Genomic DNA, 53965 nt, shown 5'->3' with positions numbered 1-53965 from the left:
TCGACGATGGTCCTGCTCGGGTACATCGCCGCGCCCCCGACCATCACGGTGGTCTCCGCGACGGCCGGGCCGGTCAGGGCGCCGGCCGCGACCAGAGCGAGGCAGGCGCCGAACACGGTGGAGAGGTATTGATCGGCACGCATTTCGGGTTCTCCCATCCTGGTTTGTCGCCGACATCTCGGGACGGGAGAGCCTTACGGATCGTGCGCCGGGAAAGTTTCAGGACCGGGCGAGAAATGCGTTCCGGCTGACCAGGGGCCAGGCTACCAGGGAAACGTGCCGAGCTCGGGCTCGCCGTAGAAGACCTGCCGGTCCGGCCGGATGCGGTCGACCCAGCCGGCGAGGCGCGCCGCCGCCTCCGGCGCCTCGAGGTCTGCGTCGGCGCTGGCCATCTTCGTCCGGATCCGGCCGGGATGGACGGCGTAGACGGCGAGGCCACGCGGGCCGAATTCGCGGGCGAGGCAGGCGGTCAGCATGTTCTGCGCCGCCTTGGAGATGCGGGTGGCATAGGCGATGCCGAGATGGTCGAAATCGCCGGCCGCCACCCGCCCGATCGAGCCGAGCCGGCTGCTGACATTGACGATGACCGGCCGCTCCGCCGCCAGGAGGGCGTCGATCGCCGCCTGGCTGATGCGCAGCGCGGCGAGGCAGTGGACGTCGAGCGCCTGCTGCACATCCTCGATCCGGATGCCGGCCAGCTGCGCACCGCGGCCGGACATGCCGGCGTTGTTGTAGAGGATGTCCACCGCTGGCGCCCGCTGCGCCAGCACCTGCCGCAGCCGGTCGGCGCAGGACTGGTCGGTGACGTCGCCGCGGACCAGGATGCCGTCCGCCCCGGCCGCCGCCGTGAAATCGGCCGACGCTGCCTCGCTGCGGACCACGCCGATCACCATGTCGCCGCGGGCCGCGTACCACCGCGTCAGCTCCAGCCCCAGCCCCGCCCCGGCGCCGGTGATCACGATCCTGCGAGCCATGCCTTCATCCCCTCATGTCCGACGGTGCGGGGCAGGATGCGGCGAAGCGACCGGCGGGGCAATCCCGGCCGGTCAGGGCAGGAGCGTCACCCGGCCTTCGACCTTCGGCGCGATCCGGCCCTGCGCCGCGACATAGTCGATGACCTGGTTGGCGATGATCTGGGCGTCGGATTCGGTCACGATCGGCCGCCCCTCGGCCAGCATGGCGTACTGGTCGCCGCCGCGGGCCAGGAAGGCCGGCGTGGCCAGGGTGTAGGTGCGGCCGGGGTCGAGCGGCGCGCCGCCGACGGTGACGCTGCGCACACGCTCGCCGACAGGCCGGTCGAGATCCGCCTCGACCGCCATGCCGGAGACCTGCGGGAACCGGCCGCCGATCTCGCGCACCTGGCTGACGCCGTTCTCCAACGCCCGCCGCAGCACCGCGCCGGTGACCTCCAGCTTCACCGTCCGGTTGCCGAAGGGCAGCTCGGACTGGATGTCCTTGCGGGTCAGCACCGTGCCGGCCGGATATTCCCGGTCGGCGCGGATGCCGCCGCCGTTGAACAGGGCGACATCGGCGCCGACCGCCGCGCGCATCGCATCGGCGATCAGGTTCCCGATCGCGGTCTCCTGGGTGCGGACGCTGGCGCGGCGGCTGTCCAGCGGCGTCTCGGTGACGCCGATCTCGACCAGCAGCGCCTGGTCCAGCTGTCGGCCATAGGCCGCAACCGCCTCGGCGATCCCCGGATCGGGCGCGACCGTGGCGGTGTCGATGATCCGGAAGGCGGGCCACCAGTCGATGTCGGTCTGCCCCTTCTCCACCGACTTGGTGATGGTCGCCTCGGTGACCACGACGAAATTGGCCTCGGTCTGGGATTCCACCAGGGCGCCCTTGCCGTCGAAATAGGTCAGGAGATGCTCGTCGTGGCCGGACAGCACCAAGTCGGCGAAACCGCCGCGCAGCAGGCCCATATCGACCGCAAGCGGCGTGTGCACCATGGCGACGATGAAGTCGGCGCCCTTGCCGCGCAGTCCCGCCGCCTTGCGCCGGGCGGTGTCGATCGATCCTTCGAAGGTGATCTCGCCGGGGCTCGACCCGATCGGCGTGTCCTCGGTGGTCAGGCCGTAGAAGCCGATGCGGACCCCGTCCACGTCGATGACCTTGTCGTCGATCGTGTGGGCGGGGGCGCGGCCGTCCGGCTCGCGGATGTTGGAGGAGACGATGTCGAAGCGAGCCTCGGCCAGGCGGTCGCGGAAGACCTGCGGGCCCAGATCGAAATCGTGGTTGCCCGGCACGAAGAGGTCGACCGGGATGCGGTTCAGCAGGTCGATGATATGGCGGCCCTTGTCGATGCCGGAGAGCAGCGACGGCGACAGCGTGTCGCCGGTGTGGACGAAGATGGTCCGGCCCGGCCGCGCCCGTTCCGCCGCCACCGCGCCGGCGAGCCGGGCGAAACCGCCGCGGCCGTCGCGCTCCTCCATCCGGTCGATATCGTTGGTGTGGACGAAGCGGACCGTCACGGTCTGGCCCAGGGCCGGCATGGCGAGAACCGCAATGCCGAGCGCCGCGGCCACGGCCGGCGCGATCGTCTTCCCAAGTCGCATGTCTTCCCCCTCTCGGATGCAGATACGGCCGGGGACGCGCCACGGCATGCCGCCGACCGTCTGCCACGGCCACGATGACAGGGTGATGACGGCAAGGACGGGCTCAGAGACCGTTTGGAAATGCTACTGGTGCGGCCGTCTGACGCCGGTTTCTGCGCTTCCGGTGCTCACGGACCCAAACGTCCGCTGCGCGCCGGTTCTCGAAACCACCGCCAGCCGACTCACACCAGCGCATTTCCAAACGGTCTCTCAGCCGCCCTGGATCGCCCGGATGTAGCGGTCGGCCGAGCGCAGCACGGCGCCGCGGGCGTCCGCCTTGACCTGCCGGCCGACGAAGGCGCCGTACAGCCGGTCGAAATCATACGGCGCCACCGCGTCGGAGATGCGCCGCACCGCGGCGGCCGGCAGCGGGATCAGGTTCGGATAGCTGTACATGAAGGATACCCAGCGCCCGTCCGGCAGGCCCTGGATGGTGTCGCCGCTGAGCAGCACGCCGCGCCCTTCCGCCCCGGCCGCCCAGTGCAGCACCGCGGCGCCCGCGAAGTGGCCGCCGCAGCGGATCACGGTCAGGCCGTCGGCGAGATCCAGGGTCTCGCCCGACCAGAAGGACAAGGCCGGGTCGGGCCGCTGCACCCATTGGCGGTCATCGGCATGGAGATGGACCGGGCAGCCGAAGGCCTGCGCCCATTCCACCATCGTGGTGTAATAGTGCGGGTGCGAGATGGCGATGGCGCGGAGCCCGCCCAGCGCCCGGATCGCCGAGACGGTGGCGTCGTCGATCAGCGCCACGCAATCCCACATCATCACGCCGCCCTCGGGCAGCCGGATCAGGAAGGCGCGCTCGCCGATGCCGAATTCCGGCTCGACCAGGATCTGGTCGAGCCCGGGCTCGATCGCCGTGAAGCTGTTGCGGTGACCGCGCCGCAACTCGTCCAGCGTCAGCCAGCTCTGCCCGGACTCGGGCACGAACTGGCGCTCATCCTCGCAGATCGGGCAGGCGGTGGGCGGCGCCGGGCTGTCGGGATACTGGGTGCCGCAGGTGCGGCAGAGATGAAAGGCCATGCCGCGATCCTGTCACGGGACAGAGCGCAACGCCAGAGGCCGCAGAAATCCTAGGGTTTCGGCTCCCGTCGTCCCCGCTCGGTGGTACACCCGGAGGGCATGGAAGGCAACCCGCAACGCATGCACTGAAAGTTGCAGACCATGCCTGAGACCACGACCACGCCGGCCGCCACCTCCGCCCCCCAGCGTGTAGCGCCTACGGCCGCTGCTGCCGCGCCCTGCCTTGCCCATGGTGGGGAACGCATCTTCTCCCGAGCCTGCCGGTCCTGCGGCGCCTACGCCCTGACCTGTTTCCCCAATCACCCCCAGGCTAGGGCCACGGGCGCACTGGTGACCGCTACGGCGCCGGTCCCCGCCACCGTGGAGAGCTGATCGTGGTCAGCGTCTACGTCCTGGCAGGGGCCACTTGGCTGGCGCTGAACGTCGGTTTCGCGGCTGGTGCATGGTGGTCCGGGCGGAAGCGGCGACCGTAGCACGCCCAGAAGGAGGAGCCCCGGTGGTCCTGGACGGGCACCGGGGCGCTTCCTATGAAGCCGTAGGGCCAGCGATGTTTTTTGGCCAAAATTTCTTCGAGCCCATCTTGATGAATGAAGCCGAGCGAGCGTCCCCCCGTATGGGCGGCGGTGCCACCCCCTGCGTAGCGGTCAAGCGGGACTGGACGCATGCACCACCGCGACGCCCGAACGTCGAGGACGGTCGGCAAGGCCTGCGCTCTGCGCCCCGCCAGAACACGGCATGCCCATCCTGCGCCTCGCCAGGGCCGGCGCCACACCCTCTCCCAGGATGAGCGGCCGCTCTTGAGGGCAGCCGGATGGCACACCATCGGGCCTTGACAACGAGATGTTCACAAACCATCCTAACGAACGTTACTACGCTTTGTGGACATGACCATGCCCCGCCCATTCATCGCCTACTACAGGGTTTCCACCGCCAAGCAAGGTCGGTCGGGGCTCGGCCTCGACGCTCAACGGGAGGCCGTAGAGAGCCACCTACGGGGGCTTGGGGACGGCGCACGGCTGCTGGCCGAGTACCAGGAGGTTGAGACCGGGAAGCGAGATGATCGCATCGCCCTGCGGCAGGCGTTGGACCACTGCCGGCTGACCGGGGCAACGCTTATCATCGCCAAGCTCGACCGCCTGTCCCGTGATGCGGCCTTCCTGCTGACCCTCCAGAAAGGCGATGTCCCGTTCCTCGCGGCGGACATGCCCGAGATGAACAACCTGACCGTTGGTATAATGGCCGTAGTCGCGCAGAACGAACGCGAGGCAATCAGCAGGCGGACCAAGGAGGCGCTGGCAGCGGCGAAGGCGCGGGGTGTGCGGCTCGGCAACCCGAACGGCGCCAGGGCGCTGCGGGAGGGCCTTGCACGGGCCGGGGGACCGAACCCACAGCGGGCCGCGGAAGTGGCCCATACGGTCGCCGTAGAGCGCGCTGAACGGCTGCGGCACGTGGTCGAGGGCCTGAAGGCGCGAGGCGTCCACTCTGTGAGGGCGATTGCCGAGGCGCTGAACGCCGGTGGCTACCAGACGCCGCGCGGGGGGCGCTGGCACACCACATCCGTCCACCGCCTGCTGGCCACGCTCAACAAGGCAAGGGCGTAACCATGATGAATTTTCTATTTCCGTCTGTCTCCCTACCCACGGGTGCAACTATTTCGAGATCGGAACGATGAAGCCCTGTCGAGTATCCTGGTGCACCGAACCGGCCAGTGGGTGGGGCCGGCATTGCGACAGGCACAAGGCGCACGACCGGCGCCATGGCCACCCCGAGCAGATCGCCATCACGAAGACGATGCTGGCGCCTTACGAAAAGCTGGTGGAGGGCGTGAAAGCGCGTAATGCGGCCTCCCCTGCCTGGGTGCAGCTAGGGGCCATATGGGCGGAGGTCGTGGCGGAGGCAAAGGCCGAGGTTGACCAGTTCCGCCGAGGCGGGGCCATGAATAAGGTCTCGGTCATGGCGTCGAAGGAGATCGTCAGGATCGGTGAGGAGGCGGAGCCATGGGAGGTCGTTCGGGCCGCTCTTGCAACCGCCTGGATGGAAGCGGATCAGCCGCGCCTTTTCCGATCGGACGATGCCTTCCGGGTTCAGCTTTGCCGGCGCGTTCGGGCGCTAGTCGAGAGGAACGCCGGGATCTGGTATGACGCCAGCGGAAAGCGGCGCAGGCACTACAAGGAGTTGCCGAGACAGGTGGCCGTACTGATCGGCCATCGCCTCGCGGTCGCGTTCGGGCCGTCTGGTGTGGCTCTGTGGCGGAAGGAAGCGGACAAGGCCGAAGAGCGGAAGATGCGTCAAGCGCGCTTGACCGAGGCCCTGGAGGAGTTGAAGTGACGGCCATGAATGGGAACCGGGGTGCTGGGACCACCACCCGAAAGATCGCGCTTACGGACATCATCCGGGACGCGGCCGGGATGCAGGTTCGGGACGACATTGACCGCGAGTTGGTGGAGAGCTACGCGCGCTCCATGGCGAGGGGGGAGGAGTTCCCGCCCGTGGAGGTCTTCGAGGTCGAGGGCAAGCTCTTCCTTGTGGACGGCTTTCACCGATGTGAGGCTGCCGAGTTGGTGGCGGAGAATGCAGGGCAGGCCCCCGCCGTGGTCGAGGCCAAGGTCAAAGCAGGCTCTATGGCGGAGGCGACTGAGGCAGCAGCCCTGGCGAACACAACCCATGGGAAGGGGCTGACCCGAAAGGAACTGAGAGAGGCATTCCGCCGGCTCGCGGGGTGCGGTGCGCTGGACGGGCTGTCATCCAGGGAGATGGCCGCGAAGTTTCACCACAAGATCACCCACGTGACAGCCGTGAGTTGGGCCGAGGAGTTTCCCGGTCTGGTCGCCAAGAAGCCCAAGAAGGGCGCCGCCGAGAGACCGCGCGGCGGACGCGAGCCCGACCCGCTGTCAGCAACCCAGGCGGTGAACAACGCGGCCATCTCGAACCTTCTTCAGGTGGCACGTCTGGTGAATGGCGGGAACGTCACCGATCCCCGCACCCTGGACCAGCTTGCGGAAGCCGCCGAGGATCTTCTTGCGGCCCTGAAAGAGCGCGGCGGGGACGCTGAACGGGCGCGAAATGCGCTGGAGCGGTTCGAGGTTGAGTGACCCGTAACTGCCTGTTTTTCAACAGCAATCGCGATCCTGTTAAGATTGAACACTTACAGGGGCGCGCGGCGGGCCTGAAAGCCGCGCTACGCCTGGGCTTCGAGGCTGTAAAGTGGGGGGAAAGGGTGGCACGACACATTCGGCGGAGTGATGGCCGCTGGCGACTGGCGGTCTCAACGGACTTCGAGCAGCACAGGGCGGCGCATCCCGATGTCACCGACGACCTTCTTGCCGAGGCATTCGAGCGGATCAATGTCGCGACGGCCGGTCGAGAGATCACCGAAGCGGTGAACCTCGGGCGCCCCCTCGGGGTCACGTCGAAGGTGCAGACGGAGCCCGCTACCCCCGACGCATCCTGCCTGTTCGCCTACCGGCACGGCCGGCGGCACCCGTCTCGCACCATCGTCGGCGTCGAGAAGCCGGTCACCTCGCGGATCACCATCGTTGCGGAGAGGGGTTTCGGTCCCTGCTTCGTGCTACGGACGGCGTACCTGGGCGAGTACGCGCCGCCCGAGCCCACCAGCTACCGCGCGATCCGGCGCAGGGGCATGAGGCGGGCGGAGGCGCTAGCGTTCTGGTGCCGTCATGCGCTGGTCTATGATCCGGTGGAGTTCGCTTCGGCGCCCTTCGAGGCGACCTGGGCGGGCATCATCGGGCAGATCGAGGCAGACCGGATGGCGAGGAAGCGTCAACATATCTCGGGGCCGGCATCCGCAACAGGGGCTGGCCTTGTACCGCCGCGCCTCGCTTCCTAAGTATCAACGAATGCGCCGAACAGCGTAACCACGGGTCGCAACCGTGGCGCAGACTGGCCATCCTAGCCGGGGGTCTCCCGAAAGGAACGGGGGGCTTAAGGGCGTGAACCAGCCTCCACACTGACCATCAACAGTCAGTGCCAGGAAAGAGGGGATCGTCTGACGCCGAAGAGTTGTGGCCACAACTCGACGGCTAGCGCCAGCTAGGGCGCGAACATAAGTACACTCGCCCCGACAATTCGTCGCGGCCGGCCGTGACATCGTGCGAGTAGCTATCGCGATGATGATCACGATAAGCGTGAAGATGGACTTGAGGACTGTGCGGCTTCTGGCCACCATCCTCATCCTGCTTTTCACGTAAGGAGGGGCGCGGGAGGCTTTACGGCCTCCCCGCCTTTTGGCCTTTCGCTCGCAGGGAACCTCAAAGCCCGTCCGGCACGTTGATCCGGCACAGGTGGTCGTGCAGCACCGTGACGCTGAAGCCCAGGCCATAGCCGTCACCGGCGTTCCGCCCTGCCTCATGGCCGAGGATGGCGTCTTGCACCTCGGGAGGGACCAGAGCGTTGCGCAGAAGGTCCTTCACCCGGTGGCGCCATGAGTGATTGGGGGAGATCCGGTCATCAGTGATCCCCAGTCCCCGCACCCAAGACCGAAGTGCATTCGCTGCCGTGCTTCCGCGGAGGCCGTACTTGTCCAAGGTGATATCAGGGAACAGCGGGCCATCCGCAGGTAGACCATGGGCGTAGTCTAGGAAGCCCTCAGAGACGACCTTAGGGTGGATCGGGACGGCCCGCACCGATGCTTCGCTCTTGACCGACTTTGTCCCGTTCGCTTGCCCGTCTTCGTCCACCTCCGTCACCATGAGGCAGGGGATGCCGTCAACCTCCCGGACATCGGCGACCATGGCTTGGCAGACCTCGGCCACCCTGGCGCCGCTGAATGCCATCAGCCACGGCACCCACCGGGCGAACCCCTGCCGCTCCCTTGCAGCGGTCAGGATGGTGACTGCCTCCGCCTCGGTGAACGGCCGGACCAGACGGCCCCTACCGCGCTTCACCCTGGGACGCCGAACGCCAACGAAGGGATTGCTAGGGAGGAGGCCGTCATCCACTGCCCATGCGTAGAGGGTCGAGCAGCGGTTCATGTAAGAGACGATGGTCGAGGCCGTTCGTCCCGCCGCTTGTAGCGCAGCCTTCCAGTCAACTACGTCCTGCTTGGACGCCTCGGCTAGGGAGCGCGGCTTGATCGTGGCAGCGAAGGCGAACAGCGTCCGGGCGTATGTGTCCCGCGCCTGCGGGCTGGCGCCTTGGTTGGCTGCCCAGCCATCGATCACGTCATCAATGGTGATGGCCTTCCCCCCCACGGGCGCATTCACGGGCTCGGGAGGGGACGCCTTCTCGACCACCGAGGCGGCCGGGTACCGGACAAGCTCCGGGGCCGGGGAGAAGTCACCACCGTCCTGCCGCACGGCTGCCCTCAGGTGGTTCGCCATCGCGTCCCTGAACGCCAGCACCAGCAGCCGGCGCGTCGCTGTGTCGACCACCAGACCCTCGGCGTCTAGCTGCCGGTCAAGGTGGGGGCCGACTATCCGCTCTTGCTCCCGCGGGTCGCCCTCCGCATCGGCGAGGAGATCGAGACCCAGGGCGTTACCCTCCTTGTTGTCCGGGTGTGCCTCGTAGACCTCCAGCATCTCCCGGAGCCAGCGACCGGACAGCGCGACACATTGGCGATAGGAGAGCGACACAAGGCTTGACCTGTCGGCCTGTGCGGGCGCCCCCTCAGGGGCGCGTGTGGGCGGCGCTTCACGGGCGGCCAGTTCCCGGCGAAGCTGGTCACACTCCCGGTCGAACTTCAGCGACGCCTCAACGACCAGCCGGCGGGCAGCCTCAGGGTCTCTGGTGCGGAGGGTGAACGCTTCCTCCGTCTTCGGCGTCCCCTTGCTGGTGACAAACCGGCCCCGGCCCTGAAGGTCCTTCGGCACCTTGGCCTTAAACCAGTAGGTTGCGCCCCGCTTCGTTAGTCTGGTATTCCTGGCCACGTCTTCCATGCCCCTGGATGTACATCTCGGGGGGACAAACGGGAAGCCAGAAGCCCAGGAAATCCGCCATTCTTAGGGCGGCTGCGGGTTTGGCCGGTGGCGCGAACGTCCTGTCACGGGATCGCGCGGGCCTCAATGACGGCCGCTGCTCCCCGCGCCGTAGGAGCTCCTGCCGGCATTCGGCGAATAAGGCTTGACCTCGATGCCCTCGCAGGCGGCGAGCAGGAGAAACACGCTGAGCAGCGACCCGATCGCGGCGAGATGGGGAATCGACATGGCGGGCTCCATCGTCATGGGCTGTTCCTGCCATGTGGTGCCCCGCCGCGACGCGCGGAAGACCTAGCGCGGGCGGCGGGCGACGACAAACAGTCGCGGGAAGGCCAGCAGCAGCTTGCCGTCCGCCTTCGGCCGGTAGGCCTCGGCGATGCGGCTTGTGTAGTCCGCCAGGAAGCCGGCGCGCTGCTCCTCGCTCAGCGGGTCGATGAAAGGGCGCAGCCCCGTGCCGCGCACCCAGTCGACGATCGCTTCCGGCGACGCCATCGGGTGCTGGTAGGCGGTGCGCCAGACATCGGTCTCGGCCGCGACCGGCGCCAGCAGGTCGTAATACTCGTCGAGCGGCAGGATTTTGGTGCGCACCAGCGCGGCGTCGCCGATCGTCTCTCTCCACGGCCCCTCGCCCGCCACGGCGCGCATCAGCCGGTGCGTCGGCTCCTCGCGGTTGTCTGGCATCTGCACCGCCAGCACGCCGCCGGGCGCGAGCAGGCCGAACAGCCGCGGCACCAGCGTCTCGTGCCCCCGCACCCATTGCAGCGTGGCGTTGGCGTAGATCAGGTCCGGCGCCGTCTCCGGCTGCCAGACGGCCACGTCGTGCCGCTCGAAGCGGCAGCCCGGCAGGCGGGCGCGGGCATCGGCCAGCATCGCCTCGGAGCTGTCGATGCCGGTGACCTCCGCCCCCGGGAAACGCTCGACCAGCAGCTCGGTCGAATTGCCCGGGCCGCAGCCGAGATCGTAGATCACCAGCGGACGGCCGTCAGCGGGCGGATCGAGCTCGACCCGGGCCAGCAGGTCGCGGGCCGGGCGGGTGCGCTCGTCCTCGTAGCGGCGGTAGAGGGCTGGGGTCCAGTCGGCCATGACGCTTCCTCGGCTCGGGGCTATCGCCCTAGTGATGAGCCGAGGCAGCCATCATGTCCAATAGCATGATTCCGGCCGATCCATATCCGATCGATATGGATCGGCCGGTCAGGGTCAGGACCAGTCGCGGATCGCGGCGAGCAGGCCGAGGGTCGAGCTGTCATGCGCGCCCGGCGCCTTCTCGCCCAACAGCTCGGGCAGGATGGCCTTGGCCAGCTGCTTGCCCAGCTCCACGCCCCACTGGTCGAACGAGTAGATGTTCCAGATGATGCCCTGGACGAAGATCTTGTGCTCGTAGAGGGCGACCAGCAGGCCCAGCGTGTAGGGGTCGACCGTGCGCACCAGGATGGTGTTGGAAGGGTGGTTGCCCTCGAACACCTTGAACGGCAGCAGCGCCTCCAGTGCCGCGCCGGACATCCCGGCCTTGGTCAGCTCCGCCCGCACCTGGTCCGGCGTCTTGCCGACCATCAGCGCCTCGGTCTGGGCCAGCACGTTGGACAAGAGGATCGGGTGGTGGTCGTCGACCGGGTTGTGGCTCTCGACCGGGGCGATGAAATCGCAGGGGATGATCTTCGTCCCCTGATGGATCAGCTGGTAGAAGGAGTGCTGGCCGTTGGTGCCGGGCTCGCCGAAGATCACCGGCCCGGTCTGGTAGTCGACCCGGTGGCCCTGGCGGTCGACCGACTTGCCGTTCGACTCCATGTCCGCCTGCTGCAGATAGGCCGGCAGCCGGTGCAGATACTGGTCGTAGGGCAGCACGGCATGGGTCTGGGCGTCCCAGAAATTGCCGTACCAGATTCCGAGCACGCCCATCACCGCCGGCAGGTTCTGTTCCAGCGGCGCCGAGCGGAAATGCGCATCCATGGCGCGGCCGCCGGCCAGGAACCGCTCGAAGGCGTCGGCGCCGATGCCGATCATCACCGGCAGGCCGATCGCCGACCACACCGAGTAGCGGCCGCCGACCCAGTCCCAGAAGCCGAACATGTTGGCGGTGTCGATGCCGAACTTCGACACCTCCGCCGCATTGGTCGACAGGGCGGCGAAATGCTTGGCGATCGCCGCCTCCGGCGCGCCGGAATGCAGGAACCAGCGCCGGGCGGTGTGGGCGTTGGTCAGCGTCTCCTGCGTCGTGAAGGTCTTCGACGCGATCAGGAACAGGCTGGTCTCGGGGTCGATCCGCTTCAGCGTCTCGGCGATGTGGGTGCCGTCGACATTGGAGACGAAGTGCAGCCGGATGCGCGGGTGCTGGTACGGGCGCAGCGCCTCGGACACCATCACCGGGCCGAGGTCGGAGCCGCCGATGCCGATGTTGATCACGTCGGTGATCGGCTTGCCGGTATAGCCGGTCCAGCTGCCGTCGCGCACCGCGTCGGAGAATTCGCGCATGTGCTTCAGCACGGCCGCCACCTCGGGCAGCACGTTCTCGCCATCGACCGTGACCGAGCCGGTCAGTTCGGCCCTGAGCGCGGTGTGCAGCACGGCGCGGTGCTCGGTGCCGTTGATCGCTTCCCCGGCGAACATGCGGTCGCGCCAGCCCTCGACGTCCTGCTGGCGGGCCAGGGCGAAGAGGAGGCCCAGCGTCTCCTCGGTCACCCGGTTCTTGGAATAGTCGAGCAGCACCTCGCCGAGGCGCAGCGAGAAGCGGTCGAAGCGCTTCGGGTCGGCGGCGAAGAGGTCGCGCATATGCACGCCCTCCATCGCCTTGCGGTGCGCGGCAAGCGCGGTCCAGGCGGGCGAGCGGGTCAGATCGGACATGGGCGGGCGCCTCCGGTGCAGCAGCGTGTCGGATCAAAAAAGACGGGCCGGCATGTGCCGGCCCGTGAACTCAACCTCAGAAGCTCGGGACGAGGCCTTCCAGCGGCGCCGGCCGCTTGCGGATGATGATCGGCGTGTCGCCGGTGGTCAGCGGCTTGCCCTGCTCCGCATTGGTGTTGAGGCGCGCCGATTCCTTGTACGGATCGACGACGGTGCCGGGCAGCGGCTTCGAGTTCCAGAACATCAGCCGGTCGATGAAGCCGTCCTCGTTCTCGTCGAGCTGCGCCGTCTCCTGATTGACCGTGGTGCGGATGTCCGGCTGCGCCTGCCCGGCCTTGGCCAGGATCGCCGCGGCGCCCGCCCCGCCCGCGGCCGGGGCGGCTTCGCCGCGGGTCACCTTCTGGCCCTGGCCGAACAGGATCGCCTCGGCCTGCTCGCGCGGCTGGGCTTCCTGCGGCCGCGGCGCGCCCGGCGTCGGCGGCGGCAACTCGTCCATCGAGGCCGGCATGGCCAGGGGCGCCCGGGGCATCACCGCGAACTCGTCCGGCGTCGACCGGTCGTAGCCGATCATCTCCTGCACGGTCTGGTTGCTGCCCTCGCAGCCGGCCACGGCCAGGGTGGCGACGACCAGGCCGGTCAGCGCGACCAGCCGGCCCCACCGCGCCCGGCCGGGCTGGGAGAGGCTGGTGGACTGGAGAAAACGAGACTGCCCGCTCACGTTCGATCCCTCTGCTGCGCCGTCACCGGGTGCGTGCGCCGGCCGAACAGACTGTCGGCGATCAGCAGCATCACCCCGATGCTGATCGCGCTGTCGGCCACGTTGAACACCCAGAAGGAATACTCCCCGGCGTGAAAATGCAAGAAATCGGCGACGGCGCCGAAGCGCAGCCGGTCGATCACATTCCCGATCGCCCCGCCGATGATCAGCCCGACGCCAAAGGCGACGAGGCCCCGGTCGTTGCGCGCGAGCCAGACCACGAGGCCGGCCACCACGGCGACCGCGACCGCCGACAGCCCCCAGCGCGCCAGCGGCGTGTCGCCGGCGAGGAGACCGAAGCTGATTCCATAATTCCAGACCATGGCGAAATCGAGGAAGCCGGTGATCCGGATCGGCGGCGCCCAGCTGGCCGTGGTGATCGGCTCGGCCAGGCCGAACAGGACCTTCAGCACCCACCATTTGCTGATCTGGTCGGCGACCAGGATCAGAACGGCGATGACCAGGCCGCGCCGGAACAGCCGCGCGTCCGTCATGCCGAGGCCCCGGCTCCGATGGCGTCGACGGCATCGGCGCAGCGGTTGCAGAGATCCGGGTGGGCGGCGACCGTGCCGACCTCCGGCAGGACCTTCCAGCAGCGCTCGCAGCGGTGGCCCTCGGCCGGGGCGACAGTGACGCCCACGCCCGGCACGTCGGCCAGGGTGAAGGCCCCCTCCGGCACCGCACCGGTCTCGACCGTCAGCCCCGAGGTGATGCAGATCTCGGCGAAGTCGAGGCTGCCCAGCAGCCCGGTTTCCTCCGCCCCCGCATGCACCACCGGATGGGCCTGCAGCGACGAGCCGAGCCGCTTGGCGGCCCGCTCCAGCTCCAGCGCGCCGGTGACGACGCGGCGCAGGTCGCGCAGCCGGGCCCAGCGCGCCGCCAGATCGTCGTCGCGCCACGCCTCCGGCACCTCCGGGAAGGTGCGGAGATGGACGCTGACCTCCGGCCCGTCGCCGTGCCGGGCCAGCCATGCCTCCTCCGCCGTGAAGCAGAGGATCGGCGCCAGCCAGACCGTCAGGTGGTCGAACAGAATATCGAGCACGGTGCGCACCGCGCGCCGGCGCGGATCGTCCGGCCGATCGCAGTACAGCGAGTCCTTGCGGATGTCGAAGTAGAAGGCCGAGAGGTCGACGGCACAGAAATTGTGCAGCGCCGTGGACATGGCGTGGAAGTCGTAGGCCTCGATCGCGCGGCGGATCGTGCCGTCCAGCTCCCACAGCCGGTGCAGCACCCAGCGCTCCAGCTCCGGCAGCTCGGCCGCCGGCAGCCGCTCGGCATCCTGGAAACCGTCGAGGGCGCCCAGCAGATAGCGCAGCGTGTTGCGCAGCCGGCGATAGGCGTCGGCCTGGTACTTCAGGATCTCCTTGCCGATCCGCATGTCCTCGGAATAGTCGGTGCCGACCACCCAGAGGCGCAGGATGTCGGCGCCCGACTGGTCGACGACCGTCTGCGGCGCCACCACGTTGCCGAGCGACTTCGACATCTTCCGACCCTGCTCGTCGAGCGTGAAGCCGTGGGTCAGCAACGCATCATAGGGCGCCCGGCCGCGCGTGCCGCAGCTTTCCAGCAGCGAGGAGTGGAACCAGCCGCGATGCTGGTCCGAGCCCTCGAGACACAGGTCGGCCGGCCATTTCAGCTCCGGCCGCTGCTCCAGCACGAAGGCATGGGTCGAGCCGGATTCGAACCAGACGTCGACGATGTCGAAGACCTGCTCGTAATCCTCGGCCTTTAAGGTCTCGCCGAGGAAGAACTGGGCGTCGTGCTTGTACCAGGCGTCCGAGCCCTCGAGCTCGAAGGCCGCGGCGATGCGCTGGCAGACCGCGGTGTCGCGCAGCGGCTCGCCGGTCATTTTGTCGACGAAGATCGCGATCGGCACGCCCCAGGCGCGCTGGCGGCTGATCACCCAATCCGGCCGGCTCTCGATCATCGAGGACAGGCGGTTGTAGCCCTGCTCCCGCCCGAAGCGGGTCTGCTTCAGCGCCTCCCGCGCCCTGTCGCGCAGCCCGTTCGTCTCCATCGAGATGAACCATTGCGGCGGGGCGCGGGAGATCAGCGGCGCCTTGGACCGCCAGCTGTGCGGGTAGGAGTGGCGGATCTGCCCCTTGGCCAGAAGCCCGCCGGCGGCCTCGACCGCCGCCGTGACGACCTTGTTGGCGTCGCCCTTCTTGCCGTCCGGCCGGTAGATCACATGACCGGCGAAGAGTGGCACGCTGGCATGATAGCGGCCGTCCTCAGTCACCGTCTCGGTGGCGGCGATGCCGTGGGCGCGGCCGAGCTCGAAGTCGTCGGCGCCGTGGCTGGGCGCGGTGTGGACCAGACCGGTGCCGGCATCGACCGTGACGTGGCCGCCGGGCAGGAACGGCACCTCGAAGTCGTAGCCCTGCCCCGCCAGCGGATGGCGGGCGACCGAGCCGGACAGCTCCGAGCCGGCGAACCTGTCGATCGCGGTCCAGGCGGTGACGGCGAGGTCCTTCGCCACCGTCTCGGCCAGCGCCGTGGCCAGCAGCAGCGTCTCGCCGACCTTCGCCAGGCTGCCCTCGGCCACGGCGTCGACCTTGTAGACGCCGTATTCGAAATCCGGGCCGTAGGCGATGGCGCGGTTGGCAGGCAGGGTCCAGGGCGTGGTGGTCCAGGCCACGGCCGCGGCGCCCTCCAGCGACGGCCGCGATGCCTTGGCCAGCGGGAAGCGCACCCAGACCATGTCGGAGGTCAGGTCCTGGTACTCGACCTCGGCCTCGGCCAGGGCGGTCTTCTCCACCACCGACCACAGCACCGGCTTCAGCCCGCGATACAGGCCGCCGTTCAGCAGGAACTTGTGGATCTCGCGGACGATCTGGGCTTCGGCCGCGTCGGTCATGGTCAGGTAGGGATCGGCCCAGTCGCCCATCACGCCGAGGCGCTGGAACTGCTCCGACTGCACCCCGACCCAGTGCCGGGCGAAGGCGCGGCATTCCTCGCGGAACTGCAGCACCGGGACTGCGTCCTTGTCCTGGCCGGCCTTGCGGTACTTCTCCTCGATCTTCCACTCGATCGGCAGGCCGTGGCAGTCCCAGCCCGGGACATAGACCGAATCCCGGCCCAGCATCTGCCGGGTGCGGACGACGATGTCCTTCAGGATCTTGTTGACCGCGTGGCCGATATGGATGTCGCCATTGGCGTAGGGCGGGCCGTCATGCAGGACGAACTTCTCGCGCCCCTTCGAGGCGGCGCGGATCCGGCCCAGCAGGTCGATCGCCGCCCAGCGGGCCAGCAGCTCCGGCTCCTTCTGCGGCAGGCCGCCGCGCATCGGGAAATCCGTCTTCGGCAGGAAGACGGTGGATCGATAGTCGGAAGCAGCCGGGGCGGCACCCGGAGTTTCGGCGGGCTGGGCGGTCATGACATGAAGGCTCGTGGATCCACGCGGGGCTCAATACCCGCTTTGAGGCTCGGATGCCAGCCGCACGACCCGGCCGGGCCGTGGGCGGCATGATGCGAGGGGTGCGCGCGGCGCGGTGACCCGACCCCCTTCAGAGGGCCGGGCGGATAATTCGGAACAGGGCGACCTGCTTGCGCATGGATCCCATCGTACCGGATGGATGGCCATGGTCAAGCCGCGGGGAGTCGCGGGCCTACCGCGCCAGCACCTGCCGGGCGGCCTCGCAGTCGCGGTCGATCTGGGCGACCAGCGCCTCGAGGGAGTCGAATTTCTCCTCGCCGCGCAGCCGCTCCACCAGCTGCACCCGCAGGTGGCGGTGGTAGAGGTCGCCGGAGAAGTCGAAGAGATAGGCCTCGAGCAGCGGCGTCTCGGTCCGCCACATCGGCCGGATGCCGAGGCTGGCGACGCCGTCGTGCCACACCAGCGGCCCGCCTTCGTCCACGGCGCAGCGCACGGCATAGATGCCGTAGGCCGGGCGCAGGAAGTCGCCGAGCTCGACATTGGCGGTCGGGTAGCCGAGCTCGCGGCCGCGCTTGTCGCCGTGCTCGACCCGGCCCTCGATCTCCCACGGCCGGCCCAGGATCTCGGCGGCGCCGCGCGTGTCGCCTGCGGCCAGCAGTTCGCGCGCCCGGCTGGAGGAGTAGAGGCCGCCGGTCTCGTCCGCGGCCTGGGTGACGATGGTGACGCCGAAGCCGAGCTGCCGGCCGAAGGTGGTCAGCGTCTCGGGCGTGCCGGCGCGGCGATGGCCGAAGCAGAAATCATAGCCGACCACGACATGGCGGGCGCCGAGCGCCCCGACCAGAACGGTCCGGATGAAGTCCTCGGCCGAGCGGGCGGCGAAGGCCCAGTCGAAATGCAGCACCACATGCAGGTCGACGCCCAGCGCCTCCAGCAGCCGTGCCTTGATCCGGAACGGGGTCAGGCGGAACGGCGGATCGTCGGGGCGGAACAGGCTGCGCGGATGCGGCTCGAAGCTGAGCACGCAGAGCGGCGCGCCGAGCCGCTGCGCCTCGGCCCGGGCGGCCGCGACCACGGTCTGGTGGCCGCGATGCACGCCGTCGAAATTGCCGATGGCGACCACCGCGCCGCGCGCCGCTGCCGGCAGGTTTTCGGTGTGGCGGAAGATCTGCATGGGCCTCGTCTCAGCCCGGCCGGTCGTGCCGGGCCCGTTGGATATAGCGAGGACCGGCGCCGCCAGCCAGGGGGCAGGGCGGCGCGGGCTATGACGGCGTCGCGCCCATCCGGCGGCGGCCGGGCAGCAGCAGCGCGGTCGGCGCCAGGCGGCGCTGCACCAGATAGATCGGCCCGGCCGGCATGTTGTCGGTGACCACCAGATGCAGCGTCACCGTGCCGCCGGGCGGGATGGTGCCGCCTTCGAAGACGAGGCCGTCATGCGGCTCGTCGATCACCCGGCCGGCGGCGAAGCCCTCGGCCCAGATCGACCGCGCCACATGCGGGCCCTGGGCGAAGGACAGGCCGTCGTCATAGGTGCTGCCTTCGCCGCGCTGCCGCTCCAGCTCCACCGGGAAGTCGTGCCAGGCCTGGCCGGTGTCGTTGCGCACGATCTTGGTCAGGGCAAAGCCGGTGAGATGCGCCGTGGCGATGCGGTTGCCGAAGCCGGCGGCCAGCCCGGTGATGGTCAGGGCCGCCTCGCCGCCGCCGGTGATCCGCTCGACCACCACGAAGGGGTCGTCGAGCCGTCCGGTCCCGGTCGCCGATTCGAGCACGAAGCCGCCCTCGGCATCGCTGAACACCAGCCCCGCGGCCGAGACCTCCCCCGCCCGCGCCGAGCCCGACATTCCCAGACACAGCAGCAGGCCCGCCAGCACGCGGCGCGCGGCGCCCCTCACGGCCCGGCCCGGGCGACACGCAGCGGCGGCGGCAGCGCCGCGGTCGGCTGGATCCGCCGCTGCACGACGTAGAAGCTGTCCGACGGGGTGTTGTCAGTGACCACGACGCGCAGCACCACCGTGCCGCCGGGCGGCACCGCGCCGTCATGGAACAGCACCATGTCGCGCGGCTCGTCATACATCTGGGCCGCGGTGAAGCGGTCGGCCCGGATGCCGCGCACCGCCTCCGGCGCCTGGGCGAAGGACAGCCCGTCGCCATAGGGGCTCTGGTCGCCGCGCCGCTCCTGCAGCTCGACCGGGAAGTCGCGCCAGGTCTCCGCAGTGTCGTTGCGCACCACCTTGACCAGGGCGAAGCCGGCCAGATGCGCGGTGCCGACGCGGTTGCCGAAGGCCGGAGTCAGCCCGGTGACGGTCAGCGCGGCCTCGCCCTTGCCGGTGATCCGCTCGACCACCACGAAGGGGTCGTCGAGCCGCCCGGTCCCGGTCGCCGATTCGAGCACGAAGCCGCCTTCCGCGTCGCTGAAGGTGATCCCCGCGACCGTCATCTCTGCCGCGTGGGCGGCCACCCCCCATGCCGCCAGGACGATGACGGGGGCGCATGACGCCAAGCGCCTCATCCCTTCAGTGTGGCCGTCCCCCGCCTCGCGGTAAAGGCCGACACGCACCGGTTCGATTTGCATTGATTTTTCATAAACGTTTATCTAACAACGCCTCGCGCAACCGGCCTGCCGGATCCGACCCGCGAGCGTCATGACCACCGCGCTGACCGAGGCTGCGATCGCCGTTCTCCGGGCGAACGACTGCGGCGACCGCACCGCGCCGACATCCTCCGCCCCTCCCCCGGCGCAGCAGGGCCGGGCGTCCTGCCTGGTCGCGCTCGGCCTCGCCAAGTTCGATGAGGACCGCGCCTGGACCGAGATCGAGAGCCTGCTGGCCGGGCAGCGGCCGGACGGCATGGTTCCGCACCTTTCGGTCCGCGGCCGGCGAGCGGCCGGCCTGACGCAGCCGCCGGTCGCCGCCACCGCCGCCCGCCATCTGTTCGAGCAATGCGGGGTGCGGCGCGCGCGGCCGCGCCTGCGGCTGCTGGCGCCGAAGCTTCTGGCCTGGCACCGCTGGTTCGCCGCGGCGCGGGACCCCGAGGGCACCGGGCTGGCGGCCATCATCGATCCCCGGGAAAGCGGGATGGAGGGCAGCCCGGCCTGGGATGCGGCCGCCGCCCCGGTCCGCGTCGCCGATATCGGCGTCAACGCGATCCTGCTGCGCGCCAACCGCGATCTGCGCTTCCTGCTCGACATGATCGACGACCGGGCCGGCATGGCCGAGGTCGACCGCATGATTGCCCGGACCCGCGCGGCGCTGGAGGCCTGCTGGAACGAGGCGGACGGCCTGTACCATTCGCGCGACCTCCGCAGCGGGCAGGCGATCCGCCGGCCCGCCATCGGCGGCGTCCTGCCGCTCTATGCCGATCCGACCCTGGCGGTGCGGCACCCGGCCCTGCCCGCCCGGCTGGAGCGCTGGCTGGACCAGGCCGCGGTCGCGGTGCCGAGCTTCGAGCCCGGCCGGGCGGAATTCGAACCCCGGCGTCCCTGGCGCGGCGCGGTCTGCCTGGCCGCCACCTGGATGCTGCATGACGGCCTCCGGCGCGCCGGCCGTCGGGACTTGGCCGCGCGCATCCGCCGCGACAGCATGGCCGTTGTGGCCCGGAGCGGCTTTCGCGAATACTTCGACCCGATCACCGGCGAGGGGCTCGGCGGCACCGGCGCGTCCCGGACCGCGGCCATGGTGCTGCTGTTCGCCGGGATCGAGGACTGACCAGGACGGCGGAACGGGCGAATGGCGGATCGCAAACGGGTGGGCATCGTCGAACTCGCCCGATCGCTTAGACTGTCGACCTACACCGTCTCCCGCGCGCTCAACGGCCACAGCGACGTCGCCGACGACACCCGCAAGCGGGTGGTGGCCGCGGCGGCGGAGGTCGGCTACAGGCCGAACGCCCTTGGCCGCACCCTGCGCCGCGGCCGGGCCGACGCCGTCGGCTTCCTGCTCACCCCCTCGCCCACCGCGCTGGTTGACAGCTATTTCCTGCCGCTCCTGACCGGCATCGACGCGGTGCTGGCGCCGGCGGGCTATGCCGTTCTGGTCGCCGGCGCCGCGCCGGACGAACAGGAGACCGAGACGCTGCGCCGGCTGGTCGAGGGCCGGCGGGTCGACGCCGTGATCCTGACCCGCGTGCGGGTCGGCGATCCGCGCGCCGACTATCTGCGCCGCCAGGGCTTCCCCTTCGTCATGCTGGGCCGTGACGGCGACCGGCCGGAGACGCCCTTCGTCGACGCCGACCATCGCGCCACCGGCCGGGCCGCGACCGCCTGGCTGGCCGCCCGCGGCCATCGCCGCATCGCCCTGATCAACACGCCGGCGCAGGTCAACGCCAGCCGCCAGCGCCTGCTCGGATGGCAGGAAGCACTGGCGGCCGCCGGCCTGGCCGCCGACCCCGACTGGCACCGCTGCGGCGACTACACCGCCGAAGCCGGCCGGCGGCAGACCGCCGCCCTGCTGGCGCTGTCGCCGCGGCCGACCGCGATCCTGTGCGGCAATGACGAGATGGCGTTCGGCGCCGTCGAGGCGGCGCGCGCCGCCGGCCTGTCCGTCGGCAGCGACGTCTCGATCATCGGCTGCGACGACATCCCGATCGCGGCGCTGGCCAACCCGCCCCTGACCACCTTCCGCACCTCGCTGCGCCCCTTCGGCGAGCGCCTGGCCGAGCAGCTGCTGGCCCTGCTGCGCGGCGAGACCCCGCCCTCGCATCTGGTGGTGCCGGAGCTGGTCGAGCGCGGCTCGGCCGGGCCGGCGCCGGCTTAGCCGGGCTAGTCCAGCCGCAGGTCGTCGCGCCGGACCACGTCGGGCAGCGGCCCGAGCGCCCGCAGCAGCTCGGCCACGCTGCGGCCCTCGACCGGATGGACCCAGCCGGCAGCGACGTCGGCGGCAGGCGCCAGGACGAAGCCGCGCTCCGCCATCCGCGGATGCGGCACCACCAGATCCGGCCGGCCGATGACGCGGTCGCCGTAGAGCAGCAGGTCGATGTCGATCAACCGCGGCCCGTTGGGCCGGCTGGGCACCCGGCCGATCTCCGCCTCCGCCGCCTTCAGCCGCGCCAGCAGCGCCTCGGGCGCGAGCCCGGTCCGGGCGGCGACGCACATGTTGAGGAAGGCGGGCTGGTCGGTGTCGTACATCGGTGCCGTCTCGTAGACGGCGGAGGCGGCGTCGATCGTCGTCTCGCGGCGCAGCCAGGCGATCGCCCGGCGCAGATTGGCCGTGCGGTCGCCGAGATTGGTGCCGAGCGCGAACAGGACGGGGACCATGGCGTGCTCCAGGACGCTTGCTCCGGGCCCGGGCCGATTCCGGGCCACGCCGCGAATCGGCCGATCGGTGTCGCGGCCCCAGTGGCAGGGGGCGCCGGCGTTATGGCCTTGTCCGGCTGAAATGTCGAGCCGGGGGCGCCGTCGTGGTGTATTCCGGGCCGGACGCTGAACGGGACCTCGCCATGGCCGAAGCCGCCGCCCTGCTGGGAAAGCCGATCGCCGAGCGGATCCGGTCGCGGATCCTGGAGGAGACTCCGCCCGGCCTCCGCCCCTGCCTGGCCGTGGTGGTGGCCAGCGACGACGCGGCGGTCGCCCGCTACGCCGCCGCCAAGCAGCGCACCGCCGATGCGCTCGGCCTCGGCTTCCGGGTCGAGACGGTCGATCCGGCCGGCGGCCAGGCCGCGCTCGACGCCCGCATCGCCGCGCTGTCGGCCGATCCCGGCGTGCACGGCATCCTGATCGAGCTGCCGCTGGCCGCCGGGCTGGATGTCGAGGTCGCGATCCGGCAGCTCGACCCGCGGAAGGATGTCGACGGGCTGACGCCGCACAATCTCGGCCTGATCGCCGCCGGGCGCGAGGCCGATGCGCTGCTGCCGGCCACCCCGGCCGCCTGCATCCGGCTGGCCGAGGCCGCCGCGGAGCTGAAGGGCACCCGGGCCGTGGTGGTCGGCCGCGGCCGCGCCGTCGGCCGGGCGCTGGCGCCGATGTTGGTCAACCGCGACGCCACGGTGACGGTGTGCCACAGCCGCACCCGCGACCTGGCCGCCGCTGTCGCCGCCGCCGACATCGTCTTCGTCGCCGCCGGCCGGCCCGGCCTGGTCACTGGGGCGATGGTCCGGCCGGGCCAGGTGGTGGTCGACGCAGGCATCTCGGTGGTCGAGGGCCGGGTGGTCGGCGACGTCGATGCCGACGGCGTCCGCCCGGTCGTGGCGGCACTGACGCCGGTGCCGGGCGGCGTCGGACCGCTGACCGCGACCCTGATCTTCGCCAACCTGCTGCAGGCCATGGACCTGCAGCGCCGCGCCGGGAGGGTGTGATGACCGCCGAGACAGAAGACAGCCTGTGGCGCTGGCCGCTCGCCACCTTCCGCGACACGCTGGCCAGCGATTCGCCGACCCCCGGCGGCGGTTCCGCCGCCATGGTGTCGGCGACGCTCGGCCTCGGCCTCGTGGTGATGGCGCTGCGCATCACCGCCAACAAGACGGCCGACCGGGGCTTCCTCGACACGCTGATCCTGTCGGGCGAGCGGCTGATCGCCGAGCTGTCGGCCCATGCCGAGGCCGACATCGCCGTGTTCGACGCCTATATGGCGGCGCTGAAGCTGCCGAAGGCGACCGAGGAGGAGAAGGCGGCGCGCCGCGAGGCGCTGCGGCAGGCGACGGTCGCCGCCACCGAGGTCCCGTTGAACGCGGCCCAGACCGCGCTGGAGGGCATCGACCTCGCCAACCAGGCCGCCACGCTGGCGGCGACCCAGATCGTCAGCGATGTCGGCGCCGGGGCCGCGACCCTGCGCGGCGCGGTCGAGGCGGTGCTCTACGCCGTCGACGTCAACCTGCGCGGCCTCGACGACGCCGCCCGCCGGCAGGTCTATGCCGAAAGCCGCGACCGTCTTCTGGCGACGGCCGAGCAGCGCGCGGCCGGCATCGCCCGGCTGGTTCGGGACCGACTGCGCTGAGACGGTGATTCTCCGCCCCCGGGGGGCTGTCTGCCACGACCGGCGGACGGGGCGGAGCAGCCGGGCTTCCCGGCGCAAGGAAGGGAATGACGGCCGGCCGCAGATCCTTGAGCCAACATATTGCAATTGCTCATGAATCTTCGGATTCGGAAAAATCCGGACCGCCGCCGGCCCTGTCACGGTCTTGTTGCATTCGCGCCGTCTCGCCGATGACGCTGCTTTTCGGTTTCCAAAATCCAAACAATCAGTTAACCCGGTCGCGAATGGCCGTGCAGGGCAGTGGTGCATCGCTGCAACACTGCGCGAAATTCGCAACAGCACGGTCCATTTCAATTGCGGTCTACGCCCGACCATCGTACATCCAAAGGGAGCGGTCTGGTCGCAGCCCTTGAAGGAAGCGGGGGACGAGACCTCGGTTGAACCGTGATCAGCGAGGTATTGGATATGAAGAAGAACTTGATGTACGCCGTCGGTGCGGCCGCCCTGCTCGTTGCAGCCCCGGCGATGGCGCAGGAGTATCAGGCCACTGGTCTCTATGTCGGTGCCGGCGCTGGCGTCAACATCCGCCAGGATGACAGCTGGAGCGTCAAGGGCACCAACATCGACGGCAAGTCGGAGTACGACATCGGCCCGGCCGGCAACATCTATCTCGGTTACGACTGGGGTTCGTTCCGTGCGGACGCCGAGGTGAGCCTGCGCACCAACAATCTCAATGAAGCCAAGGTCGGCGGCAACACCATCGCCAAGAACGGCCACTTCCGCACCATCGGCATTATGGCCAACGGCTACTACGACTTCGACTTCGGCTCGCCGTTCGTGCCGTACATCGGCGCCGGCGTTGGCGTCGCCCTGCTCGACGCCGAGTTGAAGGCTGGCGGCAACACGTTCAAGGATTTCAACACCCAGTTCGCCTATCAGGGCATCGCGGGTGTGTCGTACAACTTCTCGCCGAACCTGGCCGCGAACCTCGAGTACCGCTACCTCGGCAACACCGAGCCGACCTTCAGCGACCAGGGCGTCAAGCTGAAGTACGACAGCAGCAACAACCACACCATCCTGGTCGGCGTCCGCTACACCTTCGCCCCGGCCCCGGCTCCGGTCGAGCAGGTCGAGACGGTGGCGGGCCGCAGCTACCTGGTGTTCTTCGACTTCGACAGCTCGCGTCTGACCCCGGAAGCCAAGCAGATCGTGGCCTCGGCCGCGGCTGACGCCCTCCAGGGCAAGACTACCCGCATCGACGTCACCGGCCACACCGACCGTTCGGGTTCGGACCGGTACAACCAGGCCCTGTCGGTGCGTCGCGCCGAGTCGGTCCGCCGCGAGCTGGTTGCGGACGGCGTTGCCGACAGCCTGATCGTCACCCGCGGCGTCGGCGAGTCCGATCCGCTGGTCCCGACCGCCGACGGTGTGCGCGAGCCGCAGAACCGCCGCGTCGAGATCGTCATCAACTAAGACGGTCTTTAAAGATCCCATCGGGAGAGGGGGGCGTCCTTCGGGGCGCCCCTTTCTTCATCCGGGGTCCGGCAAGTACAGTCAAAGCAAAGGGCCGCCCCATCGCCGGGACGGCCCTTTGCTTTTGCCGGCAGGCGGAAGGGATCAGCCCGCCGCGGCCCCGCGCGCGACGAAGCCGGCGTTGGCGAAGCCGGGCTTGGCATAGGCCAGCGGCAGGCCGGACGCCGGGTCGTCGATGACGCCGCCGGCGGCCCGCAGCACGGCGTCGGCCGCCGCGGTGTCCCATTCCATGGTCGGGCCGAAGCGGGGATAGAGATCCGCCTCCCCCGCCGCGATCAGCGCGATCTTCAGCGAGCTGCCGAGGATCCGGCGCTCGGCGACGCGGCGCCCCTGCAACCCCGCATCCAGCTTCGGATCGTCGCGGTGCGACCGGCTGGTCAGCACCACCAGCCCCTCCATGGGCGGCGGCCGCACCGCGATCCGCCGCGGCGCCTCGTCGCCCCGCTGCTGCCAGGCCATGCCGCCGGCCGCCCAGAAGCGGCGATCGAAGGCCGGCGCCTCGACCACGCCGAGCACCGGCACGCCCTTCACCACCAGGCCGATATTGACGGTGAACTCGCCGTTGCGGCGCAGGAACTCCTTGGTGCCGTCGACCGGGTCGACCAGCCAGAAGCGATCGGCCGCGGCCGGAATGCCGTGCGCGGCGCAATGCTCCTCGGCCACCACCGGCACGCCCGGCAGCAAGGCGCGGAGGCCGGGCAGGATCAGCGCCTCGGCGGCGTGATCCGCGGCGGTGACCGGACTGCCGTCGCCCTTGCGCAGGGTGGCGCCGTCGAAGCTGTCGTAGATCTCGAGCACCACCCGGCCGGCGCGGCGGGCGAGGTCGACGACCGCCTCAACCGGCGGCAATGCGTCCGAGCTTGTCATGCCGCCTCGCGCAGTGCCGACCAGGTCTCGTCCAGCGCCAGACCGAAACGCCGCAGCATCTCCGCCACGCCGGCCTCGTCGATGATCATCGGCGGACAGAAGGCGACCGCGTCGCCCGGCATGGCGCGGGTCAGGAGGCCGTGCGCCTGGGCGCGCCGGACCAGCCCGGCGCCGACGCCCCTGGCCTTGTCGAAATTGGTCCGGGCGGCCTTGTCGGCGACCAGCTCGGCCGCCGCGATCAGGCCGAGGCCGCGCACCTCGCCGACCAGCGGATGGCCCGCATGGCGGCGCAGGCCCTCCTGCAGCGCCGCGCCGACCCGCCGCACCCGGCCGACGATGTCGGTCTCGCGATAGATCTTCAGCGTCTCCAGCGCCACCGCCGCGGCTACCGGATGGCCGCCATAGGTGTTGCCGTGGCCGAACAGCCCGTGTTTGTCGCTGCCCGCCACCAGCGCCTCATAGACCGGGCCGGAGACCAGCGTCGCCGCGATCGGCAGGAAGCCGGCCGAGAGCTGCTTGGCCACCGTCATGATGTCCGGCCGGATGCCGAACGTATCGCAGCCGAACCAGTTGCCGGTGCGGCCGAAGCCGCAGATCACCTCGTCGGCGATGAACAGCACGTCGTGGCGGCGCAGCACCGCCTGCACCTTCTCGAAATAGGTGCGCGGCGGCACGACCACGCCGCCCGCGCCCATCACCGGCTCGGCGATGAAGGCGGCCACCGTCTCCGGCCCCTCGGCCTGGATCACGGCCTCCAGCTGCCCGGCCAGCCGGGTGGCATAGTCCTCCTCGCTCTCGCCCGGCTCGGCGCCGTGATAGTGATGCGGCGTGTCGACATGCACCACCCGGCCGACCGGCAGGTCGAAGCCGTCCTGGGCATAGGCCAGGCCGGTGAGGCTGCCCGACATCACGGTGACGCCGTGATAGGCCTTGCGGCGGGCGATGATCTTCTTCTTCTCCGGCCGGCCCAGCGCGTTGTTGACGTACCAGGCGATCTTGACCGCGAGGTCGTTGGCTTCAGAGCCGGAATTGACGAACAGCGCCCGCTCCAGCGGCTTCGGTGCGATCGCCATCAGCGCCTCGGCCAGGTCGACCAGCACGTCCGGCACCTTGCCGGCGAAGGCATGATAGAAGGGCAGCTGCCGCATCTGCCGCGTCGCCGCCTCGACCAGCCGCTCCTGGTCGAAGCCGAGCCCGGCGCACCAGAGCCCGGCCAGCCCCTCGATGTATTCGCGCCCTTCCTCGTCATAGACGTGGATGCCCTTGCCGCGGCTGATCACCATCGGCCCGGTTTCGCGATGGGCGCTGAGATTGGTATAGGGGTGCAGCAGATAGGCGACGTCGCGCGCGGCGGTGGAGTTGGGGATCACGGGCGGCGTCCTCCGGCTGGTCGTTGGCGTCCGCCATCGTTACCGAAAGGCAGGGCCTCCGTCCCGGGCGTTTCGCGCATGGCAGGCCCGGAGCCGGGCGCCGCGGGCCGGAAGCAGCGTTTCGGCGTCACCCCGGTGGCCCGGCGGAAGTCGCGGATGAAGGCGCTGGCCGACCCGAAGCCGAGATCATGCGCCACGGCGGTGACCGAGGCGCCTTCGGCGAGCCGGGTCAGCGCGGCCCGCAGCCGGACCTGCCGGCGCCAGGCGGTGAAGCTCATCCGCGCCTCGCGCTGGAATGCCCGGGCCAGCGACCGGGTGGTGGTGCCCAGCCGCACCGCCCATTCGGCCAGGGTCCCGGCATGCGCCGGCTCCGCCGCCAGGGCCGCCTCGATCCTCCGCAGCGCCGGCGACGCCAGGGGCTGCAAGAACAACCGGGGCGCCGGCTCCAGCCGCAGCTCGTCGGCGAAGACCAGGCAGAGGCGATGCCGGGCCCGGCCCGCCGCGCCTCCGTCCTCCAGCGCCAGGATCACCTCGCGCAGCAGCGGGCTGACGGCGACGACGCCGCAACGATCCGGCAGCCGGCGCAACAACGGGCCGCGGCAATAGGCGCTGAGCATCTCGAACCCGGCGGAGGTCTCGACCCGGTGCTCCTCGCCCGCCGGCAGCCAGCAGCCCTGCAGCGGCGGCACGACCCATTGCCCGCGGCGGGTGTGCAGCACCATCACGCCGCGCCCCGGATAGATCAGCTGGGCGAGCGGATGATGGTGCCAGTGCCCCGAGAAGCCGGCCGGGAAGGGGTCGCGCTCGACCTGGATCCAGCTCTCCGCCACGCGATCCCGTTGGTGTCCGTTCCAGCACATAGTCTGTCAGATCATACGGTATCGGACGCCCGTTGAGCAGCCTAGGCTCCCCGCAACCAGAGGAGGAGCCACATGACCCCGACCATGATGGTGCCGCGGACGGAGCCCGCGCCCAGCCCGCCCCGGGACAGCAGGCAGGAGCTGCTGGCCGCGCTGCGCGCCCTTCGACCGGCCTCGGTGCTGGATGTGGGCTGCGGCGTGGGCGCCCTGCTGCGGGCGGTCGCCGCCGACGGCGCGGTGCGCGGCGTCGGCCTCGCGCCGGAGGAGGCCGCCGCCGAGCGCGCGAGGGCGGCGGGGCTGGACGTCCAGCCCGGCCGGGCCGAGGCCCTGCCCTTCGCCGACGGCAGCTTCGATGTCGTCACCCTGGAGTACGTCGCCCATCACGTCGAGCACCTGCCCAGGGCCCTGCGGGAGGCGGCGCGGGTGGCCCGCCGCGCCGTCCTGGTCCTGGACGGCTGGTACGACGAGGCGCTGCCGTCGCAGCGGGTGATGCGCGACCTCGACGGCTGGCGGAAGCGGATCGACCGCCGGCTCGGCATGGTGCACAACCCCTGCCCCAAGCCGTACGACCTGATCGACCCGCTGCTCGCCTGCGGTCCGTTCGAGATCGACTATGCCTGCCGGCTGGAGCTGACCCCGCGACCGCTGGCCGAGCTGGAGGCGGCGGCCCGGCGGCACCTGGAGGCCATCGCCCCGGCGCCCGAGCTGGCGGCGGAGCTGGACCGCATCCTCGACGACGGCCGGCTGCACGGCTGCACCGACGCCGGCACCCTGCTGCTCGCGGCGCGCTGGCCCTAACGCGCGCTGCCGCTCGGCGATGCGGCCATGTCCGCCGGCACGCGCGGAGACACCAGCCGCAGCGCCTCGGCCAAGCGGCGGATCAGGATCGCGGCCGCCGGGATGCGGCGCAGAGCCGGCAGCTCCACCAGGGTCCAGGACAGAAAGGCCACCGGCAGGGTGATCAGCACCATCAGCAGGAAGAGCTGCGGCCACAGGAGGCCGGGCCACAGGCTGATCAGGATCTGACCGATCGGCCAGTGCCAGATATAGGTGGAATAGGACAGCTCGCCGACCCGGCCGTAGCCGAGGATCCACCCCTTCGGAACCAGGGCGAGCCACAGCCCGGCCAACGTCAATGTCAGGATCGACGCCGGCTCGGCCCAGGGGGTGCCCCGCACCAGCACGGTCACGCCGCCGAGCAGCGCCACCAGCCAGAGCGACACCGGAATCCAGCGGCGGTAATGATAGACCGCGACGCCGATCATGAAGCTGATGCCGAAGCAGGCCGTGGCTTCGACGGGTTCCACCAGGCGGAGATCGGTGCCGAAGGTGATGCCCAGGTAGAGGGCGGCGACGGCGGCCAGCGTCAGAGGCAATCGCCGCGGTGCGAGCCACCCGGCCGCCCACAGCAGTGCCAGCACGATGTAGCAGACGACCTCGTAGACCAGCGTCCACAGCGACGCGTTGACCTCGGTCGACCTCGTCACGGCCTCGAACATGCCCGGCAGGCCGGGCACGAACAGGCCGCTCGCCGCCTTCGGCACGAAGAGCCAGGTGTCGAGCCGGCTGAAATAGTCGAGGACGGGCAGGCTGGTCATCAGCGGACCGATCACGAAGACCATGACGGCGGAGAACAGCAGCAACGGCGGGACGATCCGCATCAATCGGGCTGCGGCATAGGCGCTGAGCGAGGACCTCCGGTCCAGGCTCATCGCCACCATGATGCCGCTGAAGACGAAGAAGAGACGCAGCGCATTCTTCCCCATGAGGATGAGCGCCCACCGGAACTGCGGATCCCGCTCCGTATAGTACTGCTCCATGCCGCCGATCAGGATCGAATGCGCGAAGATGATGAACAGCGCGCCGATCATGCGGCACAGGTGGAAGTTGTTCTGCCGCCGCTCCATCGCCTGTTGCAGTGTCAGCAAGCGGACCTCCTTCGCGACCGGTCGCCGCCGTACCGCGCGGCGCCGCGCCGGGGTCATGCATGGCGGCATGCCCAATTGTCTGATGGATGATCCGGCACGACAGGAAAATCGGGCAAGGCGGCCACAAGGCGGACGGAGTCACCCGAAGGAGGGAGGGGCCTTGTCAGCCCTCCTGCACCTCGTGCCGGCGGCCGAGCGCCACGGCGAGGGTCAGGGCCAGGCAGGGGGTGGCCGACAGCGAGCGGAACGCGTCGATCTCGCCCTCATGCACCACGAAGCAGGCATCGGCGATCGGATAGACCGGGCTGAGGTCGCTGTCGGTGATGGCGACGATCGGCACCCCGGCGGCCCGGGCCCGGCGCGCCACCTCCTGCACGTCCGGGGCGTAGCTGCGGAAGGTGACGACGAACAGCGCGTCGCCCGGGCGGATCGCGCGCGACTGCTCGGCCAGCATGCCGCCGAAATTGTCGAGCAGATGCACCGGCCGGTCGAGCTGGGCCAGCAGGTAGGAGAGATAGACCGCGATCGGGAACGACCGGCGCTGGGCCGCCAGATGGATGCAGTCCGCCCGCGCGAGGATGTCGACCGCCCGGGCGAAGACCGCCGGGTCGACGTCGCCGCGCAGCCGCTCCAGCGCGCCGACCGAGATGTCGATGAAGGCGTTGAGCGGGCCGGACGGCGCCTCCGCCCCGCCGAAGCGGGCGTCGAGCGTGCGGATGCGCGCCTCGTAGCTGGGCATCCTCTCCACCAGCTGGGCCCGGAACAGGCGCTGCATCTCGGAGAAGCCGTCGAAGCCCAGCGCCTGGGCGAAGCGGACCAGGGCCGAAGGCTGGACCTCGGCCTTGGCGGCGATCACCGCCACCGTCTCCAGCGCGATCACGTCGGGATGGGCCAGGGCGAATTCGGCGATGGTCTTGAGCCGCTTGCTCAGCGCCGGATACCGGGCGGCGATGGCGCCCCGCAGCGCCTCGAAGCTGTCCGGCGCCGGCTCGACCGCGGCCGCTTCCGTCCCTGCCATGAAGGTTCGTTCCAAACGTTCCAAGTCTTGGAACAATAATCTCAAATCTGGCGGCGTGGAAACGGCATTCGCTGTGGCCCGGCCGCAGCACGAGTGGTATAGACCATCTGGCGCGGTGACGCTGCCGGCGCGGCTTGCTAGCGTCCCGCGCGACAGCATTCCAGGACCGAGGGCATGGCGATCCGCATCCATATCGGCGTCGACGGCGGCGCGACCGGCACCAGGCTCCGCGCCGTCGATCCGGAGGGCCGCGTGCTGGGCGAGGGCACGGCCGGCCCGTCCAGCCTGACGCTCGGCGTCGACGGCGCCTGGGCCCAGATCCGCATCGCGCTGGACGCCGCCGGAATCGCCGAGGCGGACTTTTCGGACGCCGTGCTGGCTTGCGGCCTGGCCGGCACCGGCCGGCCGGACAAGCGCGCCGAGTTCCGCGCCAAGGCACCCGGCTTCGCCCGGCTGCGCCTGTCCTCCGACGCCCATGCCACGACGCTGGGCGCCCATGGCGGCCGGCCCGGCGCCGCGATCGCGCTGGGCACCGGCACGGTCGGCGGCGCCCTGTATGCCGACGGCACCACCCGCCAGGTCGGCGGCTGGGGCCTTCCGGTCGGCGACGAGGGCAGCGGCGCCTGGCTGGGCCTGAAGGCGCTGGGCGAGGCGCTGCAGCTGCTGGACGGCCGGGACGTCGACCCGCCCGGCGGCTCCGCCTTGCACCGGGCCATGTTCGAGACCTGCGGCGCCACCCCGCCGGAGCTGCTGTCCTGGACCTATCAGGCGCCGTCGACCAAATACGCCACGCTGGCGCCGATCGTGGTGCGGCTGGCGGGCGAGGGCGACCCCGCCGCGGCGCGGCTGATGCGGCAGGCCGGACATGAGGTCGACCGGCTGGCCCGCGCGCTCGACCCGGACGGCACCCTGCCCTTCTGTGCCGGCGGCAGCCTGGCGGCGCCGCTGCGCCCCTATATGGACCCGACGATCGTCGCCCGGCTGCGCCCGCCGCAGGGCGACGCCCGCGACGGCGCCGTGCTGCTGGCCCGGTCCCTGGCCCCCGGCGAAGCCTGGAGCGACGCATGACCAAGACCCTCGAAGGCCGGATCCTGACGCCGCACGGCTGGGTCGCCGGCCGGATCGGCTTCGACAGCCATATCCGCAGCATCGAACCGGTCGACGGCGTCGAAGGCCCGATGATCGTCCCGGGCTTCATCGACCTGCACTGCCATGGCGGCGGCGGCGCCGACGCCATGGAGGGCGAGGCCGCGATCCGCACCCTGGCCCGCACGCATGCTCGGCACGGGACGACGTCGCTGCTGGCCACCACCATGACCTCGCCGGTCGAGGAGATCGAGACGGCGCTGGACGGCGCCGGCCGGGTGATCGCGGGACGGCGGCCGGGCGAAGCGCGGGTGCTGGGCGTGCATCTGGAAGGCCCGTTCATCAGCCCGGACCGGCTGGGCGCCCAGCCGCCCTATGCCATCCCCGCCGACCTCGTGCGCATGGCGGATTTCTGCGACCGCGCCGACATCCGGGTCGTCACCTGGGCGCCGGAGGCCGACCCCGACGGCAGCCTGCAGGCCTTCCTGGCGGCCCGAGACATCCGGGTGCAGCTGGGCCATTCCTCCTGCGACTACGAGACCGCGGCCGAAGCCTTCTCGCGCGGGGTCGACGGCGTCACCCATATGTTCAACGCCATGACGGCGCTGCACCACCGCGCCCCCGGCATCGTCGGCGCCGCCCTGGCCCATGCCGAGCATGCCGAGCTGATCCCCGACCTGCTGCACGTCCATCCCGGCGCCATCCGCGCGGCGCTGCGGGCGATCCCGCAGCTCTACGCCGTCACCGACGCCACCGCCGCCAGCGGCATGCCGGACGGCGACTATCGGCTGGGCCGCTACACGGTGCGCAAATGCGGCAACGGCGTGCGGCTGGACGACGGCACCCTGGCCGGCAGCTGCCTGACCATGGACCGCGCCTTCGCCAACTTCGTCGCCATCGGCCTGGCGCCGGAGGAGGCGTCGCGCCGCACCTCGACCCTGGCCGCCGACTATCTCGGCCTGGCCGATCGCGGCCGCCTGGCGCCCGGCGCCTGGGCGGACATCGTCGTTCTCGACGCCGACCTGCGGGTCACGGGCGTCCATGTCGAAGGAGAGTCGATTGACCTCGATCATGCTTGAGGAGGCGCGCGAGGCCCCGGCCCGCATCGCCGACCTCCTGGCCGCCGACGCGGATCTGGTCCGCGACCTGGCCGCCCGGCTGCGCGCCGACCGGCCGCGCTTCGCCGTGACCATCGCCCGCGGCAGCTCCGACCACGCCGCGACCTATGCCGCCTATCTGCTGGGCAGCCGGCTGGGCGTGGTCACCGCCTCGCTGCCGCCTTCGCTGGAGACGCTGGGCCATTCCGACCTGGACCTGAAGGGCAGCCTGGCCATCGCCGTGTCGCAATCCGGCCGCAGCCCGGACCTGGTGACGCCGGTGCGCCGCGCCCGCGAGCGCGGGGCCCTGACCGTCGCCGTGCTGAACTCGACCGACAGCCCGGCCGCCCAGGCCGCGGAGATCGTCCTGGACCAGCATGCCGGGCGCGAGCGCGCCGTGGCCGCGACCAAATCCTACATCGCCAGCCTGGTCGCCGCCGCCCGGCTGGTGGCCGAATGGGCCGAGGATGTGGAGCTGAAGGCCGCCCTGCAGCGCCTGCCCGAGGCGCTGGAGACCGCCGTGCGCAGCGACTGGTCGCCCGCCATCGAGGCGCTGGCGAAGGCCGACCGGATGATGGTCGCCGGCCGAGGCCTGAACCTGGCGATCGCGCAGGAGAGCGCGCTGAAGTTCAAGGAGACCTGCATCCTGCAGGCCGAGGCGATGAGCGCGGCCGAGATCATGCACGGGCCCAAGGCGCTGGTCGAAGCCGGCTACCCGGTGCTGGCCTATGCCCCGAACGACGGCGGGCGCGAGAGCGTGCTGAAGATGGCGGCGGAGTTCCGCGGCCTGGGCGCCGAGGTCCTGCTGGCGGGCGCGCCGGGGGTCGGGGGCGCGTCGCTGCCGCTGCCGCCGCCGCTGCACCCGGCGCTGGACCCGATCCTGGCGATCGGCGCCTTCTATCCCTTCGTCGCCGCCCTGTCCGAGGCCCGCGGCCTGTCGCCCGACGCACCGCGCAACCTGAGCAAGGTGACCGAGACGGTCTGATTCGGCTCAAATCCGATCAATCGCGCCCGGCCGGGGATACTTTCCTGACGGAATTCCCCGGCCGGCCGATCGAAACGAAATCCGGACGGGTCGAAACGCCGATTCTGTAACAAACGAATTCACGCCGGGCCCGCAATCGCTTTACCCTCTGCCCAAAGTGCGGGCATCCGGCCCGCCGGGATGAAGAGGGGAGATTCGCATGAGCAGATTCCGCAGCGGGACGATGGCCTCGGCCCTGGCCTTGGCCACCGTCTTCGGCGGATCGGCCGCCTGGGCCGACGTCACCATCGGGGCCGCCTTCGTGCTGAGCGGCGGCAACGCGCCTTACGGTCTGCAGGAGCGGCGCGGCGTGGAAGCGGCGGTCGAGGCGATCAACGCCGCCGGCGGGGTCAATGGCGAGAAGATCGTGGTCGAGTTCGGCGACGATGCCGGCGATCCGCGCCAGGCCGTGCAGGTCGCCAACGATATGGTCAACAAGAAGGTCGTCGCGGTCGTCGGCCACACCCTGTCGGGCGCCACCGTCGCCGCCGCCCCGGTCTATGACGAGGAAGGGATCATCATGATCACCCCCTCGGCCACCGCGGTGGACCTGACCGAGAAGGGCTACAAGACCGTGTTCCGCACCGTCGTCCGCGACGACCAGCAGGGCAAGGTCGCCGGCGCCTACATCGCCGAGAAGTTCAAGGACAAGAAGATCGCCTTCGTCCAGGATTCGACCACCTACGGCAAGGGCCTGGCCGACGCCACCAAGGCGGTGGTCAACGCCGCCGGGGTGAAGGAGACGGCCTATGAGACGATCACGCCGGGCGAGCTGGACTATTCGGCCACGATCTCGAAGCTGAAGGCCCAGGGCATCGACGTCGTCTATTACGGCGGCCTGTACAACGAGGCCGGCCTGCTGCTGCGGCAGATGCGCGACCAGGGGCTGCAGGCGCAGTTCATCTCCGGCGACGGCCTGTACGCTCAGGACTTCTGGTCGATCGTCGGCCCGGCCGGCGAGGGCGTGCTGCTGACCATCGACAACCCGCCCGAGACCAACCCGGCGGCGAAGGACGTGGTCGCGGCGCTGAAGGCCAAGAACATCGACCCGGCCGGCTACACCCTCTACGCCTATGCCGCGGTCCAGGTCTGGGCCGAGGCGGCGAAGAAGGCCGGCTCGACCGATCCGGAGAAGGTGGCGGCGGCGCTGCATGACGGCAGCGACTACAAGAGCGTGATCGGCGACATCGCCTATGACGCCAAGGGCGACCGCACCAAGTCCGGCTACGCCCTGTTCAAGCGCGTCGGCACGGCCTTCGAGCCGGTCAAGTAGACAGCGGACGGACCTATGCGAAGGGGGCCGGCCCCCAGCCGGCCCCTTTTTCTATGGCGGCTGCCGCAGCAGCCGCTCGTCGACCAGGAAGTCGACGCCGCGCAGCCAGGCCGCATCGGTGTCGCCGCGGATCTGGCCCTGGGCATGGGCGACATACTGCCCGCTGCGCAGATCGGCGACCCAGATGTCCATGGTCGAGATCAGGGTCGAGATCTTGTGCACGGCGGGCAGCACCGCCAGCTCCGCCCCGCTCTCCCGGGCCACCTCCAGCCAGCAGCCGCCGCAGCTGTAGCGCGGCGCCGTCGCCGCGACCTTCGCCGCCAGCGGAGCCAGGTCGACCGGCCGGTAGCGGCCGGACTGCTCCAGCTTGCGGGCCAGCTGTTCGGTGGCCAGGGCGATCCGCGCGTCATGGCCCGGCGACGCGGCCTCGCCGCTGGTGTCGGCCAGCTCGAACGGGAACACCGCCGTCGGTGCCTGCGCGGCGGCGGGGCCGGCGATCAGGGCCAGGAGCGGGATCAGCCACCGCCACGGCATCACCGGCCTCCGTTGCTGCGAACCCGCCGAGACTAGGCCGGGAGGCCGGCGGCGGATATGCGACTTGCGGAGGAGCCCCGGGCGGACAGCCCCTTGCGCTTCGCTGCGCCGGGCCCACATTCGCGGGATGCGACGGCTCCGGACCCGGCTCCTGCCCCTGATCGCGTCCGGCCTCGTGCTGGCGGCGGCGCCCTCCGCCGCCCGGGCTACTCCCGCATCCACGGTCGTGACGGCACCGGAGCCGCGGCTGGACCCGGCCCGGCTGGAACCGGTGCTGCGGCAGGCGGCGGCGCTGCCGCGGCTGCGGGCGCTGATCATCGCCCAGGATGGGGTGACGGTCGCGGAGCGCGCTTTCCGCGGCCCCGGGCTGGACCGGCCGGTCAACATCAAGTCGGCGTCGAAATCGGTCCTGTCGGCGCTGGTCGGCATCGCCATCGAGCGCGGGGTCTTCACCGGGCTCGACCAGCCGGTCGCCCCGATCCTGGCCGCCGAGCTGCCGGCGGATCCGGACCCGCTGCTGGCCGAGGTCACCATCGACCATCTGCTGTCGATGCGGGCCGGGCTCGACCGAACCTCCGGCCGCAATTACGGGCGCTGGACCAGCAGCCCGGACTGGGTGCGCTATATCCTGTCCCGGCCCTTCATCGACCGGCCCGGCGGGCGGATGCTGTATTCGACCGGCGACAGCCACCTGCTGTCGGCGGCCCTGACCAGGCTGACCGGCCGCAGCACGCTGGCGCTGATGCGCGACTGGCTGGGCCGGCCGCTGGGCATCACCATCCCGGACTGGCCGCGCGACCCGCAGGGCATCCATTTCGGCGGCAACGACATGATGCTGTCGCCCCGCGCCCTGCTGCGCTTCGGCGAGCTGTACCGCCGGGGCGGCGTGATCGACGGCCGGCGGGTGCTGCCGGAAGGCTGGGTTGAGGCGTCGTGGACGCCGCGCACCCGGTCGCCCTTTACAGGCCATGCCTATGGCTATGGCTGGTTCATCACCGAGGCGCAGGGCCACCCCGTCTACTACGCCTGGGGCTATGGCGGGCAGATGGTCTATGTCGTGCCCGATCTCGGCCTGACCGTGGTCATGACCTCGGACCCGACGGCCCGGTCCCGGGACGGCTATCTCGAGCAGCTGCACGGCCTGCTGGCCGACGGCATCGTCCCGGCGGCGGAGCCGCGCCCGGCCGGCTGACGGCGCGAAGCCGCGGCCTCTAGCCCGCCTTTCTCACCCTCCTTGCGCCCTGCGTCGTCTTGCGGCGAGTCGGATGCGGGGGCGGGACGCGAAGAGCGTAGCAGGAACTACGGTCGAGCGGCCCGCGCCCGCAGGCGGCCACCGCAAGACGACCCTCCGGGCCATCGCCACAGGCCGGCAGGGTGCGCCGAACGGCTTGCGCGATGTACCACATCGCGCTGCACCGCTCTCCTGCCCTGCCGGCCTGTGGCGATGGCGCAGGGCACAACGAGGGTGAGAAATGCGGGCTAAAATGCCAGCCCGGTCTTGAAGATCTCGACCGCGTAGAAGGCGAGCTCGCCGTCCAGCGCCCGCTGGATGTTGGCGGCCTTGCGGAAGCCGTGCTGCTCGCCCGCGAACAGGACGTAGCCGACCGGCTGGCCCTTGGCCCTGAGGGCATCGACCATCGCCTCGGTCTGGTTCGGCGGCACCACCTCGTCCTCGTCGCCCTGGAAGAAGATCACCGGCTTCGACAGCTTGTCGGCATGGAACAGCGGCGACCGCTCGCGGTAGCGCTCGGCCTCCGCCGGATAGGGCCCGATCAGCCAGTCGAGATAACGCGACTCGAATTTGTGCGTGTCGCGCGCCAGGGCCGCCGCGTCGCTGACGCCGAAATGGCTGGCACCGCCGGCGAAATAATCGTCGAAGGCCAGCGCCGCCAGCGCGGTGTAGCCGCCGGCGCTGCCGCCGGTGATCACCGAGCGGGCGGCGTCGGCCAGGCCCTGCGCCGCCAGGTATTTGGCGCCGGCGACCGCGTCCTCGACATCGACCACGCCCCAGGCCAGGTTCAGCCGGTCGCGATAGGCCCGGCCGTAGCCGGTGCTGCCGCCGTAATTGACGTCGAGCACGGCGATGCCGCGGCTGGTCCAGTACTGGATGCCGAGGTTCAGCGTCGAGGACGCGGCGGCGGTCGGCCCGCCATGGATCTTCACCACCAGGGGCGGCACGTCGCCCGCCGGCGCCGCATGGTCCGGGCTGGTCGGCGGGTAGTACAGGCCGTAGGCGGTGCGGCCGCCCGCGGTCGGGAACTCGACCGGCCGCGCGGGCGCGAAGAAGCCGCGCAGCGCCGGGTCCTCGCCGATCTCGGTCGACCGCTTCAGCACCTCCCAGCGCCGGGTGGCGAGGTCGAGCCGGACGATCTGGGCGGGGTCGCGCGGCGAGCCGGCGCGGAACACGGCGATCCGCTCATCGGCGCGGACCGAGCTGATGTCGGTATAGGGCAGGTCGATCGGCGTCAGGGCGCCGGTCAGCAGGTCGACCAGGGCCAGCTTGCCCAGGCCTCCTTCGACGTAGCTGCACAGCAGGCGACCGGGGCCGGAGAAGGCATAGGTCGACATCCCGAACACCCATTGCGGCTGCCCGAACTCGGCCGCCATCGGCAGCACCGGCTCGGCCGGGCCGCCCCGGCCGTCGCAGCGATAGAGGTTCCACCAGCCGGAGCGGTCGGCGACGAAGACCAGCCATCGCCCGTCCGGCGACCATTCCGGCTGGAACACCGATTCTCCCGACCCGCCGGCCAGCGCCAGCGGCGGCCGCGACGGCAGCCCGTCGGCCGCCAGCTCGGCGACGAAGAGCGTGGTCTCGACCCAGGGCATGTGCGGATGATCCCAGGCCAGGAAGGCCAGGCGGCTGCCGTCCGGCGACAGCCGCGGCGAGGCGAAGAAGTCGTGGCCCTGGGCCAGGATGCGGATGCTGCCGGCGCCCTCCCCCTCCAGCGGCACCGCGACGATTATGTTGTCGGGATGGCCTTGGCCGGGGCGGTGCCGCTCGCCGACGCCGATCCACAGCCGCCGGCGCGGATCCACCAGCCCGTCGGCGAAGCGCCACTCCTCCCCGGCCTCGCCGGCGGCGGTGACCGGTGCCGGCGCCGCGCCCGGCGCCTGGCGGTACAGGCGGCGGTCCGGCGGCGCGCCGGCAGGTCCCGCGCGGTCGTTGGAGAAATAGACATTGCCGTCGGCGACGATCCAGGCGCCGCCGCCATACTCATGCACCCGGGTGCGGACGTTCACGGCCGGCGGGCTGACCTCGGCGACCGAGCCGTCCGGCGCACGCCGCATCAGCACGCTGCGCCCGCCCTCCTGCGGCCGGCTCTCCAGCCACCAGATCGCGTCGCCGTCCAGCCGCACCTCGGACAGGCCGATCGACTGCGCCACGATCAGGTCGGAGGTGATCGGCGACCTCCAGAAGCCATAAGGGGCGGTCCTGATGCCGGTCATCTCTGCTCTCCGATCCACGGGGCCGCCAGCCTGTCCGATCCCGCCGCGGGTTTCCAGTGCCGCCCGCGCCGCACCCGGTCACTTCTTCGCGATCACCCAGACCGCATGGACGATGCCCGGGATGTAGCCGAGCAGCGTCAGCAGGATGTTGAGCCAGAAATGTCCGCCGAAGCCGACCTGGAGGAAGACGCCGAGCGGCGGCAGCAGGATGGCGATGATGATCCGGATCAGGTCCATGCGCGTCCTTCGGGTTCTGACAGGGATTCATGGCGCCCGGACAGGCTAGGCCGCCCGTCCGGGCGGGCCGGTCACGGCATCGGCTGCGTTTGCGGCTTCGGCTGGACCGACTGCTGGATGTTCTCGCCGGCTTTTTCCGTGTCCTGGCCGACGCCGCGGACCGTGTTCTCGCAGGCAGCCATGCCGAGGCCGGCGGCCAGCAGGCCGGCGATAAGAACGATGCGTGCGATCATGGGCTTCTCCTTCAGCTTGGGAAACCGATCCGAGACGGACCGGTCAAGGTAACGGCCCCTCGACACCGGGAGTTCCGAGGGGCCGCGGGTGTCAGCGGACCAGGAAGCGGCCGATCGCCAGGCCGGCGGCGAAGGCCAGGCCGAGGGCGGTCAGCGGCCGCTCCGCCACCTGGCCCTGGATCTCGCCGGCGGCGGCCTCCGCCGCGTGGCCGACGCGGCGGGCGCCCCATCGGCCGGCATCCTGCGCGGCGCCGCCGGCGCGACCGGCCAGCGCGCCGATCTCCGACCGCAGCTCCGAGATCGTGCGGGTCAGGGTGTCGACATCCTGTTCGAGGTTGCGGGTCGCCATGGTCATTTTCTCCTCTTGGTTGCAACGTCCGGCACGGGACGGCCGTCGCGGCAGCGCCGCGCACCGAGCCCATACAAGGGAAACAGGGGAAATTCAGATCAGTGGCCGCTTCGGCACCGGCGCCTCGGCCCATGCGGCGAGCGACCGCAGGGCGCTGGTGTCGTGCACCTGCAGCTTCTTCCGCGCCAGGGTGAAGACGCCGTCGCGGTGCAGCCGGCGCAGCACCCGGTTGGTGTGGATCAGCGACATGCCCAGCATGTCGGCGATGTGGCTCTGCGTCAGCGGGAAGTCGAGCGTGTTGTCGCGCACGAGGCCGAGCTGCCGCGCCCGCTTGTAGACCGCGAGCACGATCGTCGCCACCCGCTCCACCCCCGCGCGCTGTCCGACCGACAGCAGGTTGTCGTCGACGATGCCTTCCTCATGCGCGGTCAGCCAGGTGATGTCGTAGGCCAGGCCGGGATGGGCGCGGAACAGGTCCCACAGCTTGCGCTTCGGGAAGACGCAGACCTCGACGTCGGTCAGGCATTCGATGCCGTAGGGCGCCCCGGTCTGCGGCGCGATATGGAAGCCCATGAAGTCGCCCGGCATCAGGATGTTCAGGATCTGCCGCCTTGCGTCCTCCAGCTCCTTGAAGCGGAAGGCCCAGCCGGAGAACAGGGTGTAGAGATCGCTGTCGTCGTCGCCCTGGGACAGGATCTGCGCCCCGGCCGGGTATTTCAGATTGCCGCGGCGCATGCCGGCGATGAAGTCGATCTCCTCCGCCGTGTTGATCTTGAACAGCGGCAGGCGACGCAGCGGACAGGCCTCGCAGGACGTTACGGCCATCGATCGCATCTCCTCATCAACCTGCGAGTCGCACCGGACGCCCTTCGAATTAAACCCGATGGTCGGAACCGGGTACGTCAAAAGTTAAGGCCGCTGCGATCCGCTTCGCCGGCAGGGAACGATGTCCCTTCTGCCTCTGTCGCTGCAGGCGAGGGGTTGGCCCGGCCCGCACGGCGCGGCATGGTGGCCGCCGACCACAGCGGAGACAGCATGCGTCAGCCACCCATCGCGTTTCGCCGCCGCCTCGGCCGGGCCGCCCTGCTGCTGGCGGCGGTCGCCCTGCCGGCCGGGGAGACCGCGGCCCAGCAGAAGCCGACGCCGGGCCAGGCCGCCCCGCCCGCAGCATCGGCCACGCCGGCCCCGGTGGGGCCGCAGACCGGGCCGGAGTTCCGCCGGGCCGTGACGCTGGGCCGGCAGATCTACGCGATCGATGGCGCCGCCGCCCTGGCCAGCGCCGCGCTGCGTAAGGGCGGCATCGACCCGCAGGCCGGCGGCATCGTCGGCTGGGTGACCGAGCCAGCGGCGAACGGCATCCTGGTCCGCTTCGTGCGCCGCGGCAGCCAGGGGCCGGAAGCGGCCTACGACGTCACCGTCGACGCCGGCGGCGGCGCCCCCGCCCTCGCCCGCCGCGACGGCGCGCCGCTGACGCCGGACCAGGCCGCCCAGTTCGCGGCGGCGCAGCTGGCGCTGGGACGGCTGGACCAGCCCTGCTCCAAGACCTACCGGCCGGTCGCGTTCCGCGACCCCGGCACCCGCAACTGGCGGGTCTACGCCCCGGCCACCGCGACTGATCCGGGCGTGTTCATGGTCGGCGGCCATTTCCGCTTCCTGGTCAGCCCGGATGGCGGCCGCATCCTGTCCGGCGGCCGGCTGCCGCCGCCCTCCTGCCTGGCCGGCGAGCGGACGGCCGAGGGCCACCCGGCCGTCGCCTTCATGGTGGCCGAGCCGGTCTCGGCGATCCCGACCGAGGTCCACGTCTTCCTGAGCCTGCGCCAGGGCATTCCCCTGATCGTGCTGACCCCGGACGGCAAGCGCTGGCTGGTCGGCAACGGCACCATCGCCACGGTGAAGGAGTAGGGCCGCCGTCTACTCCGCCGCCTGCATCGCCGCACCGCGCGCCCGTCGCGGCAGGGCCAGCGCCGCCAGCCCGCCGAGGACGATGCCCAGGACCGAGAGGGTGAAGGCGAGGCGGGTGCCGTCGGCGATGACCAGGCGCAGCGCTTCGCCCTGCTGCCCGGCGATCCCGGCATTGGCGATGGCGATCAGGACGGCGAGGCCGATGGCGTTGCCGATGTTCAGCGTGGTCGAGGCCATGCCGGAGGCCACGCCCTGCTCCTCCGCCGCGACGCCGGAGGCCGAGGCGATCCACATGCCGGTCCAGACGATGCCCTGGCCGATGCCGGAGACCACGAGGCCCGGCACCAGCGCGGCATAGCCGGCGGTGGTCGCGAGGCCGATCGCGACGGTGCCGCCCACGCCGATCGCCGAGCCGAGCAGGAGGGTGCTGCGCGTCGTCAGCTTCGTCGCCAGCCGCTCGCCGAGCTGGGTGCCGGCGGCGATGGCGAGCGACGGCACGATGAAGGCCAGGCCGGTCTCGAGCGCGCTGAACCCCATCACGGTCTGGAACAGTACGGTCAGGAAATAGGGCAGCGCGCCGAAGCTGCCCATGTAGATGAAGGTGATCGACATGCCCGCGACCAGGCTTCGGTTGCGGAACAGCCGCATCGGCATCAGCGGGTCGGCGCTGCGGGTCTCGATCAGCACGAAGGCGGCCAGCAGGACGGCGGAGAGCACGGCGGCGGCGACGATCGGGGTCGCGCCCCAGCCGGTCTCCGGCCCCTGCACCAGGACGTAGACCAGAAGGGTGACGCCGGCGGTGACGGTCAGGGCACCGGGCAGGTCGAAGCTGCGCCGGGAACGGCGCGGCGGGTCGCGCGGGATCACCGCCAGGGCGGCCAGGGCGACGATGCCGGCCAGCGGCACATTGACGAAGAACACGGCCGGCCAGCCGAAATCGTTGGTCAGCACGCCGCCGAGCAGCGAGCCCAGGGTCAGCCCGCTGGCGCCGGCGCCGCCCCAGACCGCCAGCGCCCGGTTGCGCCGCGGCCCCTCCTCGAACAGCCGGTTGACCAGCGACAGCGTGGCCGGGAACAGGAGCGCCCCGCCGATGCCCTGCACGGCGCGGGCGACGATGATGACGCCGGGGCTCCAGGCCAGCCCGCCGACCAGCGAGGAGGCGGCGTAGAGGACGAGGCCGGACACGAACATCCGGCGCTGGCCGAGCAGGTCGGCGGCACGGCCGCCGAACAGCAGGAAGCCGCCGCAGAACACGGTGTAGGCGCTGACCACCCATTGCAGCGACTGCTCGGAGAAGCCGAGCCCCGTGCCGATCTCCGGCAGGGCCACGAAGACGATGTTGAGGTCGAGCGCGAAGATCAGCTGGGCGAAGGCCAGCAGCGCCAGGCTCCAGCCGAGCGAGCGGTGCCCGGCCGCGGACACGGATGCGGACATGGAAGCTCCTTCCGTCGGATTCGATTCGTCCGACTGTACGCAGATTATCGTACTTTTGAACAGTACTAGAATTTGCGTACGATCGGGATGAAGCGATCCTCGCCACCCGACCGCGGAAGGCCAGCGGTTTGACTGTACGCGTATCGTCGCCTATCTATCGGGAATGATCACCCCGCAGCATCCCGACCGGCACCAGATCCGGCTGGAGAACGTCCTGGCCGCGCTGGGGCATCCGATGCGGCTCACCGTGATCCGCGTCCTGGCGGAGGGCGGAGAGCATGCCTGCGGCACGGTGCTGAAGAACGTGTCGAAATCGACCCTGACCCATCACTGGCGAGTGCTGCGCGACAGCGGCGTGATCTGGCAGCGCCCGTCCGGCCGCGAGAACCTGCTGTCGCTGCGGCGCGACGACCTCGACGCCCGCTTCCCTGGGCTGCTCGATGCGCTGATCGGCGCCGTCCGGGCCGATGCCGGGGCTTCGCACCCCAAAGGCTGATCCGGCGAGACGTTTCGGCCTTCGTCGAAACATTCGCACGGCCGGCCGACACGTCATCGGCCTAGGCTTCCATCAACCTGATGGAGGTCGCGATGAACACCGATGCCGAAATCCGCCGGATCTACGAGCGCTGGCACGAGACCGTCCGCGGCCGCGACCTCGACGGCCTGGTGGCGCTCTATGCCGAGGACGCGGTGCTGGAGACGCCGCTGATCCTGGCGACCCTGCCGGAGCTCGGGGAAGGCGTGCTGCGTGGCCGGGAGCCGATCCGGTCCTTCTTCGCAGCCGGGCTGCGCACCCTGCAGGGCGAGCTGAGCCGCTGGTACCGCACCGGCACCTTCTACGCCAACGGCCGGCAGCTGGTCTGGGAATACCCGCGCGAGACGCCGCAGGGCGATCAGGTCGATCTGGTCGAGGTCATGGACATCGAGCGCGGCCTGATCGCCCACCACCGGGTCTATTGGGGTTGGGTCGGGGTCCGGCTGCTGGCGCCGGCGCTGAACCGGACCGCCTGACCCGGCGCCTCAGGGCTTCAGGTCCACCGCCGCCCGCAGGCTGCCGTCCATGTAGAAGGGCACGGATTCGTGCTCGTGCACGATGGTCCAGCCGCCGGCGGCGCGGCGCAGGCCGAGGGTGATGCGGAACCACAGCTCGACCGTCTCGCCGTCGATCTTGGTGCCGGTCATCCGGGCGAAGCCGTGGCAGAAGGCGACGTCGCCGTCCGCCGCGATGCCGAGGTCGTGGATCTCGTAGCCGATCGGGCCACGCCAAGTGGCGAACCACTCGTCCAGCCCCTCGGTCCCGGATTCGACGGTCCGCAGCGGCGGCGCCAGGGAGTAGAGGACATAGTCGGCGGCCTGGCAGGCGACGACGCCCTTGGCATCCTTGCGGCGCAGCGCTGCCGAGCGCTCCTGGATCAGGGCGCGGATCGGGGCTTCGTTGGTGTTGGCCAAGGGGTTCTCCTCTGTCTCAAGTCCATTCTCTGGACATCTGATCGCCCATCACCCGGTCTACCGGGGCTGGGTAGGACCGCCTGACCCGGCGCTCCAGGGCTTCAGGGCTTCAGGGCTTCAGGTCCACCGCCGCCCGCAGGCTGCCATCCATGTAGAAGGGCACGGATTCGTGCTCATGCACGATGGTCCAACCCTCGGTGGTCCGGCGCAGGCCCAGGGTGAGGCGAAACCACAGGTCGACCGTCTCGCCGTCGGTCTTGGTGCCGCTCATCCGGGCGAAACCGTGGCAGAAGGCGACATCGCCGCCAGCCGCGATGTCGAGGTCGCGGACCTCGTAGCCGATCGGCCCGTACCAGGTGGCGAACCAGCCGTCCACGTCCTCGACGCTCGCCTGGTCGGCTGCCAGCGGCGACCCCATGGAGTACAGGGAGAACAGGGCGTAGTCCGCGGCCTGGCGGGCGACGAAGCCCTCGGCGTCCTTGCGGCGCAGCGCCGCCGCGCGCTCCTCGATCAGGGCGCGGATCTCGGATTCGCTGTCATGCTGGCCGGTCATTTCTTCCTCCATCGCATCACGGAAGCCGGCGAACGGCGCATGTCCTTCCGCCGGCATCTCGCCGAACGGCCTCAGGACTTGACCGGCGCGTTCATCGCCCAGGCGATGCCGAACGGGTCCTTCAGCCGGCCCCACCGGTCGCCCCAGAACATCACGTCCAGCGGCACCTCGACCGTGCAACCGGCATCGACCGCCCGCTTCCACCAGGCGTCGATCTCGTCCGCCTTGAGGATGAGCTGCAGGGTGAAGGCCTGCGGCGGCTCGAAGGCGAAGCCATGCTCCGGATAGAAGTCGGAGATCATCAGCGAGCTGCCGTTGACATGGGCGTGGACATGCATGGTCCGCCCCTTCTCGTCGGGCGGCACCGAATAGACCGTCTTCGCGCCGAAGGCCTTCTCGTAGAACTCGGCGGCCTTCGACGCTCCCTCGACGTTCACATAGGCGACCAGGCCGCCGAGGACCGGGGGAGCTGCATCTGTCGTCTGGGCCATGACGTCCTCCTGATTTCTCTTTCGCGCCGCGGCGGATGCCGCGCGCCTGCCTCAAGGACGGCCGGGCCGCAGCGGCGCCGACACGGCCTCGAAATTTTCCGGTCTCAGCCGGCCGTCCCGTCCTGCTGCAGCCGGTCGAGATGCATCCGGATATGGGCGGCCTCGGCCGCGGTGTTGGCCAGGGCGATGGCCCGGTTGAAGGCCTCGCGCGCCTCGCCGAAGCGGCCGAGCTGCTGCAGCAGCGCCCCCCGCACGCCGAAGAAGTAGAAGTAGCCGGACAGGCGCGGCGCCAGCGGCTCGATCATCTCCAGCGCCGCCTGCGGGCCGCGCAGCTTCGCCACGGCGACCGCCCGGTTGAGCGTGACCACCGGCGAGGGCTGCAGCCGCTCGAGCGTGGCGTAGAGCATGTCGATCTGCGCCCAGTCGGTGTCCTGCGCCCGCGCCGCCCGGGCGTGCAGCGCCGCGATCGCCGCCTGCACCTGGTAGGGGCCGGGCTGGCGATGGCGGATCGCCTTGTCGATCAGGGCCAGCCCCTCGGCGATCATGGCGCGGTTCCACAGGCTGCGGTCCTGGTCCTCCAGCAGCACGATGCCGCCCTCGGCGTCGAAGCGCGCCGGCGCCCGCGAGTGCTGAAGCAGCAGGAGCGCGGTGAGGCCCATGATCTCCGGCTCGGCCGGGAACAGCCGCAGCAGAAGCCGGGCCAGGCGGATCGCCTCGTCGCACAGCGGCGCGCGCAGCGGCGCTTCCTCGCTGTTGGCGGCGGAATAGCCCTCGTTGAACACCAGGTAGATCATGGCGGCGACGATGGCCAGACGCTGCGCCCGCTCTGGCGCGCCCGGCGTCTCGAACGGCACGCCGGCGTTCGCCACCTTGGCCTTGGCCCGGGTGATGCGCTGCTCCATCGCGCTCTCGCCGACCAGGAAGGCGCGGGCGATCTGCTTCACCGAGAGGCCGGAGACGATGCGCAGCGCCAGCGCAATCTGCTGCGTCGTCGGCAGGTCGGGATGGCAGCAGATGAACAGAAGCCGCAGGATGTCGTCGCGGTACTCGGCGCCATCCAGCCGCTCGGCCAGGTCGGTCTCGGCGTCCTCCAGGTCGGACAGCACCTCGTCCGGCGGCAGCGGCTCCTGCTTCCGGCCGCGGCGCACGCCGTCGAGGGCGGCGTTGCGGCCGACGAAGATCAGCCAAGCGGCCGGGTCGCGCGGCGGCCCCTTCTGCGGCCAGGTCTTCAGCGCCCGGAGACAGGCCTCCTGGAACGCCTCCTCCGCCGTGTCGAGGTCCCGGAAATAGCGCAGCAGCGCACCGAGAGCCTGGGGACGGGCGGAGGCGAAGGCCGTGTCGATCCAGGCGATGTCGTTCATGATCCAGCTGTCCCAGGCTTGAAGATGCGGATCGGGCGGATCTCATAGGCCCCCCCGGGATTGGCGCGCGCGAGGTCGCGCACGATGTCCAGCACCTCGTCCAGCGAGGCGCAGTCGAAGGTGTAGAAGCCCAGAAGCTGCTCCTTGGTCTCGGCGAAGGGGCCGTCGATCACCAGCGCTTCGCCGCCCGCGCCCAGGCGTAGGGTGGCGGCGGCGGTGGTCGGCAGCAGCCGGGCGACCGGCCCGATCTTGCCCTGCCGGGCCAGCGGCTCCTGCACCGCGGCCAACCGGGTCATGACGGCGTCGTCTTCGGCCTTGCTCCAGGCCTCCGTCACGGCTTCGTTGTGGTAGCAGAGGACGGCGTACAGCATCCGGGTGTTTCCTTCTTCCTCCCGAGGACGAAGGAGTATGCCCGGCGCCGACACGGCCGGCAAAAAATGCGGCCGTCAGCCCCCGCCCAGCTCCGCCAGCGCCATCTCCGCCACCGCCAGGTCGATCGCCGGGTGGTCGCCGTCGTCGAGGCTCCAGACGGCGGACAGGCCGGCCGCGGCCAGCACCCAGCGCAGCAGCCGGCCGCGCTCCATCCCCGCCGCCTCGGCCACCACCGCCGCCCGCCGGGCCAGGCGGCCGGGTTGCGTGGTCACGGCCCGGTCCGGTGCCGCGAGGGCCGGCGCGCCGGGGAAGCCCATGTCGGGGTTGGTGAAGATGCTGCCGAAATCATAGCCGCGGTCGCCGACCAGGTGCCGGGGGTCGATCGCCAGCCAGCCGCGCGGGCCGAAATCCAGCACGTTGTCGTGGTGCAGGTCGCCATGCAGGGTGACGATGTCGCGCCGCTCCGCCAGCAGCTCGCGGGCGACGGCGGCGGCGCGGGCCACGACGCCGCCATGGCGGCCGCCGCCCAGGGTCAGCGGCTCGAACCACCGCTCCAACGGCAGCAGCCCGTCCGGCAGCGGCCGGCCGCGCGGCGCGTGCAGCCGGTTCGCGGCGTCGCACAGTATGCGGCAGGACTCGTCGTCCTGCCCCTGCAGCGCCATGGCGGTCAGCGAGCCCGGGCCGGTGGCGCGCTCCAGCAGCAGCGTGTCGCCGTGCTGGGCCAGCACCATCGCCGCGCCCTCCCCGGTCCAGTACTGCATCAGGAGGCAGCCGAGCTTCTCGTCCTCGTTGACCGGCTGCTTGATCATCGCCGGCAGGTCGCCGCAGCGCACCGCCAGCAGCCGGCTGCCATGGGTGACGATCGGCTCGCCGTCCGGCACCAGGCCCCAGCGGGCCAAGTCTTCCTCGAACATCCTCGATCCTTGGTTGCGGCACTCAGGGGCAAGGGAGACGGGCTTCAAGGGATGCCCCGTCATCGCCATCTCCGCCAGAGTGTTCCGACGGAGGAGGCCTTCGATGGGATCCCGGATCCGCTTCACCGGCACCGGGCCGGGCGCGCGCACCCAGGACGGCTGCGCCGTCGAGCTGTATCGGCGCCTGGAGGCGGACAACGAGCCCGAGATCATTGCCGCCGTGGTCCCGGCCGGCGGCTCGATCCTGGAGCTCGGCTCGGGCCCGGGCCGCGTCACCCATCCGCTGATCGCCCGCGGCTATGCCGTGACCGCGGTCGACAACTCGGCCGAGATGCTGGCTCACATCAAGGGCGCGGAGACGGTGCAGGCCGATATCGAGGGGCTCGATCTCGGCCGCAGCTTCGACGCGGTGCTGCTGGCCAGCACCCTGATCAACTTCCCCGACGCGGCGACGCGCGCCGCCCTGCTCGCCACCTGCCGGCGCCACATCCGGCCGGGCGGCGCAGTGCTGATCGAGCGGCGCAACCCCGACACCTTCGCGGCGCTGCGCCCCGGGCCGGCCGGGGAGGAGGCCGGCATCCGCCATGTCATCGAATCGGTGCGGCATGACGGCCGCCTGGCTCACATCGTCCTCCGCTCGGAAGCGGCCGACGCGACGTGGACGCAGAGCTATACCCACGAACTGATGGACGACTCGCAGATGGCGAGCGAACTGACCTCTGCCGGGCTGCGGCTGGTCCGCTGGCTCGATCCGCCGCGCCGTTGGGCCCTGGCGGAACCGGCGTAGCGCCTACAGCAGCGTCCCCTGCTCCGGCTTCGGGTCCGGCGCGCGGGCGGGGCGGGGCGGCTTGCTGCCGCCGATCACCGCCGGGGCCTCGCCGTCCTGGAAGCGGATCGACACGGCCCGGCCGGGGGGCGCCTCCTGCGCCGAGCCCCGGGCGTGCCCGGTCGCCGGGGCCAGCACCAGGGTATAGCCGCGGCGCAGCACGTCGACATAGGAGTAGCTCTCCAGCAGCCGGCCGGCGGCGGCCAGCCGCGCCGCGCGGTCCGCCAGGGCGCGCTGCACCGGCTCCGGCCCGAAGCGGCCGGACAGGGCGTGGAACCGTTCGGCCGGGCGATGGGGCAGGCGGGGGCCGCAGGCGGTCAGGCGGTCGCCGAGCTGGGAAAGGTGCCGTGCCGTCTCCGCCACCTGGCGGCGCGGATGCGGCAGCCGGGCGCCGAGTTCGGCCAGCCAGGAGCGGCAGCGCTCGACCCGGCCGAGCGCGGCGCGGTCCAGCCGCTCGCCGCGGTCGTCCAGCCGCTGCATCGCCGTCTCGATCAGCCGCGCCGGGTCGCCCAGGCCACGGCGCAGCGCGTCGAGCCGGGTGCGGTGCTCGCCGAACAGCCGGGCGGTGCCGGCTTCGAGGCGGCGGGCGCAGTCCAGCACCCGGCCCAGCAGCTCGGCCCGCACCGGCACCGCCATCTCTGCCGCCGCGGTCGGGGTCGGGGCGCGGCGGTCGGCGGCGTAGTCGATCAAAGTGGTGTCGGTCTCATGCCCGACGGCGGAGATCAGCGGGATGGCGCTGGCCGCGGCGGCGCGTACCACGATCTCCTCGTTGAACGGCATCAGGTCTTCCAGGCTGCCGCCGCCGCGGGCGACGATCAGCAGGTCCGGCCGTGGCACCGGGCCGCCGGGCGGGAGCGCGTTGAAGCCCTCGATCGCCGCCGCCACCTGCCCCGCCGCGCTGTCGCCCTGCACCGCCACCGGCCAGACCAGGACGTGGCGCGGGAAGCGGTCGGACAGGCGGTGCAGGATGTCGCGGATCACCGCGCCGGTCGGCGAGGTGACGACGCCGATCACCCGCGGCAGGAAGGGCAGCGCCCGCTTGCGCGCGGCCTCGAACAGCCCTTCGGCGGCGAGGCGGCGGCGGCGCTCCTCCAGCATCTTGAGGATGGCGCCCTCGCCCGCCAGCTCCATCTGCTCGATCACCATCTGGTACTGCGAGCGCGAGCCGTAGATGGTCAGCCGGCCGGTGCAGACCACCTCCATCCCCTGCTCCGGCCGCACCATCAGGCGCGGCAGCTGGCCCTTCCAGATCACCGATTCGAGGGTGCAGCTGTCGTCCTTGAGCGTCAGGTAGACATGGCCGGAGCGCGGCACGGTGACCTTGCCGATCTCGGCGCGCACGCGGACCAGGCCGAACTCGCCCTCGATCGTGCGCTTCAGCGCGCCGGTCAGCTCGGCGATGGTGAATTCCGGCAGGTTGGAGCCGGGGCGGCCCTGAGGGGCAGCGGGGGTGTCGTTTTGCTCGGTCATGCTGCGGCCACCATGCTAAACCCCTGCCGTTCGAGCAAGTGAGACGGGTCCTTCGATGCGCATCCTTCTGGTCGGCGGCGGCGGCCGCGAACATGCCCTGGCCTGGGCGATCGCCGCTTCCCCCCTGTGCACCACGCTGTTCTGCGCGCCGGGCAACGCCGGCATCGCCAAGGAGGCGACCTGCGTGCCGATCGCGGCCGAGGATGTCGACGGGCTGGTCAGGTTCGCCCGAGAGAACGCGATCGACTTCGTCGTGGTCGGGCCGGAGGCGCCGCTGGTGGCGGGCCTTGTCGACCGGCTGACCGAGGCCGAGATCAAGGCCTTCGGCCCGACAGCATCGGCCGCCGCGCTGGAGGGGTCGAAGGGCTTCACCAAGGACCTGTGCGCGAAATACGGCATCCCGACCGCGCGCTACCGCCGCTTCACCGAAGCGGCCGGGGCCAAGGCCTATATCGCCGCCGAAGGCGCGCCGATCGTGGTCAAGGCCGATGGGCTGGCCGCCGGCAAGGGCGTGGTGGTGGCCGCGACCGTGGAGGAGGCCCAGGCCGCGGTCGACACGATGCTGACCGAGGGCGGCTTCGGCGCCGCCGGCGCCTCGATCGTGGTCGAGGAGTGCCTGACCGGACCGGAGCTGAGCTTCTTCGCCCTATGCGACGGCGAGAGCGCGCTGCCGCTGGCCACCGCCCGCGACCACAAGCGGGCCTTCGACCACGACCAGGGCCCGAACACCGGCGGCATGGGTGCCGTCTCGCCGCATCCGCTGGCGACGCCGGAGCTCGAGGCCCGGATCATGGCCGAGATCGTGCAGCCGACCTTGCGCGCCATGGCGGCCGAGGGCACGCCGTTCCGCGGCATCCTGTTTGCCGGGCTGATGCTGACCGAGCGCGGGCCGCAGCTGATCGAGCACAATGTCCGCTTCGGCGACCCGGAATGCGAGACGCTGCTGCCGCGGCTGAACTCGGACCTGCTGACCGCCCTGATCGCCGCCGCCGACGGCGAGCTGCGGCACCTGACCCTGCGCTGGCGGCCGGAGGCGGCAGTGACGGTGGTGATGGCGGCGAAGGGCTATCCGGGCAACTACAACAAGGGCAGCTCGATCCGGGCGCTGGACGAGGCCGTGCAGGTGCCGGGCACCATCGTCTTCCACGCCGGCACGAAGGCGGAAGCCGACGGCACCGTCACCGCCCAGGGCGGCCGGGTGCTGGCGGTGACCGCCCTGGGCGCCGACATCGCCGAGGCTCGGTCGCGGGCCTACCAGGCCGTCGACCGCATCGACTGGCCTGAGGGGTTCTGCCGAAGAGATATCGCGGTGTGACCACGTTTTTGAAACCTGCGGCCCGATCGGCGTAGACTGCCCGGATGAGCAAGGCCTTCACCAAAGAGACCGACACCGAGGAGGAGCTGGACGACGCGCCGGCGCCCTTGCCCGCGGGGTCGAAGAACTACATCACGCCCGAGGGCTTCCAGCGGCTGCAGGACGAGCTGAAGCAGCTGTGGCGGGTCGAGCGGCCGAAGGTGGTCGAGGTCGTGTCCTGGGCCGCCGGCAACGGCGACCGGTCGGAGAACGGCGACTACATCTACGGCAAGAAGCGGCTGCGCGAGATCGACCGCCGGGTGCGGTTCCTGACCAAGCGGCTGGAGATCGCCGAGGTGGTCGACCCGGCGCGCCAGACCAATCGCGACCGGGTCTATTTCGGCGCCACCGTGACCTATGTCGACGGCCAGGACCGCGAGCGCACGGTGCGCATCGTCGGCATCGACGAGACCCGGCCGGAAGAGGGCGAGATCAGCTGGATCTCCCCCCTCGCCCGCGCGCTGATGCGGGCGCAGGAAGGAGACGTGGTCGAGGTCCGCACCCCGGCCGGCATCGAGACCGCCGAGGTGATCGAGATCCGCTACGAGAACGGCTGAGCCGTCAGGCGCTGGCAGCGACCCAGAGAGCCGCGAGCGCCTCGATCCCGGCCTGGTCCTCGGCGTCGAAGCGATTGGGCAGCGGGCTGTCGAGGTCGAGCACGCCGATCACCCGGCCGTCCCGCAGCAGCGGCACCACCAGTTCGGACCGCGAGGCGGCGTCGCAGGCGATGTGGCCGGGAAAGGCGTGCACATCCGGCACCAGCACCGATACCCGACGCTCCGCCGCCGTGCCGCAGACGCCGCGGCCGAGCGGGATGCGGATGCAGGCCGGCTTGCCCTGGAACGGCCCGAGCACCAGCTCGCCCTCACTGCGCAGCAGGTAGAAGCCGGCCCAGTTCAGGTCCGGCAGGCCGTGATAGATCAGCGCCGACAGGTTGGCGGCGTTGGCGATGGCGTCGGTCTCGCCATGGAACAGCCCCTCCGCCTGGGAGAGCAGGTCGCGATAAGCCTCGGCCTTCGGCAGGGAGGGGTCAGGGCGTGCGGTCTGGAACATCGATCGGGCCTTGGTGTCGGGTCGTCCCGAACATAGGCACGAGACCGCCCGGCGGAAAGCCTCAGAGGGCGTCGACCATCGCCCGCGCCGCGCGGATCTTCTCCTCGTCGCGCTTGTAGAAGGTCCATTGCTTGATCCGCTTCGGCACCACCAGACCGGACTGGACCAGCACGCGCATATGCTCGCTCAGCGTCGGCTGGCTGATGCCGAGCTTGTCGGCGATGAACACGCCGCAGACCCCGTCCTCGACCAGGTCGCCATCGGCCTGCGGCGGGAAATGCGCGCGCGGATCCTTCAGCCACTCCAGGATCTGCAGGCGGCGCTCATTGGCCAGGGCGCGGAAGAGATTGGCTGGATACATTTCGGCACTTTGCCAAAGGGCAAACTCCTGTCAAGACTCGGGGCCTTGATCCGACAGGAGGCCGTGATGCGCCGCTTCGCCTTCGAGACCGTGGACGTGTTCACCGACCGCCGCTTCGGCGGCAACCAACTGGCGGTGTTCCC

58 protein-coding genes (2 of these 58 cut by a window edge) are annotated in these 53965 nt (G+C 70.8%); 22 read left to right on the top strand and 36 right to left on the bottom strand.

The window, feature by feature from the left end; genetic code table 11:
* The 4 genes from LG391_RS10290 to LG391_RS10275 form a co-directional block, all read right to left on the bottom strand.
* Positions 1-143 carry the 5' portion of a hypothetical protein gene (locus LG391_RS10290; protein ID WP_225767923.1) on the bottom strand. Its footprint begins 94 nt before the window's first position, so the window shows 143 of its 237 coding nt (coding positions 1-143); the start codon lies at positions 141-143; its stop codon lies beyond the left edge, outside the window.
* A gap of 120 nt (positions 144-263) precedes the next feature.
* Complete coding sequence (locus LG391_RS10285; protein WP_225767922.1) at positions 264-974, bottom strand: SDR family NAD(P)-dependent oxidoreductase; 711 nt, start codon at positions 972-974, stop codon at positions 264-266.
* A 72-nt stretch (positions 975-1046) separates the two neighbouring features.
* Positions 1047-2558 carry a bifunctional UDP-sugar hydrolase/5'-nucleotidase gene (locus LG391_RS10280; protein WP_225767921.1) on the bottom strand — a complete coding sequence of 504 codons (1512 nt, stop codon included), beginning with the start codon at positions 2556-2558 and terminating at the stop codon, positions 1047-1049.
* A 249-nt stretch (positions 2559-2807) separates the two neighbouring features.
* Positions 2808-3620 (bottom strand): MBL fold metallo-hydrolase, encoded by an 813-nt coding sequence (locus LG391_RS10275; protein ID WP_225767920.1) that lies wholly within the window; start codon positions 3618-3620, stop codon positions 2808-2810.
* Between the two features lie 890 nt (positions 3621-4510).
* Between LG391_RS10275 and LG391_RS10270 the strand changes: the two genes are divergently transcribed.
* The 4 genes from LG391_RS10270 to LG391_RS10255 all read left to right on the top strand — a co-directional run bounded on the left by LG391_RS10270 (position 4511) and on the right by LG391_RS10255 (position 7467).
* The gene (locus tag LG391_RS10270) at positions 4511-5221 is read left to right on the top strand and encodes a recombinase family protein (RefSeq protein ID WP_225767919.1); all 711 of its coding nucleotides are present in this window, start codon (positions 4511-4513) and stop codon (positions 5219-5221) included.
* 67 nt (positions 5222-5288) lie between these two features.
* Positions 5289-5948 carry a hypothetical protein gene (locus tag LG391_RS10265; RefSeq protein ID WP_225767918.1) on the top strand — a complete coding sequence of 220 codons (660 nt, stop codon included), beginning with the start codon at positions 5289-5291 and terminating at the stop codon, positions 5946-5948.
* On the top strand, positions 5945-6712 hold the full coding sequence (locus LG391_RS10260; RefSeq protein WP_374200739.1) for a hypothetical protein: 768 nt from the start codon (positions 5945-5947) through the stop codon (positions 6710-6712). The genes LG391_RS10265 and LG391_RS10260 overlap by 4 nt, the downstream gene beginning before the upstream one ends.
* Entirely contained in the window at positions 6709-7467 is a 759-nt protein-coding gene (locus LG391_RS10255) for a hypothetical protein (RefSeq protein WP_225767917.1), read from the top strand. Before LG391_RS10260 ends, LG391_RS10255 begins: the two co-directional genes overlap by 4 nt.
* A gap of 421 nt (positions 7468-7888) precedes the next feature.
* Here LG391_RS10255 and LG391_RS10250 read toward each other — a convergent pair whose 3' ends face one another.
* From LG391_RS10250 to LG391_RS10205, 10 genes are all read right to left on the bottom strand, one after another.
* Positions 7889-9514, bottom strand: coding sequence for a DUF6538 domain-containing protein (locus LG391_RS10250; RefSeq protein ID WP_225767916.1), 1626 nt, complete (start codon positions 9512-9514; stop codon positions 7889-7891).
* A 123-nt stretch (positions 9515-9637) separates the two neighbouring features.
* Entirely contained in the window at positions 9638-9799 is a 162-nt protein-coding gene (locus tag LG391_RS10245; protein WP_225767915.1) for a hypothetical protein, read from the bottom strand.
* A gap of 45 nt (positions 9800-9844) precedes the next feature.
* The gene (gene tam, locus LG391_RS10240) at positions 9845-10636 is read right to left on the bottom strand and encodes a trans-aconitate 2-methyltransferase (RefSeq protein ID WP_225767914.1); all 792 of its coding nucleotides are present in this window, start codon (positions 10634-10636) and stop codon (positions 9845-9847) included.
* Positions 10637-10750: 114 nt separating this feature from the next.
* The gene (gene pgi, locus LG391_RS10235; protein ID WP_225767913.1) at positions 10751-12391 is read right to left on the bottom strand and encodes a glucose-6-phosphate isomerase; all 1641 of its coding nucleotides are present in this window, start codon (positions 12389-12391) and stop codon (positions 10751-10753) included.
* 76 nt (positions 12392-12467) lie between these two features.
* Positions 12468-13109, bottom strand: a complete 642-nt coding sequence (locus tag LG391_RS10230) for a DUF3035 domain-containing protein (RefSeq protein ID WP_225767912.1) — start codon at positions 13107-13109, stop codon at positions 12468-12470.
* Positions 13106-13642, bottom strand: a complete 537-nt coding sequence (gene lspA, locus LG391_RS10225; protein ID WP_225767911.1) for a signal peptidase II — start codon at positions 13640-13642, stop codon at positions 13106-13108. The genes LG391_RS10230 and lspA overlap by 4 nt, the downstream gene beginning before the upstream one ends.
* A complete protein-coding gene (gene ileS / locus LG391_RS10220) occupies positions 13639-16524 on the bottom strand; it encodes an isoleucine--tRNA ligase (RefSeq protein ID WP_225767910.1) in 2886 nt (961 codons plus the stop codon). Before ileS ends, lspA begins: the two co-directional genes overlap by 4 nt.
* Positions 16525-16756: 232 nt before the next feature.
* Positions 16757-17695: a bifunctional riboflavin kinase/FAD synthetase gene (locus LG391_RS10215; protein ID WP_225767909.1), complete on the bottom strand. Its 939-nt coding sequence runs from the start codon at positions 17693-17695 to the stop codon at positions 16757-16759.
* An 88-nt stretch (positions 17696-17783) separates the two neighbouring features.
* Positions 17784-18413 carry a hypothetical protein gene (locus tag LG391_RS10210; RefSeq protein ID WP_225767908.1) on the bottom strand — a complete coding sequence of 210 codons (630 nt, stop codon included), beginning with the start codon at positions 18411-18413 and terminating at the stop codon, positions 17784-17786.
* Positions 18410-19021, bottom strand: a complete 612-nt coding sequence (locus tag LG391_RS10205; RefSeq protein ID WP_225767907.1) for a hypothetical protein — start codon at positions 19019-19021, stop codon at positions 18410-18412. The genes LG391_RS10210 and LG391_RS10205 overlap by 4 nt, the downstream gene beginning before the upstream one ends.
* Before the next feature lie 142 nt (positions 19022-19163).
* Here LG391_RS10205 and LG391_RS10200 point away from each other — a divergent pair, with 142 nt between their 5' ends.
* Entirely contained in the window at positions 19164-20225 is a 1062-nt protein-coding gene (locus LG391_RS10200; RefSeq protein ID WP_225767906.1) for a hypothetical protein, read from the top strand.
* Between the two features lie 21 nt (positions 20226-20246).
* Complete coding sequence (locus tag LG391_RS10195; protein ID WP_225767905.1) at positions 20247-21272, top strand: LacI family DNA-binding transcriptional regulator; 1026 nt, start codon at positions 20247-20249, stop codon at positions 21270-21272.
* A 5-nt stretch (positions 21273-21277) separates the two neighbouring features.
* On the opposite strand, the gene folK is transcribed toward LG391_RS10195, so the two are convergent.
* Complete coding sequence (gene folK, locus LG391_RS10190) at positions 21278-21772, bottom strand: 2-amino-4-hydroxy-6-hydroxymethyldihydropteridine diphosphokinase (RefSeq protein ID WP_225767904.1); 495 nt, start codon at positions 21770-21772, stop codon at positions 21278-21280.
* Positions 21773-21954: 182 nt separating this feature from the next.
* On the opposite strand from folK, the gene LG391_RS10185 reads away from it, so the two are divergent.
* The 3 genes from LG391_RS10185 to LG391_RS10175 all read left to right on the top strand — a co-directional run bounded on the left by LG391_RS10185 (position 21955) and on the right by LG391_RS10175 (position 24899).
* Positions 21955-22809 (top strand): bifunctional 5,10-methylenetetrahydrofolate dehydrogenase/5,10-methenyltetrahydrofolate cyclohydrolase, encoded by an 855-nt coding sequence (locus LG391_RS10185; RefSeq protein WP_225767903.1) that lies wholly within the window; start codon positions 21955-21957, stop codon positions 22807-22809.
* Positions 22809-23447 (top strand): cyclodeaminase/cyclohydrolase family protein, encoded by a 639-nt coding sequence (locus LG391_RS10180; protein ID WP_225767902.1) that lies wholly within the window; start codon positions 22809-22811, stop codon positions 23445-23447. Before LG391_RS10185 ends, LG391_RS10180 begins: the two co-directional genes overlap by 1 nt.
* 444 nt (positions 23448-23891) lie before the next feature.
* Positions 23892-24899 carry an OmpA family protein gene (locus LG391_RS10175; protein WP_225767901.1) on the top strand — a complete coding sequence of 336 codons (1008 nt, stop codon included), beginning with the start codon at positions 23892-23894 and terminating at the stop codon, positions 24897-24899.
* A 144-nt stretch (positions 24900-25043) separates the two neighbouring features.
* On the opposite strand, the gene cysQ is transcribed toward LG391_RS10175, so the two are convergent.
* From cysQ to LG391_RS10160, 3 genes are read right to left on the bottom strand one after another with little or no spacing between them, the layout of a single operon-like run.
* The gene (gene cysQ / locus LG391_RS10170; protein ID WP_225767900.1) at positions 25044-25826 is read right to left on the bottom strand and encodes a 3'(2'),5'-bisphosphate nucleotidase CysQ; all 783 of its coding nucleotides are present in this window, start codon (positions 25824-25826) and stop codon (positions 25044-25046) included.
* Positions 25823-27196 carry an aspartate aminotransferase family protein gene (locus tag LG391_RS10165; RefSeq protein ID WP_225767899.1) on the bottom strand — a complete coding sequence of 458 codons (1374 nt, stop codon included), beginning with the start codon at positions 27194-27196 and terminating at the stop codon, positions 25823-25825. Before LG391_RS10165 ends, cysQ begins: the two co-directional genes overlap by 4 nt.
* Entirely contained in the window at positions 27193-28026 is an 834-nt protein-coding gene (locus LG391_RS10160) for a helix-turn-helix transcriptional regulator (protein ID WP_225767898.1), read from the bottom strand. The genes LG391_RS10165 and LG391_RS10160 overlap by 4 nt, the downstream gene beginning before the upstream one ends.
* A 102-nt stretch (positions 28027-28128) precedes the next feature.
* Between LG391_RS10160 and LG391_RS10155 the strand changes: the two genes are divergently transcribed.
* Positions 28129-28854: a class I SAM-dependent methyltransferase gene (locus LG391_RS10155; RefSeq protein ID WP_225767897.1), complete on the top strand. Its 726-nt coding sequence runs from the start codon at positions 28129-28131 to the stop codon at positions 28852-28854.
* Here the strand turns inward: LG391_RS10155 and LG391_RS10150 are convergent.
* Together LG391_RS10150 and LG391_RS10145 are read right to left on the bottom strand one after the other, a co-directional pair.
* Complete coding sequence (locus LG391_RS10150; protein WP_225767896.1) at positions 28851-29984, bottom strand: acyltransferase; 1134 nt, start codon at positions 29982-29984, stop codon at positions 28851-28853. The genes LG391_RS10155 and LG391_RS10150 overlap by 4 nt on opposite strands.
* A 163-nt stretch (positions 29985-30147) precedes the next feature.
* Entirely contained in the window at positions 30148-31002 is an 855-nt protein-coding gene (locus LG391_RS10145) for a MurR/RpiR family transcriptional regulator (RefSeq protein WP_225767895.1), read from the bottom strand.
* Between the two features lie 174 nt (positions 31003-31176).
* On the opposite strand from LG391_RS10145, the gene LG391_RS10140 reads away from it, so the two are divergent.
* The 4 genes from LG391_RS10140 (at position 31177) to LG391_RS10125 (ending at position 35482) form a co-directional block, all read left to right on the top strand.
* Positions 31177-32070 carry a BadF/BadG/BcrA/BcrD ATPase family protein gene (locus LG391_RS10140; RefSeq protein WP_225767894.1) on the top strand — a complete coding sequence of 298 codons (894 nt, stop codon included), beginning with the start codon at positions 31177-31179 and terminating at the stop codon, positions 32068-32070.
* On the top strand, positions 32067-33167 hold the full coding sequence (gene nagA, locus LG391_RS10135) for an N-acetylglucosamine-6-phosphate deacetylase (RefSeq protein ID WP_225767893.1): 1101 nt from the start codon (positions 32067-32069) through the stop codon (positions 33165-33167). The genes LG391_RS10140 and nagA overlap by 4 nt, the downstream gene beginning before the upstream one ends.
* Positions 33148-34170, top strand: coding sequence for an SIS domain-containing protein (locus tag LG391_RS10130; protein ID WP_225767892.1), 1023 nt, complete (start codon positions 33148-33150; stop codon positions 34168-34170). Before nagA ends, LG391_RS10130 begins: the two co-directional genes overlap by 20 nt.
* Positions 34171-34369: 199 nt before the next feature.
* On the top strand, positions 34370-35482 hold the full coding sequence (locus LG391_RS10125) for a branched-chain amino acid ABC transporter substrate-binding protein (RefSeq protein WP_225767891.1): 1113 nt from the start codon (positions 34370-34372) through the stop codon (positions 35480-35482).
* A gap of 51 nt (positions 35483-35533) precedes the next feature.
* Here LG391_RS10125 and LG391_RS10120 read toward each other — a convergent pair whose 3' ends face one another.
* Positions 35534-36016: a DUF3280 domain-containing protein gene (locus LG391_RS10120; protein ID WP_225767890.1), complete on the bottom strand. Its 483-nt coding sequence runs from the start codon at positions 36014-36016 to the stop codon at positions 35534-35536.
* Positions 36017-36143: 127 nt separating this feature from the next.
* Between LG391_RS10120 and LG391_RS10115 the strand changes: the two genes are divergently transcribed.
* The gene (locus LG391_RS10115; RefSeq protein ID WP_225767889.1) at positions 36144-37208 is read left to right on the top strand and encodes a serine hydrolase; all 1065 of its coding nucleotides are present in this window, start codon (positions 36144-36146) and stop codon (positions 37206-37208) included.
* Positions 37209-37495: 287 nt separating this feature from the next.
* On the opposite strand, the gene LG391_RS10110 is transcribed toward LG391_RS10115, so the two are convergent.
* The 5 genes from LG391_RS10110 to LG391_RS10090 form a co-directional block, all read right to left on the bottom strand.
* Entirely contained in the window at positions 37496-39463 is a 1968-nt protein-coding gene (locus LG391_RS10110; protein ID WP_225767888.1) for a S9 family peptidase, read from the bottom strand.
* A 78-nt stretch (positions 39464-39541) separates the two neighbouring features.
* Entirely contained in the window at positions 39542-39700 is a 159-nt protein-coding gene (locus LG391_RS10105; protein ID WP_225767887.1) for a YqaE/Pmp3 family membrane protein, read from the bottom strand.
* A 71-nt stretch (positions 39701-39771) separates the two neighbouring features.
* Complete coding sequence (locus LG391_RS10100) at positions 39772-39933, bottom strand: entericidin A/B family lipoprotein (RefSeq protein ID WP_225767886.1); 162 nt, start codon at positions 39931-39933, stop codon at positions 39772-39774.
* A gap of 91 nt (positions 39934-40024) precedes the next feature.
* Entirely contained in the window at positions 40025-40282 is a 258-nt protein-coding gene (locus tag LG391_RS10095; protein ID WP_225767885.1) for a hypothetical protein, read from the bottom strand.
* Positions 40283-40375: 93 nt separating this feature from the next.
* Positions 40376-41107 (bottom strand): Crp/Fnr family transcriptional regulator, encoded by a 732-nt coding sequence (locus tag LG391_RS10090; protein WP_225767884.1) that lies wholly within the window; start codon positions 41105-41107, stop codon positions 40376-40378.
* Positions 41108-41317: 210 nt separating this feature from the next.
* Between LG391_RS10090 and LG391_RS10085 the strand changes: the two genes are divergently transcribed.
* Positions 41318-42184 (top strand): hypothetical protein, encoded by an 867-nt coding sequence (locus LG391_RS10085; RefSeq protein ID WP_225767883.1) that lies wholly within the window; start codon positions 41318-41320, stop codon positions 42182-42184.
* Positions 42185-42193: 9 nt separating this feature from the next.
* Here the strand turns inward: LG391_RS10085 and LG391_RS10080 are convergent, their stop codons facing one another.
* On the bottom strand, positions 42194-43618 hold the full coding sequence (locus LG391_RS10080; protein ID WP_225767882.1) for an MFS transporter: 1425 nt from the start codon (positions 43616-43618) through the stop codon (positions 42194-42196).
* Positions 43619-43781: 163 nt separating this feature from the next.
* Between LG391_RS10080 and LG391_RS10075 the strand changes: the two genes are divergently transcribed.
* Positions 43782-44114 carry a helix-turn-helix transcriptional regulator gene (locus LG391_RS10075; RefSeq protein WP_225767881.1) on the top strand — a complete coding sequence of 111 codons (333 nt, stop codon included), beginning with the start codon at positions 43782-43784 and terminating at the stop codon, positions 44112-44114.
* A gap of 92 nt (positions 44115-44206) precedes the next feature.
* The gene (locus LG391_RS10070) at positions 44207-44629 is read left to right on the top strand and encodes a nuclear transport factor 2 family protein (protein ID WP_225767880.1); all 423 of its coding nucleotides are present in this window, start codon (positions 44207-44209) and stop codon (positions 44627-44629) included.
* Between the two features lie 9 nt (positions 44630-44638).
* Here LG391_RS10070 and LG391_RS10065 read toward each other — a convergent pair whose 3' ends face one another.
* The 6 genes from LG391_RS10065 to LG391_RS10040 all read right to left on the bottom strand — a co-directional run bounded on the left by LG391_RS10065 (position 44639) and on the right by LG391_RS10040 (position 48758).
* Positions 44639-45067 carry a nuclear transport factor 2 family protein gene (locus LG391_RS10065; protein ID WP_225767879.1) on the bottom strand — a complete coding sequence of 143 codons (429 nt, stop codon included), beginning with the start codon at positions 45065-45067 and terminating at the stop codon, positions 44639-44641.
* Positions 45068-45176: 109 nt separating this feature from the next.
* Positions 45177-45620, bottom strand: a complete 444-nt coding sequence (locus LG391_RS10060; RefSeq protein ID WP_225767878.1) for a nuclear transport factor 2 family protein — start codon at positions 45618-45620, stop codon at positions 45177-45179.
* 71 nt (positions 45621-45691) lie between these two features.
* Positions 45692-46111, bottom strand: a complete 420-nt coding sequence (locus LG391_RS10055) for a glyoxalase/bleomycin resistance/extradiol dioxygenase family protein (RefSeq protein ID WP_225767877.1) — start codon at positions 46109-46111, stop codon at positions 45692-45694.
* Positions 46112-46215: 104 nt separating this feature from the next.
* Positions 46216-47472, bottom strand: a complete 1257-nt coding sequence (locus tag LG391_RS10050; RefSeq protein ID WP_225767876.1) for an RNA polymerase sigma factor — start codon at positions 47470-47472, stop codon at positions 46216-46218.
* Positions 47469-47843, bottom strand: coding sequence for a YciI family protein (locus LG391_RS10045; protein ID WP_225767875.1), 375 nt, complete (start codon positions 47841-47843; stop codon positions 47469-47471). Before LG391_RS10045 ends, LG391_RS10050 begins: the two co-directional genes overlap by 4 nt.
* A 75-nt stretch (positions 47844-47918) precedes the next feature.
* Positions 47919-48758 (bottom strand): aminoglycoside phosphotransferase family protein, encoded by an 840-nt coding sequence (locus LG391_RS10040; protein WP_225767874.1) that lies wholly within the window; start codon positions 48756-48758, stop codon positions 47919-47921.
* Positions 48759-48861: 103 nt separating this feature from the next.
* Here LG391_RS10040 and LG391_RS10035 point away from each other — a divergent pair, with 103 nt between their 5' ends.
* Complete coding sequence (locus LG391_RS10035; protein ID WP_225767873.1) at positions 48862-49545, top strand: bifunctional 2-polyprenyl-6-hydroxyphenol methylase/3-demethylubiquinol 3-O-methyltransferase UbiG; 684 nt, start codon at positions 48862-48864, stop codon at positions 49543-49545.
* A gap of 3 nt (positions 49546-49548) precedes the next feature.
* On the opposite strand, the gene xseA is transcribed toward LG391_RS10035, so the two are convergent.
* Entirely contained in the window at positions 49549-51054 is a 1506-nt protein-coding gene (gene xseA, locus LG391_RS10030; protein WP_225767872.1) for an exodeoxyribonuclease VII large subunit, read from the bottom strand.
* 55 nt (positions 51055-51109) lie between these two features.
* Here xseA and purD point away from each other — a divergent pair, with 55 nt between their 5' ends.
* Entirely contained in the window at positions 51110-52369 is a 1260-nt protein-coding gene (gene purD, locus LG391_RS10025) for a phosphoribosylamine--glycine ligase (protein ID WP_225767871.1), read from the top strand.
* Between the two features lie 44 nt (positions 52370-52413).
* On the top strand, positions 52414-52965 hold the full coding sequence (greB, locus tag LG391_RS10020; protein ID WP_225767870.1) for a transcription elongation factor GreB: 552 nt from the start codon (positions 52414-52416) through the stop codon (positions 52963-52965).
* Between the two features lie 4 nt (positions 52966-52969).
* On the opposite strand, the gene LG391_RS10015 is transcribed toward greB, so the two are convergent.
* Complete coding sequence (locus tag LG391_RS10015; protein ID WP_225767869.1) at positions 52970-53461, bottom strand: GAF domain-containing protein; 492 nt, start codon at positions 53459-53461, stop codon at positions 52970-52972.
* A gap of 61 nt (positions 53462-53522) precedes the next feature.
* Positions 53523-53822 (bottom strand): helix-turn-helix transcriptional regulator, encoded by a 300-nt coding sequence (locus LG391_RS10010; protein ID WP_225767868.1) that lies wholly within the window; start codon positions 53820-53822, stop codon positions 53523-53525.
* Between the two features lie 66 nt (positions 53823-53888).
* Between LG391_RS10010 and LG391_RS10005 the strand changes: the two genes are divergently transcribed.
* Positions 53889-53965: the 5' end (the start) of a PhzF family phenazine biosynthesis protein gene (locus LG391_RS10005; RefSeq protein WP_225767867.1), read on the top strand. 841 nt of this gene lie beyond the right edge of the window; 77 of the gene's 918 nt are visible here — the first part of the coding sequence; it begins with the start codon at positions 53889-53891; the stop codon falls past the right edge of the window.

Source organism: Inquilinus sp. Marseille-Q2685 (assembly GCF_916619195.1).
Classification (GTDB): domain Bacteria; phylum Pseudomonadota; class Alphaproteobacteria; order DSM-16000; family Inquilinaceae; genus Inquilinus.
This window is presented reverse-complemented; position numbering and strand designations above follow the sequence as displayed.

What these genes read in the sequence shown, in the direction of transcription:
- cysQ (WP_225767900.1), bottom strand. Translation starts at nt 25,826, where the DNA reads ATGACAAGCTCGGACGCATTGCCGCCGGTTGAGGCGGTCGTCGACCTC.
- LG391_RS10105 (WP_225767887.1), bottom strand. Translation starts at nt 39,700, where the DNA reads ATGGACCTGATCCGGATCATCATCGCCATCCTGCTGCCGCCGCTCGGC.
- LG391_RS10125 (WP_225767891.1), top strand. Translation starts at nt 34,370, where the DNA reads ATGAGCAGATTCCGCAGCGGGACGATGGCCTCGGCCCTGGCCTTGGCC.
- LG391_RS10145 (WP_225767895.1), bottom strand. Translation starts at nt 31,002, where the DNA reads ATGGCAGGGACGGAAGCGGCCGCGGTCGAGCCGGCGCCGGACAGCTTC.
- LG391_RS10085 (WP_225767883.1), top strand. Translation starts at nt 41,318, where the DNA reads ATGCGTCAGCCACCCATCGCGTTTCGCCGCCGCCTCGGCCGGGCCGCC.
- LG391_RS10200 (WP_225767906.1), top strand. Translation starts at nt 19,164, where the DNA reads ATGACCACCGCGCTGACCGAGGCTGCGATCGCCGTTCTCCGGGCGAAC.
- LG391_RS10270 (WP_225767919.1), top strand. Translation starts at nt 4,511, where the DNA reads ATGCCCCGCCCATTCATCGCCTACTACAGGGTTTCCACCGCCAAGCAA.
- LG391_RS10215 (WP_225767909.1), bottom strand. Translation starts at nt 17,695, where the DNA reads ATGCAGATCTTCCGCCACACCGAAAACCTGCCGGCAGCGGCGCGCGGC.
- LG391_RS10035 (WP_225767873.1), top strand. Translation starts at nt 48,862, where the DNA reads ATGGGATCCCGGATCCGCTTCACCGGCACCGGGCCGGGCGCGCGCACC.
- LG391_RS10010 (WP_225767868.1), bottom strand. Translation starts at nt 53,822, where the DNA reads ATGTATCCAGCCAATCTCTTCCGCGCCCTGGCCAATGAGCGCCGCCTG.
- LG391_RS10120 (WP_225767890.1), bottom strand. Translation starts at nt 36,016, where the DNA reads ATGCCGTGGCGGTGGCTGATCCCGCTCCTGGCCCTGATCGCCGGCCCC.
- LG391_RS10195 (WP_225767905.1), top strand. Translation starts at nt 20,247, where the DNA reads ATGGCGGATCGCAAACGGGTGGGCATCGTCGAACTCGCCCGATCGCTT.
- tam (WP_225767914.1), bottom strand. Translation starts at nt 10,636, where the DNA reads ATGGCCGACTGGACCCCAGCCCTCTACCGCCGCTACGAGGACGAGCGC.
- lspA (WP_225767911.1), bottom strand. Translation starts at nt 13,642, where the DNA reads ATGACGGACGCGCGGCTGTTCCGGCGCGGCCTGGTCATCGCCGTTCTG.
- LG391_RS10250 (WP_225767916.1), bottom strand. Translation starts at nt 9,514, where the DNA reads ATGGAAGACGTGGCCAGGAATACCAGACTAACGAAGCGGGGCGCAACC.
- LG391_RS10280 (WP_225767921.1), bottom strand. Translation starts at nt 2,558, where the DNA reads ATGCGACTTGGGAAGACGATCGCGCCGGCCGTGGCCGCGGCGCTCGGC.
- LG391_RS10175 (WP_225767901.1), top strand. Translation starts at nt 23,892, where the DNA reads ATGAAGAAGAACTTGATGTACGCCGTCGGTGCGGCCGCCCTGCTCGTT.
- xseA (WP_225767872.1), bottom strand. Translation starts at nt 51,054, where the DNA reads ATGACCGAGCAAAACGACACCCCCGCTGCCCCTCAGGGCCGCCCCGGC.
- LG391_RS10180 (WP_225767902.1), top strand. Translation starts at nt 22,809, where the DNA reads ATGACCGCCGAGACAGAAGACAGCCTGTGGCGCTGGCCGCTCGCCACC.
- LG391_RS10080 (WP_225767882.1), bottom strand. Translation starts at nt 43,618, where the DNA reads ATGTCCGCATCCGTGTCCGCGGCCGGGCACCGCTCGCTCGGCTGGAGC.
- LG391_RS10040 (WP_225767874.1), bottom strand. Translation starts at nt 48,758, where the DNA reads ATGTTCGAGGAAGACTTGGCCCGCTGGGGCCTGGTGCCGGACGGCGAG.
- LG391_RS10245 (WP_225767915.1), bottom strand. Translation starts at nt 9,799, where the DNA reads ATGACGATGGAGCCCGCCATGTCGATTCCCCATCTCGCCGCGATCGGG.
- LG391_RS10155 (WP_225767897.1), top strand. Translation starts at nt 28,129, where the DNA reads ATGACCCCGACCATGATGGTGCCGCGGACGGAGCCCGCGCCCAGCCCG.
- LG391_RS10090 (WP_225767884.1), bottom strand. Translation starts at nt 41,107, where the DNA reads ATGGCCGTAACGTCCTGCGAGGCCTGTCCGCTGCGTCGCCTGCCGCTG.
- nagA (WP_225767893.1), top strand. Translation starts at nt 32,067, where the DNA reads ATGACCAAGACCCTCGAAGGCCGGATCCTGACGCCGCACGGCTGGGTC.
- greB (WP_225767870.1), top strand. Translation starts at nt 52,414, where the DNA reads ATGAGCAAGGCCTTCACCAAAGAGACCGACACCGAGGAGGAGCTGGAC.
- ileS (WP_225767910.1), bottom strand. Translation starts at nt 16,524, where the DNA reads ATGACCGCCCAGCCCGCCGAAACTCCGGGTGCCGCCCCGGCTGCTTCC.
- LG391_RS10060 (WP_225767878.1), bottom strand. Translation starts at nt 45,620, where the DNA reads ATGACCGGCCAGCATGACAGCGAATCCGAGATCCGCGCCCTGATCGAG.
- LG391_RS10045 (WP_225767875.1), bottom strand. Translation starts at nt 47,843, where the DNA reads ATGCTGTACGCCGTCCTCTGCTACCACAACGAAGCCGTGACGGAGGCC.
- pgi (WP_225767913.1), bottom strand. Translation starts at nt 12,391, where the DNA reads ATGTCCGATCTGACCCGCTCGCCCGCCTGGACCGCGCTTGCCGCGCAC.
- LG391_RS10055 (WP_225767877.1), bottom strand. Translation starts at nt 46,111, where the DNA reads ATGGCCCAGACGACAGATGCAGCTCCCCCGGTCCTCGGCGGCCTGGTC.
- LG391_RS10185 (WP_225767903.1), top strand. Translation starts at nt 21,955, where the DNA reads ATGGCCGAAGCCGCCGCCCTGCTGGGAAAGCCGATCGCCGAGCGGATC.
- LG391_RS10075 (WP_225767881.1), top strand. Translation starts at nt 43,782, where the DNA reads ATGATCACCCCGCAGCATCCCGACCGGCACCAGATCCGGCTGGAGAAC.
- LG391_RS10140 (WP_225767894.1), top strand. Translation starts at nt 31,177, where the DNA reads ATGGCGATCCGCATCCATATCGGCGTCGACGGCGGCGCGACCGGCACC.
- LG391_RS10285 (WP_225767922.1), bottom strand. Translation starts at nt 974, where the DNA reads ATGGCTCGCAGGATCGTGATCACCGGCGCCGGGGCGGGGCTGGGGCTG.
- LG391_RS10050 (WP_225767876.1), bottom strand. Translation starts at nt 47,472, where the DNA reads ATGAACGACATCGCCTGGATCGACACGGCCTTCGCCTCCGCCCGTCCC.
- LG391_RS10070 (WP_225767880.1), top strand. Translation starts at nt 44,207, where the DNA reads ATGAACACCGATGCCGAAATCCGCCGGATCTACGAGCGCTGGCACGAG.
- LG391_RS10275 (WP_225767920.1), bottom strand. Translation starts at nt 3,620, where the DNA reads ATGGCCTTTCATCTCTGCCGCACCTGCGGCACCCAGTATCCCGACAGC.
- purD (WP_225767871.1), top strand. Translation starts at nt 51,110, where the DNA reads ATGCGCATCCTTCTGGTCGGCGGCGGCGGCCGCGAACATGCCCTGGCC.
- LG391_RS10100 (WP_225767886.1), bottom strand. Translation starts at nt 39,933, where the DNA reads ATGATCGCACGCATCGTTCTTATCGCCGGCCTGCTGGCCGCCGGCCTC.
- LG391_RS10115 (WP_225767889.1), top strand. Translation starts at nt 36,144, where the DNA reads ATGCGACGGCTCCGGACCCGGCTCCTGCCCCTGATCGCGTCCGGCCTC.
- LG391_RS10110 (WP_225767888.1), bottom strand. Translation starts at nt 39,463, where the DNA reads ATGACCGGCATCAGGACCGCCCCTTATGGCTTCTGGAGGTCGCCGATC.
- folK (WP_225767904.1), bottom strand. Translation starts at nt 21,772, where the DNA reads ATGGTCCCCGTCCTGTTCGCGCTCGGCACCAATCTCGGCGACCGCACG.
- LG391_RS10095 (WP_225767885.1), bottom strand. Translation starts at nt 40,282, where the DNA reads ATGGCGACCCGCAACCTCGAACAGGATGTCGACACCCTGACCCGCACG.
- LG391_RS10265 (WP_225767918.1), top strand. Translation starts at nt 5,289, where the DNA reads ATGAAGCCCTGTCGAGTATCCTGGTGCACCGAACCGGCCAGTGGGTGG.
- LG391_RS10015 (WP_225767869.1), bottom strand. Translation starts at nt 53,461, where the DNA reads ATGTTCCAGACCGCACGCCCTGACCCCTCCCTGCCGAAGGCCGAGGCT.